We start from the raw sequence: 54,673 nt of genomic DNA, 5'->3' as shown, positions 1-54,673 counted from the left end.
ATCGATATGAATGTGGAAGCAATGATTAAAGGTATAGATAACGATATATCCAGTTCTGTTAAACAATCTTCAGGACTAGGTGCAGTTATTATATATATCGTAAATAATGGTTTTATAGTTCCACTACAAATGTTTTTGCTTTCACTAATACCTATTCAATTTTTATACTTCTTTAATTTGATATATAGTTCTATATTGCCAGGTATTGTGATTGGTATTTTATTAAAAATTGATTTTTATAAAGCTATAGCTAACATCATATCTGTATTTCCTCACACTACACTAGAAATTTTAGATTTCTGTATGTTTGCAAGTATATTGTTTCAGCTAAATAAATCAATTCGAAGTAAAATCAGAGAGCTATTTAATAAGAATAATAGTGAACGAACATCTGTTATAAAATCACTTTTCAGTACAATCAAAATCTATATATTTGCAGTGATACCAGTAATAATATTAGCAGCAATTTGTGAAGAATATTTAAGAGAGTTTTTATATTCGATTCTTACAGGTATATAATTAACAACCCATCAGCATAATTTCTGATGGGTTGTTTCGTATTATGTTTAAAAACTTTATAAATTACAAAAATAAAATTTTGAAAGAGTGATAATTATGATTGAAAAGTTGAAATCTGTAGATGAAGCACCGATTGAACTTCTGTTGTTGGCAGACCCATCAAAAAATTTAATTTTAAATTATTTAAAAAAAGGGGAATGCTTTGTATACAAAGAAAATAATGAGGCTTTAGGATGCTATGTATTACAAAAAATTAATCAAGATAAAATTGAATTAGTTAACATTGCAGTACTAGAATCTAATCAGAAGATGGGGATTGGTAAAAAGTTACTAGCAAATGCTTTTGAATATGCCAAGAAGAATGGTTACAAAAATATAGAGGTTGGAACAGGTAATTCTAGTATAGGGCAAATTGTATTTTATCAAAAAATGGGTTTTAGAATGTGTAATGTAGATGTAGGATTTTATGATAGAAATTATAATGAAAAAATTTATGAAAATGGCATATTGTGTAGGGATATGATTCGTTTTATAAAGGAATTGTAAGTGGACTTTTAGAAAGAGCGTACAACTTTAAAATTGAAATACAGACTATTTTATACACAATATAAATTTAATCGAGGGTGTGTTAGTATGAAATCATATTTAAAACAATATTTGTGAGGACTTTTATATGAAATCTTAGAAAGGTGTTTGCAACTATCGCATCATTTATTGTAGGTAGCTTTTTTAGCTATTTAGCAGACATCACTTTTTTGAATAAGATTTTTTACAAGAAAGATAATAAAACTAAAAAGAAGGACTGAATTCACGATGACAATTTGGCTTTCAATATTGGGAATGTGGTTTTGCATAGGAATTGCATTCTTAGCCATTTATTTAAATAAGAAAAACAATAAAAATTAATGAGTAATGGAACACATAAATTTGAAAAATGAAAGGCTGTGTTTATTTGGTTTTTGTATACATAATTTTATCAGCTATTTTACTTTATTATGCAATTAAATACGGTATTAGAGACGGTTTGATTGATCATGATTCTAATAAAGAAAAACTTATCTATTTAAATAAAAGTGCAAATTTATTTGAAGAAATTGGTAATTTATATAGTGCTGTGGCTAAAGAGGACAAATCTAAAGCTAAGAGCATATATGATAAGTCACTAGATGTATTATTGTCTGAAGTGGAGACTAATGAAAAGTACAATACTATGATCGAATTAAAAAAACAGATAATAAATTTGAAAGATGGATAAATTAATATTAGGAGATGAATAATATGGACGTACTAAAAATTATATTTTTAATTTTATCTGTGATTTCACTCGTGATTTTTATTGGTTATTCTATCTTTACTTTTTATTATATTTTAAGTAAAAAGAAAAATGAAATGTCTGATAATGAATATCAAGAAAAACTTAAAAAGATAGGCATAACAAATGCTATAATTCTTATTGTAGTGGTTCTAGTTACTGTTGTTTACACTTTGATTCCTTGATCAATAATAAAAGGTTATAGCTCATTTGATTTAATAAAGTTTGATACAAAGCATACGTAATATTAAGGAAAAAAGGAATGGTTTTGATAATGAAGGCAAATGCCTTTATAACAGCTTTTTGAACATTAATGATTATTAATAAAATAGTAGTATATATAAAGCACAATAATAGATATTGTATCTGAAAACCCCGTAGGCATATACCTACGGGTTATTTTTGTGTGTTATATATTTTGGGAAAGGACATTAAACTTTATTCAAGTGTAAGAAATTACTAATTTTAAATAAGTGTATTTTAAGTTTTTTAAGTGAACTTTCTATAATTTCATTATTGTTGAAGTTTACGTAGTGATGATTTAGATTAATCGTCATCATCTAATAAATTTATAACATTTACAATGATTTCTCTTGTATCAACATTAAACGAGACATCATTTCCATAACTTAGTGATTTAACTTTTATAGTATCATTTTCCAATTTTAAATATAGAGCAACGTGTTGATAGTTTTCTAAAATAACTAGTGTATCTTCGTCTCTGACTATATTATATGATCCTTTGCCATTAATTGTAACTATCCAATTATTGAATTCCATTATACCAATCTCCTTTTATATACTATGCTTCTTTTTCTAATCCTAAAATAACCATTAACACAGCTGAAATGAGCATGAATGGTACAAAAATAGAAGTTATTAAAAAACTAGCAATCATGATTAGATAAAACTCATCAATTTTATATTTGCCAAATTTCATCATATCACTCCTCATAAAGTTATATTACTTCTTGTTATAGTCGTCTATCGTAACGCCGTCTTTTTCAACTTTTTTCGTGCTTGCTCGTATTAATAAAATTGCATTACCCATAAAAATTATTGCTAATATTAATAAAATGGTAAATCCACCAATATTTGTATAATTAAAAATAATGAGTGCAATCATTAAAATGATATTAATTGTATGGTGTATAGCCATTCTCTTATTCATTTTCTCCACTCCTCAAATATTAATCCTTTGGTTTTAACATTTGGAATCAAAGATTTGTAATGAACTACCTAGCATTATTGTATTTTGACTCGAAATCCATGAGTGCAATAGTATAATTTTTCCACCATGAATCTTTTTCGTAATATTCTAAAAGTACTTTTAATTCCATAATGCTATATGTAACTGTACAATCTGCAAATATTAAAGGATAAGATAGTGTATGTCCTTCATACCAAAAGCCCATATCAACAATTAATCTATTCAAATTATGTCAACTCCTAGAATAATTTGGATGGATACAACATATATTTTATAAAAAGTATGTTAGCATTGAAATAATATTATAACAAAAAGGGGTATTTATATGTGGAATAATATTGAGATAGTTGTTTCATTTATTATATTTGTAGGTGCACTCATATTTGCTGTTTATTCATTTTACAATAATTCTATTACAGTAGGTATTGGTGCTTTAATTGTGACTACAGTAAGTATCTATTACATAGTTCAAGCATTGAGATACAAAAGAAAAGAAAGAGAAGATAATTACTAAGTGTAGGTATTGTATTAAATAATTATAGAGACATCGCATAATTCAGCACATTATTAATAAATCAAATCAGTATATAAGTTTATGTAATACGAGTGAGGTATTTTTCTAAAAATATTTGTTCAACAGGAGTGAGAAATTTGAAAAATAATATGGATATGAGTTTTATAATTACTAATTTTATGAATATAATTTTAGTACTATTATTTGCTTTTGGCGCGTTTAATCACCTTAATAGTTTTCTTACAGTGATTTTTACTATAATAACTGTTTTAAATGCAGGCTTTTTGCTTTATAAAAGTATCGAAATTTCAAAGAAAAATAACCATTAAAAGCCTTAACTAAGGTATTTTCAACACTATATAATCCACTGACAGAAATTTAAAAACATAAATACTAATCTTAAGTATTTTAAAATGATTGTTCATATAGCATTTTGGAGGTGTTTTATGAATCATGAAAATAATAAGAGAAAATATCAAACAATAGAAGTTATAGCAAATACATTAGGCATAGTAGCATTGATATTAGTATTTGCCTCATTGATCCTAGCTTTGATCTTTGAATGGAAATTTCTAGATTATGTTGTTAACGGGTCTGGCGTACTTATTATACTAAGCTTAATCATAAGTGCGATACCGCACGTTATGGAAAAAAATATCAAGATAATCGTTTTTGATATTATCTTTATCGTAATAATAGCGATTATATTTTATAGTTTATAAGGGGTTATGTATGAAATTTATCACTAAAATTTTAGATGTTTTAGTATGGATATGTGTTATTTTATTGTTTAGTAAGTATATTGTTAAATATGCAAATATGATGTTTGATTGGAATTTAAGATGGTATTTTCTTGAAGATATTCCTCATTTAGCATTGATATTATTTATTTTACTATTTATATTTGCAGTACCTTCTGAAATGATAAAAGAAAAACATAATAATGAATAAAGTTTTACATATATTTTTGTGTTGTTAGAATAGAGGGCTTTGAATGATTTTGATGATATTAATCATCTTTTTATTAATTAATCTCTTGCCAGCACTATATTTTGGCAAAAAGTATAGTGATTTGAAGAAGAAAACTGCATCAAATCAAGACTTTGAAAAGTTATCAGATTCAATGATGCATGTAGATAAATTTATAATACCATTGTCTATCATTATAGTTATAATGCTTTATTTTATTAAATGAAAAAATAAAATTATAAGATGAAATCAAGCAAGTGTTATAATATTCAAATTTAAGATTTACATTATCGTCATGTAGTTTTATAATTAGTTTTGCATGCCCACGGGTGTGCGAAAATGAGGAGATGGGTTTTCTGTGTGCCCTTGGGCATGCAGAAGATTCATAACTCCCGTTATAAGGCCCCTTTTATTAGGGGTCTTTTTGTGTTTAAAAACATTGATTACTATTTACGTAAATAAAGTAATTGTGGTATTGTATTTTCATGTTGGTTATCGTAATATTCATGTGTTTAAAAATATACAAATAAAAAGGAGTTTATGCATATGAGTTTTATAATAATGATCATTGTAGGTGGCCTAATTGGCTGGATTGCAGGCGCTATCGTAGGTAAAGATATTCCAGGAGGTATCATTGGTAATATTGTTGCTGGTCTAGTTGGTTCTGCGATTGGTAGTAGATTGCTAGGTACTTGGGGCCCAGTATGGGGCGGTGTACCAATTTTCCCAGCATTGATTGGGTCAATTGTATTAATATTTATCGCTTCACTTATTATTAGTGCGCTAAGAAAAAAATAATTAAGATAAATCGACTTACAAAAAGTTAGAAAAAATTTTTATTATAACGGGTAGAAATTATGATCTTTTTTGTAAAGATATTACGATAATCAACGACCATCTCACATTTATATTATAAAGGTGGTTTAGTATGATAAACATTATTTCAGCTATTGGTTCTATTGGAACTTTTATAATGGCACTATTTTACTTTGTATCAGTTTCAATACAACTGTACCAAATGAAAATAAGTTTTATTCCTGCGCTTGGATTTAATCAAATTTTACTTTCTTTAGATAAAGATAATCAATTACAAATGATTAATACAAGTTCTGATTCTGTTGAACATCAAGATTATTTAAAATTGTTTAATCTAGGTGGCGGGGCAGCAAAAGATATTGAGATTGAAATAATTCTTAATGAAGATAACGTAATTCAAAAGAAATATGTAAGTATATTACCAAGTAAAGAAGGCTATTTATTACCAATTAATAAAGACGTTTTTGATGAATTGCAAAGTACCATTCAAAATAATGGTTATGAATCTAATTTAAATATTAGAATTAATTATTACCATAACGTTAGTAGAAAAGTAAAAACAATTATGCTCAATGGTAAATTAGATAGATTTAATACGTATGATGAAAAAGAACTTTATGAATTACAATTTATTAATAAATAATACAATTTGTGCTTTGTGCATATATATATAAACATTTTATGAAAAACACTCATTAGATAACTTTAAGGTTATGGTGAGTGTTTTTGTTATGTTTTATGACATAGATTTGCTGAAGATTTGGTTTAAATATACAATGAAGCAGAGGTGAAACGATATGATACGACAAGCAGGACAATCAGACTTACAATCGATTTTAACTATATATAATCATGCAATATTAAATACGACCGCAGTTTATACATATGAGCCAGTAACCATTGAAGAAAGAGAAGCTTGGTTTCATACAAAATTAGAGCAAGACGAACCCATTTTTGTATATTTAAAAGATGACAAAGTTGTTGGATTTGCAACGTATGGATCGTTTAGAAATTGGCCAGCGTATCAACACACTGTAGAACATTCGATTTATGTTGATCCAGAAACGAGAAATGAAGGTATAGCTTCACAACTGTTAGTTAAATTAATTGAAGAGATCAAAAACAGAAATTATAAGACAATTGTTGCAGGTATTGACGCATCAAATAATGCTAGCATTAAATTACATGAAAAATATGGTTTTGAATTTTGCGGAAATATAAAAAGTGTCGGTTACAAATTTGGCAGATGGTTGGACTTAGCTTTTTATCAATTGATATTGAAATAATTATGTTTAAAGCCAAATGATGGTATTTTAAGCAAGTAATTAATTTATTATAAAAATCGAACTAAAACCAGGTATTTGATAGAAAACAAAAGTGGTAGTTAGTTTAATGTATGGAAAGGGTATGGATAAATAAATAATATGACCTTTTCATAAGAGATTTATGTTTTTATGTAATGATACGGTTTGAAGATCTTATTAATATGACTTGGGGTGATTGGGATGGCTGTGTTTGCGTTGTTATTTCATTTAGTCTGTTTAATTATTGTTTTAATCGCAGGTTTTAAAGCATTAAAAGAGTTCAGAAAACCTATGAATCAACGTAATCAAAGAAAAATTGATTCCATTTTAGTACTTGTATTAGTGGTGGCTTTGATTGCGATATTGTCTAGTGTTTTTACAGATATTTAATAAAATGTCGTTGCTCAAATGAGCGACGGCTTTTAATTTTGTTTTAGAAACCTCAAGTATCGTTAATATGAAGCATAAAACAATATTTCATTTTGTAATTAATTCAATGTTAATATAGAATGAATTAAAGAAGTTTTGTAAATGAAATTTTTTGTTACCTAATATTAACCGTATGAATAATTTATTTAAGGAGATGTCGTTATGAAGTTTAGATTTAGTGTTTCATTGTTATTAGTTTCGAGCTTGCTACTGTCACAAACTGCAATTGCAGCACAAGAAAATAAAAACACGCAAGATACGAAGAAGAATGATACACAAAACAAAGAAAATACGAGCAAGGCCATTGATTATGAAAAAGCTCAAAAAATGAGTCCACAGCAATTGAAAAATGCATTAACACCAGAAGATTTAAAGTTACATAATAAAGATGGTGAACGTCAAAATACTGAAATGAGAAGTTTTTCGGCTAATCGAGCGTATCAAGATGTAAATACATACATAGCAAATAATAATATAAAGCCAGCTAAAATCGTACAAGATTCCAGAATGAATAACTTACCAAAGTATAATTATAAATCTGGTAAATACATTGGTGTAGTAATACATGAAACTGCAAATCCGAATAGTACAATCGATGGTGAAGTAAATTACATGTACAACAATTATAATAGTGCGTTTGTGCATGCGTATGCGGGTAGTGATAAAATTGTTCAAACTGCGCCAAGTCAATATTTAGCTTGGGGCGCAGGTGCTAATGCCAATCCATATTTTTATCAAATTGAATTAACAAGATCTAACACATTTGATGGGTTCGCAAGATCTGTTAATAACCAAGCATATTTAACTGCAAAAATGTTGAAAGCCAATGGGCTACAGCCTTCGCTTGCTGACAATAATCAAGGAACAGGAACAATTATAAGTCACAATGCGGTAAGCCAATATTGGGGTGGTTCAGATCATTCAGATCCGGTTGGCTATTTCGGACAATGGGGATATAATATGAACCAGTTTTACAGTTTAGTACAGAAACATTATAAATCTCTATCAGGTGGAGGTAGTGACGGAGCAATTACTGGCAGAACATATAAAGTATCAAAAGGTGATACGCTGTATAGCATTTCGAGAAGAAGTGGTGTTGCAATAGATAATATTAAAAAATGGAATAAACTAACGAGCAACACGCTTTCTGTAGGGCAAGTACTGAAGTTGAAAAATCCTAGCACCCCAAGTGATTCCATTACTGGCGATTCACACAAAGTGGTTGAAGGAGACACACTATATAATATTTCAAAACGAAGTAAAGTAAGTGTGGCAAACATAAAAAAATGGAACCATTTAAAGTCGGATAATATTAGTAAGGGACAAATTTTATATCTAGTTAAGACATATACGGTTAAAAAAGGTGATACATTATATAGCATTGCTAAAAATCAAAGTACCTCTGTAGATAAAATTAAAAAGGATAACAAGTTGAGTTCCAATAGTTTAAAAGTAGGCCAAATTCTAAAAATAAAATAGAAGCATTGCATAGAACGAGCATCGTCTAATAAGACAATGCTCGTTTTTTATTAAATTAAAAAATGTTTTTATGAATATAATTGTGAGCGTCATAATTTCGTGTTACTTTAATAATATAAAGTTATGGGTGGGTATAGACAATGAAGCAATTTAATTTAATCATGTCATTATTATTTTTATCAGTGATCCTGACAGCATGTGGTAACAATGACGTTGGGCAAAACAGTGACACAAACAAACAGGATAAAGATAGTAATCAACGTAAGGAACGTCAATCTACAGAACAAAGTGAAGCAAAAACGGATCAGTCATTACATCAAGATTCATCGACTGAAAATGACAAGGATAAAGGCCAAACGTCAAAAAAAGATAATGCTTCAAAAATGAAAAATAATGATAATAGCAAAAGTTATTTAAATGGTTTAAGTGCTTCAAAAATCGAATACGCCCGTATTTGGCATCAACTAGGAATGATTAAAGATGTCAAAAATATTTATGTCAAAAAATATCCAAAAGGAACGCCCGTAAATAAAAATGCGGAAAAGAGCGCATTGTATCCTGAGGATGTCGTTAAATTAGAAGCGCCAATGAAAGTGGGTGGTTCAATAACTTATAGTAGTAATGGTGATGGAACTATTAATATTTATAAAAAAATACCATATAGATGGGAATCAAATGCATCCTCGAACACTGAGGATATTTATCAAGACACTAAAAATGCAGTTGAACAAGATATAGAAACGGTTGAAATTAATGCTACAGACAATAAACAAATTAAAAGGTTAGCTCAAAGTATACAATTGATTAATGATTGATTAGTTGGTGTTTTAAAATAATAACAATTTTGAAGTTTTTAATCATGATTTATATGGTATTAACAATTCTAAGTATTTTATGATTATATATAGTATGATACATTAAATATAATCGAAATCAGTGAATTGTGAGCGTATTATATCGAGCGTTCTTAATGTTAAATTAAGTTGAGGTGATACAGATGTTAACTAAAGGTATTAAATATCCATATGTTAAATTTTTATTTGATGTGATTGGCATTTTATGTGCAATAAGTGTATTAGTGCTTGTGTTTGTTAACGGTTTTATCAATAATCAATCTGGGAACTTTAGCTTAGGATTTGATGTATCTGGTACACATATGGTGATTATGACTACTTTGGTATTAATGACTATGATTTGTGCGACAACGTCTACAATTTTAAGAAAAGTGAAATAATGTTATTAAGATTTGATTAGACGATACTGAAACGAATAGAGATGTGAAATAGCAATAGACCAGAAATTAAAAGCTAATTTCTGGTCTATTTTCATTTCTTTATAGATGTACATTTTCTTTAGCATAATGAAATTTTTGATTTTTTTCAGTAATAAATAATTGGAGGAATGTAAGTATACCAATTTTACCAATTAACATTGTGAGTACAATAACTATTTTCGTAGGGCTATCATAAAACGTCGTGAAGTTCATCGATAGCCCAACAGTGCCGAAAGCAGAAATGACTTCGAATAATACTTTAGTATAAGATATTGCTGAATTTAAATAACTTACTATAAATGAGACGATTATAACAAATGCACCGGCAGAAAATGTAATGGCCACGGCAGTTTTTAATGTGTGCTCATTTATAGATTTTTTGAAAATAGAGGTGTGCTGTTCGTTTCTTAATGTACTTTTTATAAATAATAACGTTAAGACTAAAGTTGTTACTTTTATACCGCCTGCAGCGCTGATAGGAGAGCCACCAATAAACATTAAAAGCATTAATAATATTGAAGTAGGTGGTGTGATTTGTTCGATATCGACACTATTAAAACCAGCAGTTCGGGTAGTAACAGATTGAAAGAATGAAGCGCCAAGTTTTTCTAAAAATGACAAATGTGTCATAGAATGGTTATATTCTAAAAAGTAAAACACAGCCCAACCAATAAATATCAGTATGACAGATGTCGTTAATACTATTTTTGAGTGTAGGGTTAATTTACTTAACTTTCTAGTTGTCGCGACGTCTAAAAAGACAAGCGGTCCAATACCACCCATGATTATAAGGATTGGAACGATAATAGTTATTATAGGGTCATTAACAGTGCGCATCATATTGTCATTAAATAATGAAAAACCAGCATTGTTAAATGCAGAAATTGAAGTAAACACACTTAAAAACAACCCTTTACCAAAACCATATTTTGGAATAAATGATAATGCGATACATATAGCCCCAATGAATTCTGTACAGATACTATAAACGACAAATTGAAGAATCAATTTGATGACGCCACCAGGTGTTTCAATGTTCCAAGTTGTCATAATCAAATAGCGGTTTCTTAAACTGATTTTTCGATGCATCAGAATAAGTGTTAAAAGTGTTACAGTGACGATTCCTAATCCGCCAATTTGAATAAGTAATAAAATAATCGTATCGCCTAACCAATTAAATTGGCTAGATATATCTATAGTCGCTAGGCCAGTAACTGTGAAGGCACTTGCAGAAATAAAAAATGCGTCTACAAAGTTTAAAGGTTTTACGCCTGTGACCGGTAAATATAACAATAATGTTCCAACGATTGTGGTTAATGAAAACAACATTAAATACATATATAATGGTTTGTTTAATAGTCTCATCTTTAAAGTTCCTCGTATTTTAATAATCAGTATTTTATACTCATTATTAAAAAAAGCAATTCAATTGATACAATTAAATTGGAAAAAATAAAATTTTACGTTTGTGAACGAATACCTTTGGTGACAGCTTCTGCGAAATCATAAATTGAATCTCGGTATTTATTCGTATTTTCTCTCGTTTTTCTGTTTAAGCGGTCCTTTTTGAAAAATGATTTTCTTATAGATGTAGATATTTCCAGTTGAACACCTGAACCTGAGTCATTTTCATTGATGAAATTTTTAGAAGAACGACCATTAATATTATTTGGACTTTTTTCTACATTAAAACCTTCTTTTTCTAATTCTTTTTTTATGGATTGCGCCATTTTTTTATCTTGGCCCCCAATATAAACGGTATCTTTATCGCCTTGAAAACCGTGTATAGAAATAGATTCTTGTGAACGATTAGTCATTTCGTTCAATTTAGGATCGTCAAAATTGGTAGATGTGATATGCAATTGTTTGTTGTTTGATTTTAATAACCCTTCAAAACTATATAAATTAAAGTCGCCTTTTTTAGAAATGATTTTAGCTAATTCTGAGGTTCCAGGTTCTATACCGCCACCATGAATGGCAGTGATGAGTATATCTTTATTGTTTGTTTTTTTAATATTTCTTTGCCAGTCACGCTGTTTCACTGTGTCTGATTTTAATTGTGCGAAATTTTGATATTTATCTTGATTTGATGCCTGGTTATTGTTCCATATATATGTAAAATATAGACTAATTAGTATGATGCCAACAATAACAAGCATAATTAAATAGTATACGTAAGTGCTTAGAATATTTTTCATAATTAACTCCTGAGTAAAAGTATTTACTAACTCGTAAAGTATAACAAATTTATTAATACTATATAGATTATATGTTATTTACAATTATGTTAATGGCATTGTAATGAAATTTACATTTTGGGGTATAAAATGTATAGAGTAAGTAGATAGATTGAAAATAAGACATCTTTGACATTTCAAAAACAACAATAACGACTGATTGGAAAATGCAATATATACTGGTGGGATTTTTATAACACACAAGTTTATGATTTTCTTTATCATGTAAGGCTAAGTCTTTTCTTGTTCGGTCAATCATGCTGAGTGTCTAAAGACAATATAATTATGTGTTTTCATTGATGATTATAAAACGTTTAACTTTAAAAGGAAGGTTGTGGATCTTTTGGATATAGTAACTAAAATGCAAGTAAATGTATCTAGTGATCAAGTATTTGAAGCTTTTGTCAATCCAGAATATATCGGAGGATTTTGGTTTACTTCTAGTTCTGAACGTTGGGAAGAAGGTAAAACGATTACTTTACGATACGAAGCGTATAATGCTGAAATCGATATTTTAATAGAAAAACTTGTTAAAAATGAATCAATTCATTTCAAGTGGGGCAATAATCATGTGACTATTGAATTGGATGGTGATGATAATCACACAATTGTGACTACTACCGAAAAAGATATTGAAGAAAACGATGTAGAACGTTTATTAGGTCAAAAAGAAGGCTGGGTATATATGCTTAGTTGTCTGAAATCATATTTAGAATATGGCAATAAAATAAGCGGTGCATTATTGTAACTGTCCAATAAGAATTGAAGGTGTGGCCAATGTTTAACATTGATCGCTTTTTCAATTTTTTTTTATACTTCTTTCAAATATCAAAACAAAACTTTTGCACAATATGGTTTAATATGTTTAAATGTAACTATAAAAGTTTCAATTAAACGTAAAAGGTGATTTCTATGAATTTAGAATTCAATATAGCAGTTCATTTACTGACTTTTTTGTTAAAGCACTATGATGAGCGTTTTAGCAGCAATGAATTAGCAGAACGTATCTGTATTAATCCGGTTCAATTACGCAGGGTAACACGTAAGTTAAACCAACATCATTATTTAGAAACTTCAAGAGGTAAATTTGGAGGATACCAGGCTAATGATATGACAGCAAATGTCAACTTGTCTGAACTATTTGTGATGTTTAAAGAAGACCGTTCGGAAGGGCGCTTATTTACTGGTGATGCAGGCAGTGACTGTGAAGTTTCAAAAGAAATAGGCAACACGATGTTTAAGTTTTATAAAAAAGAAGAAGAGCTATTAATTCATTATTATCAAAATGTAACGATTAAAGATGTCTTAAACGAAACGATTAAGGAGGATAATTATGAAAAAGTATGATTTATTAATTATTGGATTTGGTAAAGGTGGTAAAACTTTAGCGAAATTTGCGTCTGGCCAAGGAAAAAGTGTAGCTGTAGTTGAAAAATCTCAAAAAATGTATGGTGGTACATGCATTAATATAGGTTGTATTCCTTCAAAAACACTTGTACATGAAGGTTTAGCGCACGGCTCATTTGAACAAGCTTTTTCTCGAAAACATGATGTAGTAAATGCGCTAAACAATAAGAATTATCATAACTTGGCAGATGAAGATAATATCAGCGTATTAGATTATACTGCAGCATTTAAATCTAACAATGAAGTAGAATTATTAGATGGAAGTGGTGAGGTACAAGAAACAATTACTGCCGAAGATATAGTGATTAATACAGGTGCACAACCAATTATTCCATCTATCGAAGGTGTAGAAACATCACAATATTTATATGATTCTACTGGCATTATGGAATTGGCTACACAACCTAAGCGTTTAGTTATTGTGGGTGGAGGTTATATTGCACTAGAATTTGCTTCTATGTTTGCGAACTTTGATACACAAGTAACAGTTTTAGAGAGACATGATGATATTATGCCTAAAGAAGATAAAGATGTTGTGGCAGAAGTCAAAAAAGATCTTGAAAATAAAGGTGTTAATCTGGTATTCAATGCTGATACAGAGCGTTTTGAAGATAATGCATCTGGTACGACAGTACACACAACGCAAGGTAGCTATGAAGCAGACGCGGTATTGTTAGCCACTGGTCGTCAACCTAATACAGACTTAGGTTTAGAAAATACGGATGTTGAAATTGGTGAACATGGAGAAATCAAAGTAAACCAAAACTTACAAACGAATGTGCCAAATATTTATGCATTAGGTGATGTTAAAGGCGGCATGCAATTCACGTATATTTCATTGGATGACTTCAGAATTGTAAAAGATCAATTATTTGGTAATGGCGAACGTACTACTGAAAATCGCGGTGCTGTGCCATACACTGTATTTATTGATCCACCATTATCACGTGTAGGTTTAACAGCAGAAGAAGCCAAAGCGCAAGGCTATCAAATTTTAGAAAATGCAGTACCTGTAAACACAATTCCGCGTCATAAAATAAACAATGATACAAGAGGTTTGTTTAAAGCAGTAGTTAATAAAGAAACGAGTGAAATATTGGGAGCTACATTATATGGCTTACAATCTGAGGAAATTATTAATTTAGTAAAATTAGCAATTGATCAACACTTATCTTATGAAGTATTAAAAGAAAATATTTATACACATCCTACAATGGTTGAATCATTTAATGACTTATTTAATATGTAAGGCAAATATTTTTAACACTTATTAAAAAATGTCGAATCAAAAAGAGCAGGGTTACGAAATCTGGTTTAATTGGATTTCTACCCCGCTCTTATTTTTATATTAAATTTTATATAATTGATCTAATAATCTGACCTATGAATCCGAAAATACCAATGATTAAACAGACAACGCCAAAGCTTACTAAACTTTGTTTTTTGCCGACACCTTCATTTTTAGGTGTGCGTTTATTTATGATGAGCAACACAATACCAACGATAATGAGTAATATTGAAACAATCCACATTTTGCGTCCCCCCTTACTTTTATCGATAAAATAATAACGTCTTTACTATCTCTTTACCCTGTTAACTGCTTGTATTAACGCCTTCTTTGCACATCATATGTGATGTGACATTAACCGATGAGTTAAATATATTATAAATGATTATGTAATGTAAGGGTATAGTAAGTTATAAAATAGATTGATACACACAAATGATGAGGGTGTGATAGAGATGAAAATAGTTTATACTTATGTATTTGATTCAAATAAACTAGAAGATTTTTAAAAATATTTCACTCAAATGGTTGGATTAGGCATAATAAGATTAAAGCAGTTATGAATGCTAGTACACATATAGTGATAGCAAAATACAATGGTAGTGTCGAAGGATTGGTTCGAAATTTATCAGGCAGTGTTTTTAATGCGTCAATTTATGATGTTATCGTGGATAAGTCCTTTCAAAATTACGGTATAGGTTATGACCTTGTATGTAGAATGAATAAACAATTGGGGCGGGTGTCTTGCGTGCATGTAATTTCAACGCATGGTGTTGAAGGGTTATATCAAAAATTAAAAGGCGAGTATACTGATTAATGTCTATCAGTTATACTCACCTTTTTGGTCGAGAATCTAGATTATAAAATATTGTGGCTCACATCCTCATGTGAATAGTTTTTCAATAAAGAACAACCTAGTGGATGATGACCATTGTCAACGTAATGGTTGATTTCTTCAAGTACATCTAAAATTTCATATTCTGGAGTATTTACATCAAACGTATATTTGAATACTTGTTTCTTGTCAGATAATACAGTAGCAACGAGTTCATTTTTTTGCATTTTGTAATTTAACAATTTCATAATAATCCCTCACTTTTATCAATATTTTGGTCTAGCTAACGGAAGTGCTCAATTGAGAATAAGTTTCATTAACAACACCATTACATTATAATTATTATAATGTAATCCTTATTATACATTAAAATACATAAAAAGTAGAGCATTTTGGCCTAAAAATTAATTTAAAACGCTTTCTTTATAAGAATTAATATAATTTATTGTAAAATGAAGCATCTGAACTTGCAGTTTGAAGTGTAATTTGATACGATTTCATTAATTGAATAAACCTTTCTAGGGTTCCACAACGATGGCGTTGGTTTGGTCCGAGAGAAAGGCACATATTTATATGTGACACGGAAGGATAAAAGCCTGGGAGATAGTATAGATAACTATCTCCCAGGCTTTTTTAATTTTAAAGGAGGATTTTGATATGAATTGGTTGAAAATTGTTATTGCAGCCATCTTTGAAGTAGGCTGGGTGATTGGTTTAACTCATGCTTTATCAATATTTGAATGGATTTTGACAGTGATTGCTATGTTTTTAAGTTTTTATCTTCTTATTGAAGCATCAAAAGTATTGCCAGTGGGTACCTCTTATGCAGTTTTTGTAGGACTTGGTACAACAGGCGTTACGTTATTTGATTTTATATTCTTTGGTCAACCATTTAATCCAGGGAAAATAGTATTAATCATAACATTGTTGCTAGGTGTAATTAGTCTGAAATTAGTAACAACAAATGAAGGAGGACGTTCATAATGGCTTGGATTTTATTGATTTGTGCAGGTGTATTTGAAATGCTTGGTATTACATTTTTGAATGCTTATGTACATAGTCGCAAATATAAATCGCTCGGTTTGATGTTAACATTCTTTGCAATTAGTTTTTTAGCATTATCTATTGCTATGCAACAGTTGCCGATGAGTACTGCATATGCTGTATGGACCGGTATTGGTGCTGTTGGAGGAGCAGTTTTAGGTATGGTTTTTTATAAAGAATCAACAGATATTAAACGGATTATTTGTATCCTTGTTATATTGGGTAGCACGATTGGTTTGAAATTATTAAGCTAAAAACGAATTAATTTGAATCACAACAATTCGTTTTTCTGTTCCAAGTTTTTCAAATATTAATCAATGATCTCAATTTGAATTTAGTTCATCTATTATTTTCACTTTATAATAAACGGATAGTAAAAGATTTATTTCGCGTGTTGCGATACCGTGTGCATCTTGATAACATAATTAAGGTGGAGGTGCAGAAAATGGAAGGATTAGCCGCATTTATAACAATTACATTAATGATTATTATCGTTCCAGGACCTGATTTTTTCGTCGTGATGAAAAATTCGATTACTTCTGGTAAAGGTAATGGCGCAATGGCAGCATTGGGCATAACGACAGGCCATGTTGTTTACTCTCTACTAGCGGTATTTGGTATTATTTTTATTTTGGCTAATATGTATTATGTGTTTTTAGTGATTAAAATACTGGGTGCTTGTTATCTTATATATTTAGGTATCAAAAGTATTATTAGCGCACGACAAAGTATGAATTTTTCAACCACACAAATGAAAGCACAACAAATAAGTTATTTAAGCTCATATAGACAAGGTTTCTTTAGTACCATTTTAAATCCCAAAGCATTACTCTATTACATAAGTATCTTGCCGCAATTTTTAAGTGCGGGCGATGGTGTTACAACACAAATAGCGGTGTTATCTGCGATTGTAACAACGGTTATTTTATTATGGTTTATTTTCTGTGTATATATTTTTCAATACATTAAATTACTTTTTGCAAACAGAAAGATTAAAGCTATTTTTGACTATACGGTAGGAGCAGTATTGATTGGTCTGTCGCTTAATTTATTATTTAGCAAAAGTAGTTAATCTAGATTTAACTAAAAACAGCTTGAGGAAGTCAAAACTTCCCAAGCTGTTTTTTAGTATATTTTCATGGCTAGCTAATATTCAAAAACAAACGATTTATCTTAGGGGTTAAAATAAGCATTTTCAGAAATCAATACTTTGATGCCACGATAAACATTTTTAATCGTATACCAAATCGTGAGTATAATTAAAATAACTGCAAAAATAATCGTTATCACCATAATTGTATGATGTTGTTGATTGACTAGCATACCACCTAAGCTTGCAATGATAATAATAAATATTGGCCCTAAATATGTGATGATATGATAGAATAACGATTTAGCAGCATGCGTTGATGCTGGTTTGTCAGCAAAAATCCAAATGATGATGGGTAATATGATTGGTGCGAAAAATATACTAAAATAACTTACAGAAGCTAAAACACGTCCTGCTTGTGTATCTGATTTTAAAGGTTGTTCATTCATTTTTATCACCTCACATTTAAAGTAACAAAAATAAATCTTGTTTTATAGAAGTTATACCTCATCTAACAAAAATGTTACCTTATTTAAAAATGCAAAGGAGTACAAACATATGAAGTTATACTTAATTCGCCATGGTGAATCAAAATCAAATTATGATAAAAAAGAAGGAAATCATTATTTTTGTGGTCAATTAGACGTTCCATTAACTGAAAAAGGCGCTCGAGACGCACAATTATTACAACATCATTTTAATAAATTGAAAATTGATCATATCTATATGTCTGATTTAACAAGAACGAGACAGACTTATAATGCAATTTTTGATAAAGATATTCCGGCAAGTGTGACGACATTATTGAGAGAACGTTCTTTAGGTAAGTTTGAGGGCGAAAAAGTGAGTGAAATTGAACAAAATAGTCAATTTGAAACATATTTTAATGGTGGTCCAAACAGTTCGTTTAGACACAGCTTTACTCAAAAAGCACCAGCAGGGGAAAGTTATGAAGATGTGTTACAACGTGTAGAAACATTTTTTAAACAAGAACTAGATACATCTTTAGATACTGTTGTAATCATTGCCCACCAAGTTGCAATTAGGTGTTGCTTCGTTTATTTAGGTTATGAAAATAAAACATCTGTGATAGATAAGAAAATTGAAAATTGTGTACCTTATGAAATTGAGCTATAGTATCGATAAAATCATGTATTAAAAAAACCTGAACTGTTTATCTTCTCAGTTCAGGTTAATATTTTTTTGCTGCTGTTAAGCTATCGTGAAATCCTTGGAATATAGTGTTGATATTGTCTAAGAAGCTACCAACAATAACTGCGAGTATGACGTAAGTAATGCTTAAAGCAATGGATTTATATGAAATTACGCCATAAGTTTCTTTTTTCTCAAAGAGATTAAAAGCTATGAAGACAGCAGCCATGGCACCTAGTAAAATCGTAATTACCATAGTGCGACCTCCTTAAAAAGTTTTTGGCTGTGCTCCTACGTTTACTATGTTCAATCTTATAACATAGGATAACAAATACTTCTCTGAGAAAAAAAGGCATTTTATATTAAAAAACCTTACAATCGTGTAAGGTTTTTTACAAACATAAGTCAATATGAATCATATAAGCTTAAGTAAGCGCTTAAAAGGCTTTATGGTGCTGGAAATAAGTAATGTCATCATTTTGTAATGGACCATGTTTAATTCGATAGCAATTTAAAGTGAATTTGATAATTATTCAAAAATTGTTCACAAAATTAAGTAGTTCCATAACGGTGAATCGTACTTTACTTATCTATTGCATCACTTTTAATACCCTTATCTTTAAGGAACTTTTTGATTTTTTCTTGTTTTTTACCATTTACGTTACCTGCATTTTCTGCGGGTACGTCTACTACGTTTAGCTTATTTTGAGGTTGATAGTTTACTTCTTCAATTTGCTTATCAGCATCTTTAATAGTGGTATTTAACGCTGTGAAGTAGTTTATGATTCGATCAACATCGTCTTTATAACCTTTAGGTAGATGATTGTCTTTGACAAATTTTTTGAAACGCACGTCATTTTTAACTGCATTGTGTGATAAATCAGATAATCTTTTTGCTTGTGCATCTGTAATTTTAGTATCTGTACCGGTTTGTTTATCTAATTTGTATTGTAGTAAATATTTATTGTCGAGGATATCTGAATTAACATCCAGATATTTTTTAATCGCTTTGTTCATTTCCGCCTCGCTAATATTTTCGCCTTTTTTGTTATTATCAAAGATATTATTTTCTGTAACTTTTTTTACATTTGAAGGGGCGTGTCTCTCACTGTGTTGCTTATCACCATTTGAATCACCATTAGCACATGCTGTGAGTATCACAGTTAGCATGAGTACTAATGTTATAAGTATACTTTTTTTCATAAAACGTATTGCTCCTTTAATAATAGTCCGATTTATATATTAATTTATGTGCTTTTGAAATTATAACCTAAGACTATCATTTCAAGCTATTGATTGATATAGATGTCGTAAAGTTAAACGCACAATCTTTTGAACAAAGTTTGAAAATTCGAGACTATACATTTCATACCAGTGAAAAAATGTCGCTGCTATCACATAGAAGCTAAAACAACAAAAATAAAAAAGGAGAACCAATTTGGTCCTCCTTTATAATCTATTTGAATAGGGAAGTAATTAGTGTCGAATAATATAGTCAAATGCATTTAGTGCAGCATTTGCACCTGCGCCCATTGAAATAATAATTTGTTTATTACGATCGTCTGTGACATCACCTGCAGCAAATACTCCAGGGATGCTTGTAGCATTTTTACGATCAATGATTATTTCATTTGCTTGGTTTAATTCAACGTAATTTTCTAACCATTCTGTATTTGGAAGTAGTCCGATTTGTACGAATATACCTTCCAATTCTATCGTGTGATCTTCACCAGATGCTTTGTCTTGATATTTAAGACCAGTAACTGCATTTTCACCTAATACTTCAGTTGTTTGTGCATTTTTAATAATTGTAACGTTTGGTAAAGAGCTTAGACGTTCTTGTAATACGTTGTCTGCTCTGAGTGTAGCGTTACGCTCAAGTAGGGTAACATGTTCTACGATACCTGCTAAGTCTATTGCAGCTTCAACACCTGAGTTACCGCCACCTACAACAGCAACGTTTTTATTTTCAAATAGAGGTCCGTCACAGTGCGGGCAGAATGCCACCCCTTTATTAATAAGGGCTTCTTCACCAGGTACTTCTAACTTACGCCAGCGTGCACCTGTAGCAATAATAACAGTTTTACTTTGTAATTTAGCATCATTATCTAAAGTGATAACAATACCATTGTCTGTTTTTTCAATATCACTTGCTCTGACACCTGTCATGATATCCACATTATATTGTTTTACATGGTCTTCAAGTGCAGATGAGAATTTAGGACCATCTGTTTCTTTGACAGTAATAAAGTTTTCAATTGTTGCAGTATCATTGACTTGACCACCAATGCGATCAGCAACAATACCAGTGCGCAATCCTTTACGGGCAGTATAGATAGCGGCACTACCACTCGCAGGGCCACCGCCAACGATTAACACGTCATAAGGATCTTTATCGTTGAATTCTGAAGGGTCTGCTTTACTACCTAGTTCAGATAATATATCTTGTACTGTCATGCGTCCATTGCCAAATTCTTCACCATCTAAATAGATAGCTGGTACTGCCATGATATCCTCAGATTCTTCTCTGAAAATAGCACCATCAATCATTGTATGAGTGATATTTGGGTTTAATAAACTCATTAAGTTCAATGCTTGAACGACATCAGGGCATTTTTGACAAGTTAAACTAATATAAGTTTCAAAATTGAGTGGGCGATCTAAAGCTTTAATTTGATCTATTACAGATTGTTCTTCTTTAGGTGCGCGACCACTTACTTGTAATAAAGCTAATACAAGTGAATTAAATTCATGCCCCATAGGTAACCCAGCGAATGTAATACCTGTATCTTCGTCAGGTTTATCCACTGTAAAGCTTGGTGTGCGTTTTAAGTCTTTCTCTTCAATTGTGATATGAGATGATGCTGCAGCAACTTCATCTAGCAACTCTTTTAGTTCTTTTGATTTATCATCTGTACCAAGACTTGCGCTTAGTACAACATCACCTTCCATTAATTGAAGTAATTGTTGTAATTGTGATTTTAGCTGATCATTAAGCATTCAAATCAATGCCTCCTTAGATTTTACCTACTAAGTCAAGACCAGGTTGTAATGTTTCTGAACCTTCTTCCCATTTTGCTGGGCAAACTTCACCTGGGTGTTGACGTACATATTGCGCTGCTTTAATTTTGTGTACTAATGTACTTGCATCACGGCCAATACCGTCTGCATTAACTTCAGCTGCTTGAACTACACCATCAGGGTCAACGATAAATGTACCACGTTGAGCTAGACCAAGTTCTTCATCTAATACGTCAAAATTACGAGTGATTGTTTGTGAAGGGTCACCAATCATTGTATATTGAATTTTGTTGATTGCTTCAGAGTGATCGTGCCAAGCTTTGTGTACGAAGTGTGTATCAGTTGAAACTGAATATACGTTCACACCTAATTCTTGTAATTTATCATATTGATTTTGTAAATCTTCTAATTCAGTAGGGCATACGAATGAGAAGTCTGCTGGGTAGAAGCAAACAACACTCCAAGAACCTTTTAAGTTTTCATCAGAAACTTCGAAAAACTCATCTTTCTTTGGATCGTAAGCATTAGCTGTAAATGGTAAAATTTCCTTGTTGATTAAAGACATGTGAAACATCCTCCTATTTAATAACTTAGTGTTAGTTTAAGTATTATTGAATTAGATTATCATAATTTCTTAATTATAATAATTCTAATCTTTCGTTTACTATTATTGCATGTAGCTACCGTTTCGTCAACATTAGAACCTTCAAAGCACGGTGGTTTTAAATCGTACTCGTCATTTGCATTGGAAGACAATAAAGTTGATTCAACTACATTCAAAAATGAAAGCATATACATTATTTGTATTTTCTTTCACACTCAATAAATAGCCTTCCTATTCTCAACTAAACATAAGAATTGAGAAGGAAGGCTATGAAAGTTTGATATGATGGGCTTATCAAAATTGTCACAAATTTGTGAATGCAATTACCGCTTGCGGAATTTGTAATGATAAGCGAATATTACATCGTGCTTAATGATAATTAATAAATTTATTGTTCAACACTATCATTGTATTTTTACATTTATTCAACGGTTTCATGCTAAAAATAGATAACTGTATTTATTGGATGATTAAATTGCATAGAGTAATTATTGTAAATTTGGAAGCATCGCTTTTTATAATCAAACAAACGACTGTACCATCCACCAAATAATAAACGCTACGGGGAAGAATAACCACCAATAGTTAGATAAAAACTCCCAACCATTCATAGGTCGATCTTTCTGATTAGAAACAGGTTGTTGATAAGTTTCAATAATCGTCTTTTTTAATGCTTTATCTCCTTTAATGAGTTCATCTAAAGACACGTCGAATAAATCGCTCATTTTAATGAGCATATCAATACTAGGATAGACTTTGTTTAGTTCCCATTTTGAAATACTTTGACGTGAAATATTTAATATTTCTGCAAGTTCATCTTGTGACCAATTTTTGAGTTCACGTTGTTCTTTGATTCGTGTTCCGATTTCCATAGTTATCACTCCTTTTATTTGAAATTAACTGTATAACCATGTAAAGTCACGCACTTAATCGTTTCCTAGTGTGCAACTAGTGGTTGCAATTGCGTGTTTGAAGGTATTTTGGAATAAATAGAGCTTAAAATTAAATCTTTAAATTAAATCTTTAAATGTTTAGTATGTATTTATCCATATATACATAAAAAAGACGCGAAAGAAATTAAATTACAATGAAAAATTTCTTTCGCGTCCTTTTGTATCATTAAATATATCGTTTAATGGTCAAATGATTTTAATTGTATAAGCTTATCTATCCCAATATCTTGCGCGTTCAAATGCTTGAACAATTGTTTGAGCATCATCTGAAATAAATACACCGGGTGCGTCCAAGTTTAGTTTTGCACTTGATAGTTTTTCTGATGCGGCTTGATTAACTATTAACGGTTTGTTGTGTTTGTAAGTGAGTTCAGCAAATGTCTCTGCATCAGGTGATAATTGAGTACCATCTGAAATTACAAACACACTATCAAATAATGTAGGGTGTGCAGTATCATAAGTCTCAGTTATGCCGAAATCTTTAGTGATATCTTTGGGTTGCTTACCTACAAAAGCATAGTTGAGTTTGTTGTCGACAAATGTTTTTGCGTATGATTTTAATGTCTTCTCATCTATTTCGCCATTCACTAGTACTGCTACAGAATGCCCAGGTAATGGTATATCGAATTTTTCCATTGTTAATTTACTATCTGTTACATCAGTTTGTACTTCTTCATTTTCTGCTGGCACTTCGACACCTACGTTTGCTGCGACACGTTCTGCCAATGTACGATCAACTTTGTTCAATTGATTCACTGCATTTTGTTTAACCACAGCTGATTTACATTTACCAATTTCAAATGAAAATCCGTCTACGGTATGGTCAAATTCAGGCTCTGTTAAACTGTTTAAATAAAGTTTAGCTTGACTGTAGTAGTCTTTAAAGCTTTCACTACGTTTTTGTATTTTACGGCCTTCAACTTTTTCTTGGTAATGTTCATAGCCACCTTCTTCTTTAGGTGTTGTGTGAGGATCGTTGCTGTTTAAAGCATTGTTGTGGTACGCTGTTTGTCCTTTATGGACATTCATTTGATGCATAGCGTCTCTTTGATTGTTGTGTACTTCGTTAACTGGTCGATTAATTGGAATTTGATTAAAGTTTGGTCCACCCAATCTTGATATCTGCGTATCTGTATATGAGAATAAACGTCCTTGTAATAGAGGATCGTTAGAAAAATCAATGCCAGGTACGATGTGACCAGGATGGAATGCGGCTTGTTCTGTTTCATCAAAAACATTAGATACATTTTGATTTAACGTCATTTTGCCAACAATTTCAACTGGAACCTCATCTTCGGGCCAAAGTTTTGTTGGGTCTAAAATATCAAAATCAAAATCAAATTCTTGCTCTGGTCGAATGACTTGTAGACCTAATTCCCACTCAGGGTAGTCTCCTTTTTCAATTGCTTCATATAAATCTTTACGGTGGAAATCAATATCTTTACCAGATAAGATTTGTGCTTCATCCCATACCAATGATTCTAAACCTTGAACTGGTTTCCAATGGAATTTAACAAAATAGGATTGACCTTTACTATTAACTAAGCGGAAAGTATGAACGCCAAAGCCTTCAATTTGTCTGAAATTTTTAGGGATACCTCTGTCGCTCATAGCCCAAACAGCCGTGTGCATTGTTTCTGGATTTTGTGCGAAAAAGTCCCAAAATGTGTCGTGTGCAGTGCCACCTTGAGGCATTTCATTGTGCGGTTCAGGTTTAACAGCGTGAATTAAATCTGGAAATTTAATAGCGTCCTGTATAAAGAAAACAGGTATATCATTACCTACTAAATCAAAAATACCTTCATCTGTATAGAATTTTGTAGCAAAACCACGCACGTCTCTTACTGTGTCTGGAGAACCTTTTGACCCTTGGACAGTAGAAAATCTGACAAACACTGGGGTAGTCTTTTCAGGATGTGTTAAAAAGTCTGCAGAAGTGTATTCAGATAAGTCTTTATAAACTTGGAATTCACCGTGAGCGCCAAAACCACGTGCATGTACGATTCTTTCAGGAATACGTTCATGGTCAAAGTGCATTATTTTTTCTCTGAAATGAAAATCTTCTAGTAAGCTAGGACCACGTTCACCAACAGTTAAGGTGTTTTCATCCTCGCTAACTTTAACACCATTATTCGTCGTCATTGCTTTATCGTCATTGTTTTTTTCTACATTTTTTAATTGTTCTTGTTTTTTATTACTCAAATGAATTACCCCCTTATTACTATCGTTCCACATTAATGATTTTGAAAACATTTCAAATTTTGAATTAATTTTGAACATTATTATTTTTTTAACAAGGTATTTTATAAAATGCAAAAAAGTTTGTGTTAATGCGAAGTCTAAGGGAAGGATTTTTAGAAATATGCTTTATGTGTTCATTTATGACATTTATATTATATGTTAAGGTAATTTATTTATTTGAGTCACATAAGCGTTACATTCATGCTTTATTTTGTTCATATATTTTATGAATACCTAATATTTAATAGGTGATTAACATTTAATTAGAGTGAAAAAGGGTAAACAAATAACAAGCAATTCACTACGAGCTTTGTTAACATTTAAATACTATAAACACTTACATAAAAGAGGAGCGGATAATACATGTCTGATTATGTATACAACTTATTGAAAAAACACCATTCAGTCAGAAGTTTTAAGGATGAACCTATTTCGGAAGAACATATTAAAAAATTAATTGAAGCGGGACAAAGCGCTTCAACGTCTAGTTATTTACAAGCTTATTCAATTATAGGCATAGATGATCCTGAAATTAAAGAAGACTTGAAAGAAGTGTCAGGTCAACCCTATGTGGTAGAAAACGGTTATTTATTTGTTTTTGTCATGGATTATTACAGACATGCAATTGTAAATGAAAATACTAAAAAAGATATGGCTACATCATTTGAATCAGCAGAAGGTTTATTGGTCGGGACGATTGATGCGACATTAGCTGCTCAAAATATTGCTGCTGCAGCTGAAGATATGGGGTATGGCATGGTTTATTTAGGATCACTTAGAAATGATGTTGAACGTGTGCGTGAAATTTTAGACTTACCTAAGCATACTTTCCCATTGTTTGGTATGGCATTAGGTCTGCCAGCAGATGACGAAAATGGAAATCCGAAACCACGCTTACCACTTGAAAATATCTTCCATCACAATAAATACGACAGCGATAAAGAAACGCAACGTAAAACATTGGCAGATTACGATGAAACCGTAAGTAAATATTATGCATCTCGTACAAATGGTGAACGTAATGAAACATGGTCAGAACAAATTTCTAATTTTATGAGTGCTAAGCAGAGACTAGATATGTTAGAACAATTGAATAAATCTGGTTTTATTAAAAAATAATTCACTGACAACTTCTGTTGCGTGTCATTTATGATGGATAGGCCATATCTAAGAAAGGGGTTGGTTATGTTGAGCATGTTTGATAAATTTTTTGGTAAGAAAGCGCATGGAAATCATAAAGCGAATGAGCAATATATTTATTCTTCTAGCAGTAAACTAACCCCTCAAGAAGCTCAAGCCTATTGGGTGAAAATGGCCCAAAAGTTAGTTGTCGGAGCAATTAATTCCGTTGATCACACAGCAGAACGTATATTTATTCTTATTTCATTTAACGAAGATGATTCTACAATAGATATATTCTTCCAAATGGATGGCCAGTTAAGGATGTGGAATGATTTAGATAATCAAACGCATAAAAAAACCATATCGAATAGTTTAATCTCACAAGCCCCGAATCTCGTGAAGCATGTAAACTGTTTATATGATAGTGTTGATTTAACTCAGCTCGCATATTCACAGATTCAATATGAATTTGAAAGCAAGGCATGGTATTTACATGATATTAGCGAAGACAGTGCCGAAGCGCATTTAGATAAAAACCCTGCATTTTTAAAATGGTTTGATGATGTGTCAAATACGATTGATACTATTCCGTTAGATGGCAAACAGAAAATTACTTGGGGCCCTTTCAAACCAAGATAGTAAATATTAGAAAGTAATGTTAAACCATCTTTTAATGAAATTATAGAAGAGATATCGTTAAGAAAAATAATTAAGCATGAAACATTTTTATATTAAATAGAGTTATTAAGTTGATAACCTCAATATTATCAATGCTTTAAGCGTTTGTAATATCAGCAGTTTGTCTTAAACAGTAATCGCCAATTTCTATTGTAACAAAATAGAAATTGGCGGTTTTTTCATGTGATTTTTGAGTTTATTGCGCAATGACAGTACTTAATATTTTATGATAATAAGAAAAATTCAGATGTTTGTTCATGTTCGTATAATTTTCACACGCATATCCAGGTTTAATGTTTATTTGTTTTCATAAACCCATTAACTTAATATAACAATCAATTTTTTAAATTGTTTATTATATTATATAAAATTCTCTATTTTGTGAATTTATTCACAAATATTTCATAAAAGTCTGTTTTTGCCATTGTAAGTGCTTTCACAAAGTTTTATGATGTGGTTGGAAATAAAAAAGTGATAGATATCAATGAAAATAGAAAGAGGTTTGAGGAAATGGATATTATTTTAGGTGTAGGAACGCTACTCATTGTTTTGTTAGCTATGACGCTATTTTTAAACTTTGCACCTTATGGTAAGAAAGGACTACAAGCATTATCGGGCGCTGCCTGTGCAACCTTCTTACCGCAAGCATTTTTAAGTTATGCCATTGGTGGCGTCTTTGACATTAAATTTTTGCAAGAGATTGGTGACTTAGCTGGTAGTTTAAGTGGTGTGGCAGTCGGCTTTCTTACTTGTTTAAAATTAGGTGTCTCGCCAGTTTTTGCTGTAATCGTTGGTTTAGTACTTCATGATTTTAAATTACTACCTGCTTTTTTAGCTGCTTATTTAGTTTCTTTTGCTATTAAATTTTTAGAAAAGAAAGTCCCTGAAGGCTTAGATTTAATAACTGTAATTTTATTTGCCCCTGCTGTTTCATTCCTTCTTGCAAGTATTATGAGCCCGGGCGTTATCGCATTATTAAAACAAATTGGTAGTGCTGTGACGGCTGTTGGTGATAACAATCCTTATGTCTTAGCAATTATTCTAGGTCTCATTATTCCTGTTACAGGTATGACACCACTTAGTTCTATGGTATTAACAAGTTTATTAGGACTAACTGGTTTGCCAATGGCAATTGGTGCACTGACATGTACAGGTAGCTCATTTGTCAATTTCATTATGTTTAAACAATTAAAAATAGGTAACGCTTCTAAAGCTTTTGCTGTTGCAGTTGAACCATTAACCCAAATAGATATCATTGCGAAGTATCCTTTACAACTCTATGGTACAAATGCGCTTATTGGTGTTGTAAACGCATGTATCGTCACATTTAGTGGATTAGTAATCAATGTGACAGGTATGGCGACCCCAATTGCCGGTGCTATTGTATTGTTTGGATTTAATGATCCAATTAAGTCTGTAATAACGATTGTTACAGTGTCAATTACTAGTATTTTACTAAGTCTAGTTATAGGAAAAATGATTAATAAATTTAATATGACAAGCTTAAATTTCAATCTACCTAGAATGAAAAAACAGACAAATTAAGGAGAGAGAAGAATGGCAAGAAAACAAGATTATCAAAGTGCTTTTGATGTGATTGGTCCAATTATGATGGGGCCTTCTAGTTCTCACACGGCAGGTGCAGTAAAAATAGGTAATGCTGCACGCACAGTACTACAAAGTGAACCTCAAAAAATTGTGATTCATTATTATGAATCATTTGCCTCCACGCACAAGGGGCATGGAACGGATTTAGCAATTATAGGTGGATCAATGGGTTTCAGTACATTTGATGAGCGTATTAAAGACGCTATTTCATTTGCTGAAGATCAAAATATTGATATAGAAATTATAGAAGAAACAAGTGCTAGCTTAGGTGAACATCCTAACTGCGCATTAATTAAATTAGATGGCAACGAACGGCATGTGGAAATTAATGGTATTTCAATCGGTGGAGGTACAATCAAGATTAAAAGTATCCACGTGGACGGCCTTTGCATCCTTATGCATCACGCATTACCTATTTTGGTTGTAGATGGAGCAGCAAATATTTCATTAATTAACCATTTGATTAATGATTTAATTGAGTATGAAGTAGACATTAATGAAGAGATCAAAACAATTAATAATGACAAATGTTTATTGGCATTACACTTAAATAAAGCTTTAGATATAGATAGTTTAAGTAAGTTACGCGAGAAATATAAAGAATTAAATTTTTCATATATCTGTTAGAGGAGTGGCAATATGTATCATTCAATGCGAGAAATTATAGATTATGCAATGACGCACAACACAACATTTGCTGAAATGATGATTCGTGAGGAGATGGATTTAAAAGGGATATCGAGGGATGAAGTTCGTGCATTAATGAAACAAAACCTTGATGTTATGAGAGAAGCTTTAGAAAAGGGACTTTCTGGAGAAGGTGTAAAAAGTGTTACGGGTTATACTGGACAAGATACCGTGAAACTACAGCGATATAATGAGCAATACCATGCATTATCTGGGCATGATATGGTAGAAGCTTTAAAAGGGGCAATATCAACAAATGAAGTAAATGCTGCGATGGGAATCATTTGTGCAACGCCAACTGCTGGTTCATCAGGTACAATACCAGGTATACTATTCAAGTTAGAAAAGACACACGGATTAACACAAGCGCAGATGATTGACTTTTTATTTGCAGCCGCACTATGTGGCAAAATCATTGCAAACAATGCCAGTGTTGCGGGTGCCATTGGTGGCTGTCAGGCAGAGGTGGGATCAGCCTCCGCAATTGCAGCAGCGGCAGCAGTTGAAATATTTGGTGGAACGCCTGAAGAAAGTGGTCATGCGATGGCTTTAGCTATCAGTAATTTATTAGGATTAGTTTGTGATCCTGTGGCAGGATTGGTTGAAATACCATGTGTTATGCGTAATGCTATAGGTTCAGGCAACGGACTAATTTCAGCTGATTTAGCATTAGCGGGAATAAAAAGCAGAATACCAGTTGATGAAGTGATAGAGGCGATGGATAGAGTAGGACGTAACTTGCCAGCATCGTTAAGAGAAACTGGATTGGGAGGTCTAGCTGGAACACCTACTGGAGAAGCGATAAAGAAAAAGATATTTGGAGCAGCAAGTGTTGAATCTTAAGTAACTAAGGACATATAATTTACTAGCATAAAAAATTGAATTGAAAAAATACACGTTTCCCACTAAACTGAATTAAAAGAGGTGGGAGACATGTTACTGAAACTAGGGCTTATTTTTATTGTGTTTGTTATAAATAGTATCGTAACGTATTACTTAACTACAGACGGTACATGGGTCAACCTATTGTTGAAATCATTGTCGTTAAGTTTGATTATTGTCTTTATTTATAATTACGTTAAACTAATGATAACGATAAAACGACAAAAATAGTAATATGATTAAATTAAAAATGAAAATATAGTAAAAGTATAGAAATGAAAAAAGGTTGGAACGACAAGCGTTCCAACCTTTAATTATATTTATGAAAGATATTTTAAGTTCATAGTATGTGATGTCTTATTATTATGAACTTGTGATTTCACCGTATTCTTTTGAATGATAAGTGTCAGTATCTAAGTTGTTTGTCAATTTAGCAGTACCTGTACCAGCAAGCATAGAGTCGTTAACATTTAATGCAGTACGGCCCATATCGATAAGTGGTTCTACTGAAATCAGCACACCAGCTAATGCAACAGGTAAATTTAAAGTAGATAATACAATGATAGAGGCGAATGTTGCGCCACCACCAACACCAGCAACACCAAATGAACTAATCACAACAATGCCGATGACAGATAAAATAAATTGTAAATTAACTTCGACACCAGCTGCTGGCGCTACCATGATTGCTAACATTGCTGGATAAATACCGGCACAGCCGTTTTGACCAATAGAAAGACCAAATGAAGCTGAGAAGTTTGCAATACCATCTGGTACACCTAAACGATTTTTTTGAGTTTGAACATTAAGTGGTAATGCACCAGCACTTGAACGAGAAGTAAATGCAAATAACAATACTTCAGATGTTTTCTTAACAAATGTAACAGGGTTTAGTCCCATACCCGTTACAATGAGTAAGTGAATGATATACATTACAATTAATGCCGCATAAGATGCGATAACAAATTTGCCTAACGTCCATATTGCACCAAAGTCGCTTGTCGCGATTGTATTCGCCATTATAGCTAAAATACCATATGGTGTTAGACGTAGTACAAATGTAACAATCGCCATAACGATATTATAAATTGCATCGATACCGCGTTTAAGTAAATGCCCGCTTTCAGGTTGTTTACGCATAACACGTAAGAATGCAAAGCCAACAAATGCAGCGAAGATTACTACAGCAATTGTGGATGTTGTACGTTGACCAGTGAAATCTAAGAATGGGTTACTTGGTAATAATTCTAAGATTTGTTGTGGTAGCGTGTTCGCTGTCATATCCTTAGCTTGACTTGCGAGTTCACTACCTCGTGAGCTTTCGGCACTACCTAAATCGATTGTAGATGCGTCTAATCCAAAGACAAGCGCTGAGATAATACCGACAATTGCTGCAATTGCTACAGTCCCAATTAAGAAAATGAAGATATAGATGCCAATTTTAGCAAATTTTTCTCCAATATTAATTTTAGTAAATGCTGAAACGATTGAAATAAAAATTAAAGGTATAACAATCATTTGTAAGAATGAAATATAGCCATCTCCAACTATACTAAACCAATCTGTGGTTTGTTTAGTGACCTTTGAGTCCACACCGTATATTAAATGGATGGCAATTCCAAAGACAATCCCGATGCCTAAAGCTGTAAAGACACGTTTAGGAAACGAAACATGTCTTCTTGCCATTACATATAATCCGATAAGGAAGGCCGCAAAAATAATGATGTTTAAAATTGTTAGTAACATAAAAACAAGACCTACACTTTCTATTATTTAATTTATTTTGTTAAATCCGATACGCATACTAAGGATAGTAGCAAAACGAATAATATTCAAGTCAATTACTCAAAAAAATTATGAAATTTACATGACTTTATTTTTGAAACAGAATTAGAGAAGTTATAAATCTAGGTAGGGTGTGGTGTCAAAGCATTTTTGGCTAAATTAATTAGAAATACAACAAAGATAAAATTAAGTAAAAATTTTGATTTAGAAACGAAATAATCGATTAAAAGAAGAAATTGAAATAAGCGTAGTTTTGGGTTTGGAAAAACTGGTGGACATTTTAGACGGGCTTCGATTTGAGCAATATGATAAGTTAAACGACGACTTAGTAAGTAATAGTAGCTCTGAAAATTAGAAAAATAATTACACAACTAGCTACGAGGTTTCAAGCAAAACAAAGAAACGTCAATTTCTATACTATTTCAATAGAAATTGACGTTTCTTTTTAACCAAAGGCTGTGATACCTTGGAATCATCTGTAACTTATAAATTAAATAGGCGTGCGAAAAATCCTTTACGTTCTTCTTTGCGCTCTTCTTTAGCAAGTGGCGAACCGTATGAAGTAGTTGAAGTAGCCTCTTGAGATGTATTCGATTGCTGTGTATTTGACTCATTTGTAGTAGATGACGCTGATGCGACCTCTTTATTATCATCTGTTTTTTGCTCTACTTCAGAAGCTTTTTTGTGAGTATCCGGTTCAATAGGGTCATCTGATTTATTAGCTGAATTTGCTTTGGAATTTTGTTTTTCAGCTTCTGAATTTGCTGATTGTGCTGTAGGTTGTTCACTAATTTGTGTGATTTCTTCATCAACAGTTTCCGCTGATACATTTTCAGAAACCTCATTTGTATGTGGATCTGTTGTGTCAGCCATTTTATCAGGTGTTACTTTAGTATTAGCTTGTTCAGTTGTATTTTCAGTGAACGCATTTGTGTCGTTATCCGTCGTTGAACTTTGGTTGGTATGCACACTTTCAGATTCGACATTAGATTTCACAAGTTCGGTTTGTTCTTTTTGAGAATCTTGAATGACACTTTGTGTAGATTTAATTTCGTCTGTAGATGATTGGATTGCTTTAAGTGATTCTGTATTTTCTTCTAATTTAGAAGTAATCTGATTTTGCATTTTGTGTAATTCTTGCTGTTGTTGGTGCACTTGATTAATCATTTGTCCAAGCATTTGGCGCTCATCACGCATATTTTGAATTTCAGTACGTAAGTCCTCTACGAGTAGAGATACATTTTGATCTGAAGGTAGATTGTTGTCATCTTCTTTGACTAACACCTGTAGAAAATCTTTTTCTTTTTCGAGTTCTTCAAAAGCTAAATCATAGCTGTTTGTCTGCTTAACTTTTTCAGCAATATCTTGGAAGAGTTCAATATCCTCTTCTTGGAAATCTGTAGCTTCGCGGCCACGATATTCAGTTTTACTAAGTTGATAACCGCGTTCTTCTAAATGTTGAACGATTTTACGGACTTGCTTTTCACTTAGCTCAACACGTTGTGCAAATTCTTTAGTTAACATAGAAATGAGTCCTTTCATAAATGATTTTATGTATACGGACGTTTGTCTTCGGTTAGTGAAACGTCAGTCTTACCTCTATGTTAGTCTAAACTGTTTTAACAGTGATTTCAAGTGGTGTACACTATGATTTACGTAAATCCATTTCTTCTAATAATGGGTAAATAATACTTCTAGAAATTCTATTTGCAAATACATACTTTAATATATAGTTTGATTTAATACATGGTCCATATATGTCTTTTGTCAGTTCTATATTAGATTTGATAAATAAATCTTTCGGTGATCCCTCTGAATATCCATTTAAATTTGGGGCTAAATAATCTAAATCATATTGCTTTTCAAAGCCATGACTAAATAAAAATTCACGTCTATTACTGAGCACTTGTTGCTCATCTTCTGAAACAAGTTCTGGTTCTTTAGGTACTTCTAGCATAATAAAGTTTACATCGTGTTCGTGTAATTGATTGGATAAATAATTAATTTCCTTTTCAATACGTGCTAAAGTATTTGTAATTAATTCATCGTGATCTGGTTGATCATTTGCAATCAGATAGATTAAAAATGCAGAATTTGTCGTTGCTTCATAGTGTGCAGTTGCTAAACTAACAACTTTATCTGACTGTAAGCCTACTAAAAAGATATAGTCATCTTTGGTATGTTCATTTTTTAAAGATTGTTTAAATATTTGTTCATCTTCGGATAAATCAATGTCAAATTGCCCATCGTAAAGTTTTAATGCTGCTTTAAATAATGGATCATCAATTGATTTGATAGTTTTAAAATCCATGAATAGATGCACCCCCAATAATAATGCGTTTATTATAACATAGGAAATTAATGGAAATCAGTGAAAATATTGTATGCATCATTTGTAATAGAAATAAAATAGGAGCGACACAGAAACCACAAAATACATAGTGATTTTCTATGTTCGCTCCTGATAAAGGTAGTCTATATGTTAAGCAGTAATTTGAAAGTATGTTGTGATTATTTTTAAATAGTTGTATTAAATCACAATTTGATTAAGCGCAGATTAGGATTTTGGTCCGTGTGTTTCTTCTGCGTAATGTTTATCTTCAACAGTACTACGTGCATATGCAGCGTTTGCTTCTTGAACTTCTTCATGAGAAGAGTTATCTCTAGTTGCAACAACTAGAAAATTATTATCAAGAAGTTCTTTTTTATAACGTTCTTTGTCATAATCATTAATATCATAATAAGCTAAAACAGTTTCTTCACCGTCTTCTCCAGTTAGAATTTTAGCCATTTTGTCACTGAATGAACCACTCGTTGCTGTGAGGTTTACTTCAGAATCATGTAACTCGTCAAAATGAAGTTTCGTCTTACTTAATACCGAAATTTCAGATTCAACATATCCTTCTGACAATTTTTGTTGAATAGTTGGTAGTATTTCATCTTTGCTTTGTACAATTGTAAAATCTGCCATTGTCTTGTCCCTCCGTCCACTTTTCTATTGTTTATCTAATACTTTCCCTATTAACTACTAGGTAAAACGAATATATTTTTATTATATAATGAAGTGACGTATCTGACAATCTTGATTTCAAAGTAAAGAAAACGGTTACTATAATCGTTGATTATTAATAAATCTCTTTGTTTAAAGCGCTTACTTATAATATTCGTATTGAAAATCATGCTGAAATTTGCTATCATCAGTTAATAATTTATCTAACTCATATAATCTAGAGAATATGGCTCTAGAAGTTTCTACCATGTTGCCATTAACGACATGACTATGGGTAACCAATACAATACAAAGCATTCAACTCCAATCGTTTTAAAGCTTTATTAGGGAAATGAAGTTATACATATAATCTTCTAAAACAATTGTGGTGTTTTCAAATTTTACATAATTAGGGAAATGAATGTTGAAGACTTAATTTGCAACGCACATGTTGTAAGTTAAACATCAGTTCTTTATAGTATTGCACGTTCACTCATAGATCCTGAAACTAAGTTAGTTTAGGATTTTTTTTGTATAAAAAATGAGGAGGTTTTTTGAGTGGATTTGTTAAAACGGAAAGTTGAGGCAGACGGTGTCGTCATTGATGAGAAAATTTTGAAGGTAGATGGGTTTTTAAATCATCAAATAGACGCAAAGCTGATGCACGACGTGGGACTAACGTTTTATAATCAATTTAAAGATGAAGGGATCACTAAAGTATTAACGATTGAGGCATCTGGTATTGCACCAGCAATCATGGCAGCAATGCACTTTGATGTGCCGTGTTTATTTGCTAAAAAAGCAAAGCCTAGCACGTTAACGAAAAATACTTATCAAGCTGATATCCATTCATTCACTAAAAATACGACAAGTACTGTAGTGGTTTCAGATGAATTTTTAGACGAAAATGATCGCGTATTAATCGTCGATGATTTCTTAGCTAATGGTGATGCATCATTAGGCTTAAATGAAATTGTTCAACAAGCCAATGCTGAAACTGTTGGCATTGGTATTGTAGTTGAAAAGAGTTTTCAACCAGGCAGAGAACGTTTAGAAACAGCAGGATTGAAAGTATCGTCTTTATGTAAAGTTGCTTCTCTAAGTGGTAACAAAGTGACATTTGTAGAGGAACAATCATGAAGACATTCATCTTAAGTTTACAACATCTGTTGGCGATGTATGCAGGCGCTATACTCGTACCAATTATAGTAGGGACAAGCTTAGATTTTACTCCAGAACAAATTGCCTTCTTAGTCACTGTTGATATTTTCATGTGTGGTGTAGCCACATTTTTACAAGTTTGGAAAGGTACAGGAACTGGGTTGCCCATTGTCTTAGGCTGCACATTTACAGCCGTTGCACCGATGATTTTAATCGGGCAAACTAAAGGTATTGGTGATTTATACGGTTCCCTTTTCTTATCAGGTATATTGGTTGTCATCATTGCTCCATTTTTTTCATATTTAGTTAAATTCTTTCCACCAGTTGTGACAGGCAGTGTTGTTACAATTATAGGGATCAATTTGATGCCAGTAGCGATGAATTATTTAGCAGGTGGAGAAGGTGCTAAAAATTTTGGTGATGCCAAAAACATCTTACTTGGTGTAATTACATTAATAGTTATATTAATTGTGCAACGTTTTACAACAGGTTTCTTAAAATCTATTGCCATTTTGATTGGCTTAATCGTTGGCACTGTATTAGCGTCAATATTTGGCATTGTTGATGTGAAACAAGTTGGTGAAGCACATTGGTTTTCATTACCACAACCATTTAGGTTTTCAACATTCAGCTTTGATTTTGGTGCAACTTTAGTATTCTTTATTGTTGCATTAGTCAGTCTGATAGAATCAACAGGTGTTTACCATGCATTAAGTGAAATTACAGGTAAGAAATTGGAAAGAAAAGATTTTCGTAAAGGTTATACTGCTGAAGGTATTGCGATTATCTTAGGATCTATTTTTAATGCATTTCCGTATACCGCTTATTCTCAAAATGTGGGATTAGTATCATTATCTGGTGCTAAAAAGAACAAAGTTATCTATGGCATGGTTATCTTGCTCATTATTTGTGGATGTATCCCTAAATTGGGCGCCTTAGCAAATATGATTCCTTTACCAGTATTAGGTGGTGCAATGATAGCAATGTTTGGCATGGTTATGGCATATGGTGTTAGTATATTAGGTAATATTAATTTCAAAAATCAAAATAATTTGTTGGTAATCGCGGTATCAGTTGGACTAGGAACGGGTATAAGTGCAGTACCTCAAGCGTTTCAAGCTTTAGGAGACCAATTCGCATGGCTAACTCAAAATGGTATTGTACTCGGTGCGATTTCAGCAATTGTTTTGAATTTCTTTTTTAACGGCATTAAGAATCAACAAAACATAGAAACTATGGAATAATGGAGCTATAAAACAAATATTAGGAGGCTGTATTCATATGTGGGAAAACAAGTTTGAAAAAGAATCTTTAACTTTTGATGATGTGTTATTGTTACCAGCAGAATCAGATGTATTGCCGAAAGAAGTAGACTTAAGTGTTCAATTATCAGAAGGTATTAAATTAAATATCCCTGTTATTTCAGCAGGTATGGATACTGTAACTGAATCCAAAATGGCGATCTCAATGGCTAGACAAGGTGGTCTAGGTGTTATTCATAAAAATATGAATATTGAAGATCAAGCAGATGAAGTTCAAAAAGTTAAACGCTCAGAAAACGGTGTTATTTCAAACCCATTCTTCTTGACACCAGAAGAAAGTGTGTATGAAGCAGAAGCATTGATGGGTAAATATCGTATTTCAGGTGTACCTATTGTAAATAATGAAGAAGAGAGAACATTAGTCGGTATTTTAACAAACCGTGATTTACGTTTTATTGAAGATTTCTCTATTAAAATTTCGGATGTTATGACTAAAGAAAACTTAATTACAGCACCTGTAGGCACTACTTTAGATGAAGCTGAAGAACTGTTACAGCAACATAAAATAGAAAAATTACCGTTAGTTAAAGATGGTAGATTAGAAGGTTTAATCACAATCAAAGATATCGAAAAGGTACTTGAATTCCCGAATTCTGCTAAAGACAAACTTGGTAGATTGTTAGTTGGTGCAGCGATTGGTATTGCAAAAGATACAGATATTCGCGCTGAAAAATTAGTTGAAGCGGGTGTAGATGCCTTAGTTATCGATACAGCTCATGGACATTCTAAAGGCGTTTTAGAACAAGTTAAACACATTAAAGAAAAATTCCCACAAGTAACATTAGTTGCCGGAAACGTTGCGACTGCTGCAGGTACTAAAGCTTTATATGAAGCAGGTGCAGATGTTGTCAAAGTAGGTATCGGACCTGGTTCAATTTGTACGACTCGTGTTGTTGCTGGTGTAGGTGTACCACAAATTACAGCCGTATATGACTGTGCAACAGAAGCACGTAAGCATGGAAAGTCTATTATTGCTGATGGTGGTATTAAATTCTCAGGAGACATTATCAAAGCATTAGCTGCAGGTGGACATGCTGTGATGTTAGGTAGCTTACTTGCAGGTACTGAAGAAAGCCCTGGTGCAACAGAAGTATTCCAAGGTAGACAATATAAAGTATACAGAGGTATGGGTTCATTAGGTGCAATGGAAAGTGGTTCTAACGACCGTTACTTCCAAGAAGACAAAGCGCCTAAAAAATTCGTCCCTGAAGGTATTGAAGGTCGTATTGCTTACAAAGGTCCATTACAAGATACGATTTACCAACTTATGGGCGGTGTGAGATCAGGCATGGGTTACACTGGTTCAAGAAACTTAGAAGCATTAAGAGAAGAAGCACAATTTACACGTATGGGACCTGCTGGTTTAGCAGAAAGTCACCCACATGATGTGCAAATTACAAAAGAATCACCAAATTATTCATTCTAAGTTAAAAGGAGATTTAAAGTTATGGAAATGGCGAAAGAGCAAGAGCTCATACTTGTTTTAGATTTTGGTAGCCAATATAACCAATTAATTACACGTCGTATACGTGAAATGGGTGTGTATAGTGAACTGCACGACCATGAAATCAGCATTGAAGAAATTAAACGCATGAATCCGAAAGGGATTATCCTTTCAGGAGGGCCGAATTCAGTATATGAAGAGAATTCTTTTACGATTGACCCAGAAATTTACAATTTAGGTATTCCTATTCTAGGTATTTGTTATGGCATGCAATTAACAACTAAATTGTTGGGTGGAAAAGTTGAACGTGCCAATGAAAGAGAATACGGTAAAGCCGTGATTAATGCGAAAACTGACGAATTATTCTTCGGACTACCTGAGGAACAAAATGTTTGGATGAGTCATTCAGATAAAGTTATTGAAATCCCAGAAGGTTTTGAAGTGATTGCAGACAGTCCAAGTACGAACTATGCAGCAATTGAAGATAAATCACGCCGTATCTACGGTGTTCAATTCCATCCTGAAGTACGTCACACTGAATTTGGTAATGACTTATTACGTAACTTTGTACGTCGCGTGTGTGAATGTACTGGTGAATGGTCAATGGAAAACTTTATAGATATTGAAGTTGAAAAAATTCGCGAACTCGTTGGTGATCGCAAGGTATTATGTGCAATGAGCGGTGGTGTAGACTCATCTGTTGTTGCAGTGTTATTACACAAAGCGATTGGCGACCAATTAACATGTATCTTCGTAGACCATGGCTTACTACGTAAAGGTGAAGGCAACATGGTCATGGAACAATTTGGTGAAGGCTTCAACATGAACATCATTCGTGTCGATGCTCAAGAACGTTTTATGAATAAACTTCAAGGTGTATCAGATCCGGAACAAAAACGTAAAATCATTGGTAATGAATTCGTTTATGTCTTTGATGATGAAGCATCTAAGCTAAAAGGTGTTGATTTCTTAGCGCAAGGCACATTATATACAGACGTTATTGAATCAGGTACAAAAACAGCGCAAACGATTAAATCACACCATAATGTAGGCGGCTTACCTGAAGATATGGAATTCCAATTAATTGAGCCTATTAATACATTATTCAAAGATGAAGTACGTGAATTAGGTATCGAATTAGGTATTCCAGAACACTTAGTATGGAGACAGCCTTTCCCAGGTCCAGGTTTAGGTATTCGTGTGCTGGGTGAAATTACAGAAGATAAACTTGAAATCGTACGCGAATCAGATGCGATCCTAAGACAAGTCATTCGTGAAGAAGGTCTTGAACGTGATATATGGCAGTACTTCACAGTGTTACCTGGTATTCAATCTGTAGGTGTCATGGGAGACTACCGAACTTATGACCACACTGTAGGTATTCGCGCAGTGACATCTATTGATGGTATGACAAGTGACTTTGCACGTATTGATTGGGAAGTCTTACAAAAAATTTCAAGCAGAATTGTTAATGAAGTAGACCACGTGAACCGTGTTGTCTATGATATTACATCTAAGCCCCCAAGTACCATAGAGTGGGAATAATAGAATAGAATGATGAAACCCCTTAAGCATAGGCTTGAGGGGTTTTTTTGTGGTTAAAGAATGTAAAAAGGGCATGATTTGCAATTTTATGAATTTCGGACATGAAAAAAGAGATGATCAATAAAAGTTACCTCTCTAGTATTAAGAATTATTTAAATAATAAAACATACGCAATTCCCATAAATATACCGACTATAGACATTATCCAAATTAAATGAGGATTAAATCTCCAATCACTTGTAGATGTCTTAGCGATTTTCTTTGAATACCATAAATGTAAAGTTTTAAATAAAGCGAAAATCAATCCGAATAACAAAGGATAAATAATAAAATTCATGTTATCACTCTTTCTATTGTGTTATAAATTATTGTATTTTTTCTAATTTTTTCATCATATTTTTATCCATTTGCTCAGTTACATGACTATATATCTGTAGGGTAGTCTTATGATCAGTGTGCCCCCACACGCTCCATTATTGCTTTGAGAGATACACCTAGTTGCGATAATAATGATATGAGATTACGATGGATGCATAGTGTGGCTTGTTATATGTTTTGTAAACCTACACTAGATGCTGATTGTTGCATATTTCTATTGATGGTACTAAGCGACATAGGATTGCCACGATGATTAGTGAATATAAATCCTCTATCTTGATACATAGCTTCCCATTGGATAGTTTTTTAATTTTCTAATATAGTTTTGCGTAAAATGTCACAACTAAGAGAGTTTAGCGAAATTGATCTATAAGAAGCCTCGGTTTTGGTCGTATCTTTAAAGACTACTGTATTATTTTCATTACGCCAATGAATTGTACCGTTTATTTCTAAGGTTTTATTACCAAAATCAATATTATCTGGTTGAATTGCTAATAATTCCCCTATACGCTCATTTAAGAGCCTTTGAGCTTCTTGCTGTGCCTACTTATCTTACTTATCATTCTTATTTAGAACAACGCTCACACGTTTTCATTTGTAGATATATGGGTTTTTATACTTCTCATAGAAACAATACTGTATTTGATTATATTTATTAGTGAATTGTTCATGACATATTTGTTATCCCTCTTTAAGATATAAAATAAATAGAGGAGGCGTATTACCCATGAAGAAATTTATTTGTATTTTAATAAATATTTGACTTGATTATAAATTATTCATCATCTTCTAATAAGTTAGTTACATTAACGGTAATTTCTTTAGTTACAGGGTTAATACTTACATCTTCGTTATAACCTAAAGATTTTACTTTTATGGTATCATTATCTATTTTTAATGCTATTTCAACGTGTTGGTATCCTTGTAAAATTAATAATGTATCTTCATTAACAACAACATCATGTGAACCTTTTCCATTTACAGTGACATTCCACTCATTAAATTTAAATTGCATGATAAATTCCACCCTTTGTTATGTATTATTTCTCTTTCTTAAAGCTAAATACTAAAAATGATATGCTAATAACCAAAAATAAAGGCATTACTGTAATAGATAATACTAGAAATGTCATTGCGAAAACAAAGTACGTTTCATCTACTTTATATTTACCGAAATTCATAATATTCCTCCTATTTACGTTCCTCAAATCCGTATATTAAGCAAATTACAAATACTACAAAAACTGCTGGTACAAATATAGATACTACTAAAAGTGGTATGGACATAATTAAATAGTTGAAATCGTATTTATATTTACCCAATTTCATGTAATCACTCCTCCCTCATTCAACACTACTTAATTAAAATATTACTATGTATTTCACAACCTTAAAACAGGGTGTACGTGTGTAAAAACACATAGTGGGTGCTGCTATTCCTTATTTTTCTTCCTCACTTTAATAAACTCCTTAATATACAAGTAACTATCGAGCATTGTACTTAATATGAAATTTATAACTTTAATTACTGTACATACAATATACTCCACAGTAAAGCTCCTTTGTGTAGTGGTTAGTGTTATCTTTTATGTAATTTACTAATAAGTACTGAGTTTTTAAATAGTCGAAAGTAGTATATAAGACTTTTAAGATGTCTAAAAAATTATCATAATATGAATCAATCTATAGATATATTGAATTTTTGTTTAAGAATTCAATAAAAATACACATGGGATGATCTTTTGATATTTAATATTATCCAATTCAAAATGATAGTGAGCTTGTTATTATGTTAATAAGTTTAATAAAAGATCTGTTAAATAAGTTTCCATAAATGCTGCTATTATAATTAAAGGTAGGGCAATTAACAAATAAATTTTCAATAAATTTATTATTGCTAATTTGATAGAAAGATTTTGTTTCTTACTCTTTCTGAAAATGTTATTAATTTTTCTAATAATAGATTGATTAACTTTAAATAAGGCACTAGCTATGAAGCAAAAACCCAATATTTCTACGATAGAATGAGGTGTAGAAGCTATAATCATCATAATCCCTTTATATAAATCCAAATGAAGTACGAAGCCAAACGCTATACCTAGTGGTACTGTTGTTTTTATTATATTTAAGTAATATAGAAAAGGAATTGGAATTATAGTCAGTATTAGCATTTGAAAAGGCACTTTAAAGCCATTGTTTAGTATATATTCCCAAACCTTTTGCAAACCTCGTGCCTTATCTACGGAATTATGAGTACTCTCTGTAGCACTTTTTAAAGTTTCTATAGATGGACTGAATATAATAGCCAAAATAAGGGTGATTAAAAAAATCAATAATGTTGTAAATAAGAATTTTAAAGCTCTTTTGAGATAAGCATCGTCTTGAATTTTAAGCATATATACCTCCGTATAATAAAGGGTGTGTAGGTAACTAATATCACACTATCAAATATTTATTAATATTAATAGGTTATTTAAATAAATGCAGTTCTCTAAAATGTACATATTATTATAAGTTCTGTTAGGTGGTTTTGTTATAGTTACATTTATTTGTATAGAATAGACATTTAAGAACTGAATTTATACATTTAGGCAATATAAGTTTTTAAAAAATATGTTATTATATTTTTGAGTTATCTTCAATATTATTAAAAAGAAAATAAAATTTAAGGAGAAAATTATGTTAAGTGGATTGTACGATGTTCTAGGTTTTTTTATTGATCTATTTATGGGAAAGTATTCCCAATTTTACTTAATAGTATTTATATTAATAATTGTGTTAGCTGCTATCATAGATGTGTTTATATCGATTGGTTCTTAGAAACCAGAAAATAAATTATTATTATTCATTAAGAGTTTAGGTATTCATTTCGTTGGTATTATAGTCTTTTGCGGTATTCTTTTATTCATTAATCGAATATTAACTTTTATACCATTCTTTAATTTTAACTCTAAATCAGAGGAGTTAATGGGTTTAACTGGTATTACATTATATTTATCATTACTTTTTGTATTGTTTGTAGGACTATTTTTCATGAAAATGAGAGGGCATAAATTATTTCATGTTGTAATACAGTTTTTTATTGCTATAGCTATTTTTTACATAGGGACTTTATTATTAAATTTCTCAATACCTTTTAGTATACCAATTATACTAGCAGATATTGTTATAGTTGTTTTAATTGGGAATGTACTATTGGAATATATAGAAAAGGTGGATTAGTTATGTGGATAGCAATATTTAGTATGTGGTTTTGTATAGGTATGGCATTCTTAGCTATTTATTTAAATAAGGAGAAATAAATATATCTATACCATATATCGTGATGCTACTACTTACTATAATTGCAGTTACAATGATGATTATTATATGTATGGTTTTGGATAAATCGATGATATATATGTTTATAATACTATTCATTCACTCAACACTTTTATTTATCATTCGCTATTTTTTGGCAAGATAAAGCATTTGGAGATGTATTTATTCATTCATTTGATTTAGTAACCACAGTAATTATAATCATGCTATTTACAAAATCAATAAAGCTAAATCAAGTGAGTAGTATTAAGATATTGTAAATACCGTTGAACAATCTAAAAGGGTGTAATATAACTGCGTATAAAGTTCCTCCAGAACCACACCTTTTGAAGGCACCTTTATGGGTGGCTATTTTATTAGATGATTACATGTTAAATGATATGTTGCAATATAGTTGTAGTCGTTTAGACTATGCTTTTGTCACTACTTATATTCTATCTAGTCTTCACTAGAGAATACTGCTCAGACGGGTACTTATGTGCTCGCCCTATTTTTGTTATATTTATATTAGAAATTAATTGTGCTGAAATAAAGTTTGCTAAAAAGGAGTAGTTTTTATGTCTTTTTTAATTATAATACTTTGTTGTTTTATTATCCCTATTTTTTTAATGTTTTGCAGTGATGAAAATAGAGATAAATGACGCATTTATGCCTAGAAATTTTATTGTTTGTTAAGGGTTCAGAGGCGCAACGTCAATAAAGCAATAATGTTTTATAGTTTAAAAAGTGAAAGGGGGCTTTTTATTATGAATGAAAAAAATCGTGGTATTTTTTCTATGACTTCTTTGATTATTTCTTCTGTATTCTTCTTCATTAGTCTTGTTGTTTTTGCCTTTCAAATAAATTCAGATGTGGCTTCTTTATGTACAACTTTAGGAATTTTATTTGTTGGTATTTATGGAGTGTTAGCTAAATTTAAACTAGGTTATATAGCTATTATTTTAGCTTTAATAGCTATAATTTTGAACTTAGCGTTTTAGGTTTGAGAAACGAGTTCTTCTTGTCTTGATACATAATATAACTACCTATTAGCAGAAGTGTTGGTGGGTTTTGTAATACATAGCGAACAATTGAAAGTATTTTAGCCAAATGGGACATTTACTTATGTACTTGTCCTATTTTTTTTATGAGTAGACATAAATGATAATTTAACACTTATGATTTTAAATATCTAAAAACTAATGATAAAATACAATTAGATTAAGCTTAATTTGATATGTAAAAAGATTAATTAATCATTATTTTTGAATTTTAAAAAATATTGGAGTGATTTTCATGGCAAAACCATTATTTGAAACAACTGTCATAAGTAATGGCGGAAGAGATGGAAAAGTTTTTAGTGAAGATAATACATTTTATCAAGACTTAGCTGTTCCTAAAGAAATGGGTGGCAACGGCGTTACTGAGTCAAACCCTGAACAGTTATTTGCAGCAGGTTACAGCTCTTGTTTTAACAATGCGCTAATGCATATTTTGAAAGGTGCAGACAAAGGTACGGTTGAGCCAGAAGTCCGTGCGACTGCTTACTTATTGCCAGATAAATCTGATGGCGGTGTGAAATTGGCAGCTGAATTAGATGTATCACTTAAAGATCTCAGCCAAGAAGAAGCGGAGATGTTCGTTGAAAAAGCGCATAATTATTGCCCGTATTCGAAAGCACTAAAAGACACGATTGATATTGAAATTACTGTAAGCGTTAATTAAGTAAAGTGATGCAAAAAGCTAGATAAAATTTTTAGAAATTTTATCTAGCTGTCATATATTTATATAACCGTATCTTAATTGGTGCGGTTATTTTTTATGAAATAATGGACCATTCTTAGTGGAGGTATAATTATGCCTAAATCACAACAAGTGTTGGTTGGTATATGTCTAATATTATTTAGTTTTAATTTTATAGCACCTATTATTGGAACAATGATGCATATTAAAATATTAGAATTTAGCTCACCTCTAATCAAAACTGTACAATTCGCTTTTGTCATAATTTTTGGCATTTTTACATATTGACAAATTAAACGTAAAGGTTTCTAGAAGAGTAAGATTAAAATACTATATGATTGGAGTTTTAATATGTCTGCGCCAACCATAGTCATGCTGATACTTACTATAATAATGCTGTTATTTGTATTTGTTTTTGGTCTATTACTTGATAAACCAGTGATATACATGTTTATTGCGCTGTTTGTTCATTCAACGCTTTTATTCATCATTCGTTACTTCTGGCAAGGAAAAGAATTTGGAGAAGCATTTACACATTCTTTTGATTTCATTACCATAACAATAGTTATTATATTTACAATTTTGAAAGTTCAAAAAGCAAATTCAAGTGAATAATATTTAATCATATAAAAAGAGTTGGAAATATTGCTAAGTTGCAGTTTCCAGCTCTTTTTATTTTGATTTGAACATTTTGACAGACTTGATATTACCAATATTTAAATTTAAAACTTACATATTATTACTATTTTCTATCTATATTTTTACTTAAATAAAAATATTACCCTAATAAATGACTCCTTGCAATATTATAGTAATAAGTAATGAAACTATAAATTCTGATTTTTATTTTATTACTTAATTTATAATACATCATAAATCATTTTGTAGGGAGTGAATAATGTTGAGGAGTATAATTAAAATAGTGATAAGCATGCTAGTTTTTATTTTATTATTTAGTCATAGTGTGAGTGCGAATATTTCAGAAAAAGACAATGAAACAGCAGTAACTGATGTAGATTCAGTAGAAGAGCCTTCTTCTGGAACTTTAGATTTAAATCAAGACAATTTGCTGCCAATTGAATATACATTAGAAAATAAAATTGAAAGAATAATTGGAACAGATCAACGTATAAAAGTTTCAAACTTTAAGAGTACACCTTATAAACAAGTGGTGTTATTGAATATGACGTTTCCTAACGGTAAAACTTATATAGGATCGGGAACAATGGTTGGAAGAGATTCAGTACTTACAGCAGGGCACAATATTTATTCAAAAAACGCAGGTGGTTGGGCAAGCAAGATTGTTGTATATGCAGGAGTAGAAGGCCAAAATTTTCATATTGGAAAGGCACAATCTAAGAAAATATACACCTTAAATCAATGGATAAATAAAAGGGATTTTCAATATGATTTAGCTATTATTAAATTAAATAATAATTTGGGGGATAAGACTGGAATTTTACCAATAACTTCTAAAGTGAGATTAAATGAGTCAATCGAGACTTCAGGCTTTCCAGCGGATAAGGGGAGTAGTACCCAGTTTAAGTCGAAAGGATTTTTAAATAAAATAGAGACCAATAATTTGTATTACGATATGGATACAAATCCAGGACAAAGCGGTAGTAGTGTTAGGAATGCTAATAATCAAATAATTGGTGTACATACATTCGGTGGGGAAGATTACAATGGGGCAACCCGACTAAATGAACTTTATATTGATTATATTTTGCATTGGATGGGAAAATCTAAGGCGCACAATTATTATAAAAAAGTAGAAGTCATTCGTTCGAACACTAGTTTGTGGAATGATTTGAATTTTAATAGTAAACGAAGTGAAAAAAGTATAAAAATTGGAAATATATATCACGCAAAATATATGTATAATCATCCAAATGGACAAAAGTACTTATCATTATATGATTCAAATAATAAATGGATAGGATATTTTAACATTAAAGATATCAAAATATTACAATAACTTGATTAGAAAGGAAGTTTTAAAATGAAAAAGGTACTATTAACTACAGCTTTATTAATGTCAGTTGTACAATTTAGCAGTCAAGGGGCAAATGGTGAAGAGATTCCTCATGGTATTTTGCATAAGGATGGAAGCTTTATAGAACCAAATGTGTTTCCGCATAAAGATATAGCAGAGGTTGAAAAACCGATAGAGTTAAAGGATGGTACGAAGAAAATACCTCATGGTATTTTGCATAAGGATGGAAGTTTTACAGAACCAAATGTGTTTCCGCATAAAGATATAGCAGAGGTTGAAGAGCCAAAAGAATTAGAAGATGCTACGAATGAATTTAATCATAAATCTAATAGTGAGACATCCTTGCACAATAATGCAGTAAATGAAAAATTAAAAGATGAAGGTGGTTTAAACCCTAAAAATCCAGGAGCAGAAAGTGAGCGATTTAATAAAAATCAGCAGTTAGACGCTTCAAAAAATAATGATTTCTCAAAAGTTAACTCTGAAGTAAAAAATTCAAAAAATAGCGTGAAGCACAATGCAATAAAAGAATTACCTGATACAGGCATGATTTCAGATAATAGAACACTAACCATTTTTTTAGCCAGTATCTCATTGATTGCGGGTAGTTTATTATTATGTAAACGTGTTAATTTTAAAGTTTTTCAAAAATAAGACATTTTAGGTATTACTATTGTGATAATCTTACAGTGATGTCATTTTGAATAGCATTAACCATAACAGAAATATTATGATGTGGATGTAGTCACAAGCATTTACTGTCCATAAGATAGTCATAGCTGAAACATTATTATGTTTCAGCTTTTGTTTTTATTACAAGTATAGTTTAATTGTGATATTTTCAATTACAATAAGTTGAATTATTTACAAACAATTCACGTTTTAAAATGTATGATATTATAAAAATATAAGTATAAGTATCTTTTTGAACTTAAACGAATAATAATAAGTTATACAAGACATTTTAGGAGAGGTAAAATGAAAACAATCGCAATTATTTTAGGGATTTTAGTTATTCTTTCTTGGCTATTTGTAATGAAAGAATACAAAAATGGAAATCAGGGCTCTCATAAAGCTCAAAATGTTATGTTATTAGCCTGTTTGTTAACTATAATTATGACCGCTTTACAATTATTTTATTAGTCAGTCGTGAATCAAGTTGGTAAATGAACAAATAAGTAATGTTATATAGAAGTCTCAACATATTTCCTTTGATTTTAAACTTAGGACTGAGACTTCACTTTATTGTAAAGAATACCTACGCCACAGTTGCTATATCCTAATTGGTAATCGAATTTAATAATTTCGATATAAGGATTTTCTTCTAAGAATTCATTAACTTTTTTGTTTAAGCCTTTTTCTGTCATAGCTGTTAAATTTACAAATTTCATATGATGACTCCTTTACTGTTTTTGTTTTTAATATTTTATACAGTATTTTAGAAACATACTTTTTACAGTTCGAGTTTTAATTCAACTATATCATTTCTCATTTATGGTAGAAAGTCACCTTATTTTAAAATGTTTTAGTTAAGATGAATTTTATGACATTTTTTAATGGTAATAAGGATAAAAGAAAGTAGGAAATTGAACGATGGAAATTATATTAAAAAAAGATTATGAAAAATGGGAAGTACAATTTGTTAAAGAAAAAGATCTACTGTTAGAAGTAGTTGGTAAAGAAATCATAGAAATGCATCACATTGGCAGTATAGCTATAAAAGATATTTATGCTAAGCCTGTTATTGATATCATGGTAGTCGTAAAAAATATAATGTTTATGGATCGTTACAATAATGCGATGCGACAAATAGGCTATGAACCTCAAGGAGAAAGTGGTATCAGTGGTAGAAGGTTTTATATAAAAGGCGTGGATACTAGAACTTATCATGTCCATATGTTTCAATTTGATAACTATGAAGATATTGATAGACATTTAGCGTTTAGAGATTATTTAAATGCTAATATAGCTATTGCGAAAGAATATGAAAATTTAAAAATTACACTCGCTAACAAGTATTCAAATAATAGAAGTGCGTATTCAAATGGCAAATCGCCGTTTATCAAACGCATAGAGCATCAAGCATTAAAATGGTATCAAAATAATCAGGATGGATAGGCTACCTACTGTCTTATTTACATAATAATTAACTCTTTCATCTTATTTTGATTATTACTCAATTCAAATTTATTAGAACAAATTTGAATTGAGTAATAATAGATAACAGCCTGTTGCCATAACTGCAAACAAACACCACATAAAGCGGCATTGTTTACCATTCATTGCTGCCGCACCCTCATTTTTAGCCCGTTTAATTAGTTTGATATGTAAAAGTATTGTTGAATTTGAAGCATATACAAAAACGAAAATAATACCTAAAAGTGTAAGTAAAAATAGTTGCACAATACCCCTCCAACTTTATGATAGCTAACCCATATAATTTTAAAAAATAACCATATACAATGTTAATTATAAAATAACACATATGTTTTTATGTTGAAATAAAAATTAAAATTTATTTCAATATTTATTCTTTAAAAAACTTGTGGTACGATGTGGAATAAATCAGATGATATCTTGGAGGGCGAACCATGGCTATTATATTGTTGAGCATTGTTTTGATCGTTAATTTTGTTGAAGCGTTGTATTTAGGAATCAAATTTATTCGGTTGAAAATGCGTAATGCACCAGATCAAGCGTATAAAGATTTAGTGAGTTCTCCATTTTGGTTAATGTCACTCATTATTTCGATTATATTATTTGTGATTGCATACATATTGAGTTGAAAAACTTTAAGTGTGGTTAAGAGGGACTTGACTGTGTTTTGTAAATGAAAAGTTATTGTATTTGTGACGCCAAATTTTTTAAAACTCTACAACAGACTGTCTTTATTTCTTTTTAAATGAATTTTAGTATAGGAATAATGTAAATTAATATAGCGAAAAGATATAGCGAAAAGGAAGTAATCCAATGAAACTTTCATCTATATTAATCAGTATTATAACTGGTTTGCTTATGTTTTTAGTGACGTTTTATACTAGCAATCATGCTGTTATACCATCATTAGTTATGGGAATTGTCGGTTTAATAACAAATATATGGATTGGTATTGACGCAAAAAAACGATTATAAGCGTTGAAATGATAGAAAAATATTAGAAGTATCAAAGACTGGGGCAAATGTTGTCTCAGTCTTTACTATATTATTGATTCATGAAACGCTAGTCAAAAGCGAGATAGATTATATCATATAGCGATTTTTATATTTATGGATGCTATTGTTGTGATATTGCTCTCAAAACTTATGAATCTGTTTCATGCATAGTCAATTTCATCTTATACCCAAAGAATATAATGCATTATAATAGTATAAAATAATGAAATGTTTTGAAAAATTTTAAAAAGGATAGATATAAAATAGGTTCATTATAAGGGGATGAGGTATATGATTTCGGTGTTTTTAGAGACGATATAGAAAATTTGTGCCATTTTGTCGATTTTTTATATCGTTTTATTAAATTATAAGTATAAATAAGAATTATCTAAATTAAAGTTTAAAATATAATTTCAGGGTATAGATGTAATATATAACTTTTGGAGTAATTTTAATTTATTGTGGGTGGTATGACTTGATTTATTGTTTTAAGTTTAGGGTCGAAAAGTTAACTTGATATCATGTAACCTTAATTTGAGATGTATTTGGTGAATGAAATGGGGGATTCGAATGGTTAATGATTACAATAAAGATATAAAAATAGATAGAACTGATGAAATGCGTTCAGATGAAATTTCTAAAATGATTGAAGAGGGCGGACTAGGTGCTGATCAGTATTATGTTATAGATAAGTATCAGCCCAACCATAAGAGATTAGTAGAAAATATTGATCAATTTCGACAAGAATTAGTTCAAATGAATAATGATGATTTAGTAGATATTTTGATTATTAACACTCAAGAAAATACAAGTTCTAAGTATAGCCAAGCATTAATGATTATTAAGCATGAAATAGTCAAAAGAATGAATAACTAAGGCGTAGTCACTAAATCATTACAAACAAAGCGCGCGAGTTAGAAAGTTATATTTTGCAAATAAATATTTCTAACTTGCGCGCTTTTTATATTATCAGCACATTAAAGTGACTTTTTTATTAAGTGAATTATTTAAGTTGATTTAATGCTTTTTTAGGTACTTTATCTTTAGATACTTCTTCATAACTTTGGACATGACCAAGTTCAGTATCTAATTTTAAGAAATGATCTGTTTTTAAGGGTTTTTCACCAAAACCATTGAAATCTAAGTGTCTTTTTTCACCTTTTTTATTATAGCCATCTTGCTTATAATTATATGTGACAAAAGATTCTCCATTATCGCTTTTATCGTGTTCAACTTTTGTTGGTTTTTGAGTTTTTACGTAATATGCTTCATTAGTAATGAGTGGGTTTAATTTGGCAAAACTAACGATGTCAGGATTGTCTGCGTTTTTTTCAGCGTAAACTTTCCAGCCAAAAAGACCGATAAGAACAATGATAATGATAATAAAAATGCTTAAAAGTACTTTTATAAATCTGTTCATACTTATTACCTCCTTAAAGTAACTATCTATAATGTAAAAGTTATTTGCATCGTTTGCTATATTTTTAAGTTACAAAAAGGCATTTTAATATAACGATTTTGTCATTCTTTCATATGTGATTAAATAATTTATATTCACTAATGGATTATATTACTAAAAATAAAGTGCAAAATATATTTTTTTGAAAATAGGGGTATACAAAGGTCGAATTATTCGTTATACTAGGTATTAAGTAATTTAGTTCGTGAAATTGATTTGTAGTTTTATTCTTTTGAATTTACTCCTTTTGATTTTTTAGACAGATTACAAATTTTTGTGCAAAAGCACTTGGAGGATTTTTATTATGAATAACGGTACAGTTAAATGGTTTAACTCAGAAAAAGGTTTTGGTTTTATCGAAGTAGAAGGCGGAAACGATGTATTCGTACACTTCTCAGCAATTAACCAAGACGGCTACAAATCATTAGAAGAAGGACAAGCTGTTGAATTCGAAATCGTTGAAGGCGACCGCGGACCTCAAGCAGCTAACGTTATTAAATTATAATAACGCATAAAAAAGACGAGCCACGCTCGTCTTTTTTTTATTTGTCTTAAAATCAATATTTGAAATTATATGTGTGTATTCACTTTTAAAGGTGTAAATTCAAAGTCAACTTGTTAGTTGTTGCTGCGGATTTGCATCTATTTTTTTATTTTTACTACCAATAAAATATTAATGACTCTTGCAAGATTGCTTAGTATTAATACATCATTTGAAGCTAAGCTTATAAAAGAATGGTAATAGCCACAAACAGCAACATAAAAATTAATTTTGGGTGTATGTAGAATGGTTTTTAACATCATTTTAGGTTGAAATAGAGCCTTGTTTTTAAAGTACTTCAATGTGAAATTACATATGAATATGTTGTATTTTGGCGAGACTCTTGAGGGAACAGGACAAGCTGAAGACTACAGGCTTAAGCTGTCCCTTAAGAAATTGAGCCAACAATACGAAATATTGAATAATAAAATAGCTATGAAGAAATCTATCGTCATAGATTTCTTCATAGCTAATCTTAGTATGTTTTTTTCACCGTTCGAGTGGTTGAAGCATTGCTACTTTCACTTAAATAGATTTAAAATTATACTTCACGCGTATTTTCCGCTTTGTTTTTTGTTTTTATCAGTAGTGTTAATATAAAACCAATAATTAATAAAAGCGTCGTGAATGCAAATGCTGCGTCAACACCTTGGACGGTCGCATGTTGTGCAATGTCTGTTTTGGACTGATTTTCACTTGGAACATAGTTTGTACGAACAATTGCCATAATTGTAATCATAATGGCAGTACCAATCGCACCTGCAATAATTCTTAAAGAATTGATAATCGCAGTACCATGTGAAATATTTTTGCTTTCTAATGCGTTAATACCAATTGTATTCAGTGGCATTATAATCAATGCTACAGCAAACATTCTTATTGCGTAAATGACGACAATATACCAATAAGGTGTCTCTGACGTTAAGAAACAATGGAGTATTGTCATAAAAATTAACAGTACAAATCCAGGAATCGCCAATATTTTCAAGCCATATTTGTCATATATTTTCCCTGTATAGACGGACATGAATGCGTTGACTACTGCACCTGGTAAGATAACAAGACCTGACAGAATTGCAGATAGACCTAAGCCTGATTGGACATAAATTGGAATCAATAATGCTGGGCCTACAATTCCGATAAATAATACCATAGATGCAAATGCAGATAGTGAAAATGTACG

At 31.2% G+C, this 54,673-nt stretch carries 73 protein-coding genes, 1 pseudogene and 2 riboswitches (2 of these 76 only partly in view); of the genes and pseudogenes, 46 read left to right on the top strand and 28 right to left on the bottom strand.

Going from position 1 to position 54,673, the window contains the following annotated elements:
* The 4 genes from KA867_RS07305 to KA867_RS07290 form a co-directional block, all read left to right on the top strand.
* A protein-coding gene (locus tag KA867_RS07305; protein WP_210137552.1) for a stage II sporulation protein M crosses the window boundary here: on the top strand, positions 1-519 show its 3' portion. Its footprint begins 96 nt before the window's first position; only the last 519 of its 615 coding nucleotides appear in the window; its start codon lies off the left edge, out of view; it ends in the stop codon at positions 517-519.
* 96 nt (positions 520-615) lie between these two features.
* On the top strand, positions 616-1,065 hold the full coding sequence (locus tag KA867_RS07300) for a GNAT family N-acetyltransferase (protein WP_210137551.1): 450 nt from the start codon (positions 616-618) through the stop codon (positions 1,063-1,065).
* A 406-nt stretch (positions 1,066-1,471) separates the two neighbouring features.
* Entirely contained in the window at positions 1,472-1,774 is a 303-nt protein-coding gene (locus KA867_RS07295; RefSeq protein WP_210137550.1) for a hypothetical protein, read from the top strand.
* Between the two features lie 23 nt (positions 1,775-1,797).
* The gene (locus KA867_RS07290) at positions 1,798-2,016 is read left to right on the top strand and encodes a hypothetical protein (RefSeq protein WP_019469862.1); all 219 of its coding nucleotides are present in this window, start codon (positions 1,798-1,800) and stop codon (positions 2,014-2,016) included.
* Positions 2,017-2,377: 361 nt separating this feature from the next.
* Here the strand turns inward: KA867_RS07290 and KA867_RS07285 are convergent, their stop codons facing one another.
* The 4 genes from KA867_RS07285 to KA867_RS07270 all read right to left on the bottom strand — a co-directional run bounded on the left by KA867_RS07285 (position 2,378) and on the right by KA867_RS07270 (position 3,267).
* Positions 2,378-2,611 (bottom strand): hypothetical protein, encoded by a 234-nt coding sequence (locus tag KA867_RS07285; RefSeq protein WP_210137549.1) that lies wholly within the window; start codon positions 2,609-2,611, stop codon positions 2,378-2,380.
* Positions 2,612-2,633: 22 nt separating this feature from the next.
* A complete protein-coding gene (locus KA867_RS07280; RefSeq protein ID WP_210137548.1) occupies positions 2,634-2,771 on the bottom strand; it encodes a hypothetical protein in 138 nt (45 codons plus the stop codon).
* Positions 2,772-2,795: 24 nt separating this feature from the next.
* On the bottom strand, positions 2,796-3,002 hold the full coding sequence (locus KA867_RS07275) for a hypothetical protein (RefSeq protein ID WP_019469864.1): 207 nt from the start codon (positions 3,000-3,002) through the stop codon (positions 2,796-2,798).
* 64 nt (positions 3,003-3,066) lie between these two features.
* A complete protein-coding gene (locus tag KA867_RS07270) occupies positions 3,067-3,267 on the bottom strand; it encodes a hypothetical protein (protein WP_210137547.1) in 201 nt (66 codons plus the stop codon).
* 99 nt (positions 3,268-3,366) lie between these two features.
* On the opposite strand from KA867_RS07270, the gene KA867_RS07265 reads away from it, so the two are divergent.
* The 12 genes from KA867_RS07265 to KA867_RS07210 all read left to right on the top strand — a co-directional run bounded on the left by KA867_RS07265 (position 3,367) and on the right by KA867_RS07210 (position 9,786).
* Positions 3,367-3,555 (top strand): hypothetical protein, encoded by a 189-nt coding sequence (locus KA867_RS07265; protein WP_210137546.1) that lies wholly within the window; start codon positions 3,367-3,369, stop codon positions 3,553-3,555.
* 137 nt (positions 3,556-3,692) lie between these two features.
* Entirely contained in the window at positions 3,693-3,884 is a 192-nt protein-coding gene (locus KA867_RS07260) for a hypothetical protein (RefSeq protein WP_210137545.1), read from the top strand.
* A gap of 117 nt (positions 3,885-4,001) precedes the next feature.
* On the top strand, positions 4,002-4,277 hold the full coding sequence (locus KA867_RS07255; RefSeq protein ID WP_210137544.1) for a hypothetical protein: 276 nt from the start codon (positions 4,002-4,004) through the stop codon (positions 4,275-4,277).
* A 10-nt stretch (positions 4,278-4,287) separates the two neighbouring features.
* Positions 4,288-4,506 (top strand): epilancin biosynthesis-related protein ElxI1, encoded by a 219-nt coding sequence (gene elxI1 / locus KA867_RS07250; protein WP_019469869.1) that lies wholly within the window; start codon positions 4,288-4,290, stop codon positions 4,504-4,506.
* A 43-nt stretch (positions 4,507-4,549) separates the two neighbouring features.
* A complete protein-coding gene (locus KA867_RS07245) occupies positions 4,550-4,750 on the top strand; it encodes a hypothetical protein (RefSeq protein ID WP_210137543.1) in 201 nt (66 codons plus the stop codon).
* Positions 4,751-5,070: 320 nt separating this feature from the next.
* Positions 5,071-5,322, top strand: a complete 252-nt coding sequence (locus KA867_RS07240) for a GlsB/YeaQ/YmgE family stress response membrane protein (RefSeq protein ID WP_210137542.1) — start codon at positions 5,071-5,073, stop codon at positions 5,320-5,322.
* A 130-nt stretch (positions 5,323-5,452) separates the two neighbouring features.
* Positions 5,453-5,983 (top strand): hypothetical protein, encoded by a 531-nt coding sequence (locus KA867_RS07235; RefSeq protein ID WP_107383841.1) that lies wholly within the window; start codon positions 5,453-5,455, stop codon positions 5,981-5,983.
* A gap of 154 nt (positions 5,984-6,137) precedes the next feature.
* The gene (locus KA867_RS07230) at positions 6,138-6,626 is read left to right on the top strand and encodes a GNAT family N-acetyltransferase (protein ID WP_210137541.1); all 489 of its coding nucleotides are present in this window, start codon (positions 6,138-6,140) and stop codon (positions 6,624-6,626) included.
* Between the two features lie 219 nt (positions 6,627-6,845).
* A complete protein-coding gene (locus KA867_RS07225) occupies positions 6,846-7,034 on the top strand; it encodes a hypothetical protein (RefSeq protein WP_046207074.1) in 189 nt (62 codons plus the stop codon).
* 201 nt (positions 7,035-7,235) lie between these two features.
* A complete protein-coding gene (locus tag KA867_RS07220) occupies positions 7,236-8,552 on the top strand; it encodes a peptidoglycan recognition protein family protein (RefSeq protein WP_210137540.1) in 1,317 nt (438 codons plus the stop codon).
* Positions 8,553-8,692: 140 nt separating this feature from the next.
* Positions 8,693-9,367: a hypothetical protein gene (locus KA867_RS07215; protein WP_210137539.1), complete on the top strand. Its 675-nt coding sequence runs from the start codon at positions 8,693-8,695 to the stop codon at positions 9,365-9,367.
* A gap of 182 nt (positions 9,368-9,549) precedes the next feature.
* Positions 9,550-9,786 carry a hypothetical protein gene (locus KA867_RS07210; RefSeq protein ID WP_210137538.1) on the top strand — a complete coding sequence of 79 codons (237 nt, stop codon included), beginning with the start codon at positions 9,550-9,552 and terminating at the stop codon, positions 9,784-9,786.
* A gap of 99 nt (positions 9,787-9,885) precedes the next feature.
* Here the strand turns inward: KA867_RS07210 and KA867_RS07205 are convergent, their stop codons facing one another.
* Both KA867_RS07205 and KA867_RS07200 read right to left on the bottom strand, forming a co-directional pair.
* The gene (locus KA867_RS07205) at positions 9,886-11,190 is read right to left on the bottom strand and encodes a TrkH family potassium uptake protein (protein WP_210137537.1); all 1,305 of its coding nucleotides are present in this window, start codon (positions 11,188-11,190) and stop codon (positions 9,886-9,888) included.
* 95 nt (positions 11,191-11,285) lie between these two features.
* Positions 11,286-12,023, bottom strand: a complete 738-nt coding sequence (locus KA867_RS07200; protein WP_210137536.1) for a poly-gamma-glutamate hydrolase family protein — start codon at positions 12,021-12,023, stop codon at positions 11,286-11,288.
* Between the two features lie 373 nt (positions 12,024-12,396).
* Here KA867_RS07200 and KA867_RS07195 point away from each other — a divergent pair, with 373 nt between their 5' ends.
* The 3 genes from KA867_RS07195 (at position 12,397) to merA (ending at position 14,718) form a co-directional block, all read left to right on the top strand.
* Complete coding sequence (locus tag KA867_RS07195; RefSeq protein ID WP_481906156.1) at positions 12,397-12,810, top strand: SRPBCC domain-containing protein; 414 nt, start codon at positions 12,397-12,399, stop codon at positions 12,808-12,810.
* Between the two features lie 164 nt (positions 12,811-12,974).
* The gene (hypR, locus tag KA867_RS07190; protein ID WP_019469880.1) at positions 12,975-13,409 is read left to right on the top strand and encodes a redox-sensitive transcriptional regulator HypR; all 435 of its coding nucleotides are present in this window, start codon (positions 12,975-12,977) and stop codon (positions 13,407-13,409) included.
* Complete coding sequence (merA, locus tag KA867_RS07185; RefSeq protein ID WP_210137534.1) at positions 13,396-14,718, top strand: hypothiocyanous acid reductase MerA; 1,323 nt, start codon at positions 13,396-13,398, stop codon at positions 14,716-14,718. The genes hypR and merA overlap by 14 nt, the downstream gene beginning before the upstream one ends.
* A gap of 106 nt (positions 14,719-14,824) precedes the next feature.
* On the opposite strand, the gene KA867_RS07180 is transcribed toward merA, so the two are convergent.
* Positions 14,825-15,001 (bottom strand): hypothetical protein, encoded by a 177-nt coding sequence (locus KA867_RS07180; RefSeq protein WP_019469881.1) that lies wholly within the window; start codon positions 14,999-15,001, stop codon positions 14,825-14,827.
* 315 nt (positions 15,002-15,316) lie between these two features.
* On the opposite strand from KA867_RS07180, the gene KA867_RS07175 reads away from it, so the two are divergent.
* On the top strand, positions 15,317-15,574 hold the full coding sequence (locus tag KA867_RS07175; protein ID WP_210137533.1) for a GNAT family N-acetyltransferase: 258 nt from the start codon (positions 15,317-15,319) through the stop codon (positions 15,572-15,574).
* Positions 15,575-15,615: 41 nt separating this feature from the next.
* Here the strand turns inward: KA867_RS07175 and KA867_RS07170 are convergent, their stop codons facing one another.
* Positions 15,616-15,840 (bottom strand): hypothetical protein, encoded by a 225-nt coding sequence (locus KA867_RS07170; RefSeq protein WP_107383850.1) that lies wholly within the window; start codon positions 15,838-15,840, stop codon positions 15,616-15,618.
* Positions 15,841-16,099: 259 nt separating this feature from the next.
* Positions 16,100-16,197: riboswitch (guanidine-I (ykkC/yxkD leader) on the top strand.
* A 52-nt stretch (positions 16,198-16,249) separates the two neighbouring features.
* Between KA867_RS07170 and KA867_RS07165 the strand changes: the two genes are divergently transcribed.
* The 3 genes from KA867_RS07165 to KA867_RS07155 all read left to right on the top strand — a co-directional run bounded on the left by KA867_RS07165 (position 16,250) and on the right by KA867_RS07155 (position 17,708).
* Positions 16,250-16,576, top strand: coding sequence for a DMT family transporter (locus KA867_RS07165; protein ID WP_210137532.1), 327 nt, complete (start codon positions 16,250-16,252; stop codon positions 16,574-16,576).
* Positions 16,576-16,890 carry a DMT family transporter gene (locus KA867_RS07160; protein ID WP_245355935.1) on the top strand — a complete coding sequence of 105 codons (315 nt, stop codon included), beginning with the start codon at positions 16,576-16,578 and terminating at the stop codon, positions 16,888-16,890. Before KA867_RS07165 ends, KA867_RS07160 begins: the two co-directional genes overlap by 1 nt.
* Positions 16,891-17,081: 191 nt before the next feature.
* The gene (locus KA867_RS07155) at positions 17,082-17,708 is read left to right on the top strand and encodes a LysE family translocator (protein WP_019469885.1); all 627 of its coding nucleotides are present in this window, start codon (positions 17,082-17,084) and stop codon (positions 17,706-17,708) included.
* Positions 17,709-17,809: 101 nt separating this feature from the next.
* On the opposite strand, the gene KA867_RS07150 is transcribed toward KA867_RS07155, so the two are convergent.
* A complete protein-coding gene (locus KA867_RS07150) occupies positions 17,810-18,175 on the bottom strand; it encodes a magnetosome magnetite crystal formation protein family (protein WP_107505023.1) in 366 nt (121 codons plus the stop codon).
* 109 nt (positions 18,176-18,284) lie between these two features.
* Here KA867_RS07150 and KA867_RS07145 point away from each other — a divergent pair, with 109 nt between their 5' ends.
* The gene (locus KA867_RS07145; RefSeq protein WP_210137531.1) at positions 18,285-18,863 is read left to right on the top strand and encodes a histidine phosphatase family protein; all 579 of its coding nucleotides are present in this window, start codon (positions 18,285-18,287) and stop codon (positions 18,861-18,863) included.
* Positions 18,864-18,918: 55 nt separating this feature from the next.
* On the opposite strand, the gene KA867_RS07140 is transcribed toward KA867_RS07145, so the two are convergent.
* From KA867_RS07140 to KA867_RS07115, 6 genes are all read right to left on the bottom strand, one after another.
* Positions 18,919-19,134, bottom strand: a complete 216-nt coding sequence (locus tag KA867_RS07140) for a hypothetical protein (RefSeq protein WP_019469888.1) — start codon at positions 19,132-19,134, stop codon at positions 18,919-18,921.
* Positions 19,135-19,460: 326 nt separating this feature from the next.
* Entirely contained in the window at positions 19,461-20,081 is a 621-nt protein-coding gene (locus KA867_RS07135) for an NDxxF motif lipoprotein (RefSeq protein ID WP_210137530.1), read from the bottom strand.
* A 273-nt stretch (positions 20,082-20,354) separates the two neighbouring features.
* On the bottom strand, positions 20,355-21,878 hold the full coding sequence (gene ahpF, locus KA867_RS07130; RefSeq protein ID WP_210137529.1) for an alkyl hydroperoxide reductase subunit F: 1,524 nt from the start codon (positions 21,876-21,878) through the stop codon (positions 20,355-20,357).
* 16 nt (positions 21,879-21,894) lie between these two features.
* On the bottom strand, positions 21,895-22,464 hold the full coding sequence (ahpC, locus tag KA867_RS07125) for an alkyl hydroperoxide reductase subunit C (protein WP_107383858.1): 570 nt from the start codon (positions 22,462-22,464) through the stop codon (positions 21,895-21,897).
* A 560-nt stretch (positions 22,465-23,024) separates the two neighbouring features.
* Positions 23,025-23,375: a helix-turn-helix domain-containing protein gene (locus KA867_RS07120; protein WP_019469892.1), complete on the bottom strand. Its 351-nt coding sequence runs from the start codon at positions 23,373-23,375 to the stop codon at positions 23,025-23,027.
* Between the two features lie 291 nt (positions 23,376-23,666).
* Positions 23,667-25,658: a catalase gene (locus KA867_RS07115; protein ID WP_210137528.1), complete on the bottom strand. Its 1,992-nt coding sequence runs from the start codon at positions 25,656-25,658 to the stop codon at positions 23,667-23,669.
* 402 nt (positions 25,659-26,060) lie between these two features.
* Here KA867_RS07115 and nfsA point away from each other — a divergent pair, with 402 nt between their 5' ends.
* From nfsA to KA867_RS13410, 6 genes are all read left to right on the top strand, one after another.
* Entirely contained in the window at positions 26,061-26,816 is a 756-nt protein-coding gene (gene nfsA, locus KA867_RS07110; RefSeq protein ID WP_210137527.1) for an oxygen-insensitive NADPH nitroreductase, read from the top strand.
* Between the two features lie 75 nt (positions 26,817-26,891).
* On the top strand, positions 26,892-27,458 hold the full coding sequence (locus KA867_RS07105; protein WP_210137526.1) for a hypothetical protein: 567 nt from the start codon (positions 26,892-26,894) through the stop codon (positions 27,456-27,458).
* Between the two features lie 549 nt (positions 27,459-28,007).
* Positions 28,008-29,042 carry a PTS sugar transporter subunit IIC gene (locus KA867_RS07100; RefSeq protein ID WP_071560187.1) on the top strand — a complete coding sequence of 345 codons (1,035 nt, stop codon included), beginning with the start codon at positions 28,008-28,010 and terminating at the stop codon, positions 29,040-29,042.
* A 12-nt stretch (positions 29,043-29,054) separates the two neighbouring features.
* On the top strand, positions 29,055-29,732 hold the full coding sequence (gene sdaAB, locus KA867_RS07095) for an L-serine ammonia-lyase, iron-sulfur-dependent subunit beta (RefSeq protein ID WP_210137525.1): 678 nt from the start codon (positions 29,055-29,057) through the stop codon (positions 29,730-29,732).
* A 12-nt stretch (positions 29,733-29,744) separates the two neighbouring features.
* Positions 29,745-30,635, top strand: coding sequence for an L-serine ammonia-lyase, iron-sulfur-dependent, subunit alpha (gene sdaAA / locus KA867_RS07090; RefSeq protein ID WP_210137524.1), 891 nt, complete (start codon positions 29,745-29,747; stop codon positions 30,633-30,635).
* 90 nt (positions 30,636-30,725) lie between these two features.
* Positions 30,726-30,905: a hypothetical protein gene (locus KA867_RS13410; protein ID WP_107383865.1), complete on the top strand. Its 180-nt coding sequence runs from the start codon at positions 30,726-30,728 to the stop codon at positions 30,903-30,905.
* A 132-nt stretch (positions 30,906-31,037) separates the two neighbouring features.
* On the opposite strand, the gene KA867_RS07085 is transcribed toward KA867_RS13410, so the two are convergent.
* From KA867_RS07085 to KA867_RS07070, 4 genes are all read right to left on the bottom strand, one after another.
* Positions 31,038-32,420 carry an L-cystine transporter gene (locus KA867_RS07085; protein WP_210137523.1) on the bottom strand — a complete coding sequence of 461 codons (1,383 nt, stop codon included), beginning with the start codon at positions 32,418-32,420 and terminating at the stop codon, positions 31,038-31,040.
* A gap of 522 nt (positions 32,421-32,942) precedes the next feature.
* A complete protein-coding gene (locus KA867_RS07080) occupies positions 32,943-33,983 on the bottom strand; it encodes a hypothetical protein (RefSeq protein ID WP_210137522.1) in 1,041 nt (346 codons plus the stop codon).
* Positions 33,984-34,104: 121 nt separating this feature from the next.
* Positions 34,105-34,770 carry a hypothetical protein gene (locus KA867_RS07075; protein WP_107385937.1) on the bottom strand — a complete coding sequence of 222 codons (666 nt, stop codon included), beginning with the start codon at positions 34,768-34,770 and terminating at the stop codon, positions 34,105-34,107.
* 246 nt (positions 34,771-35,016) lie between these two features.
* Complete coding sequence (locus tag KA867_RS07070; RefSeq protein ID WP_210137521.1) at positions 35,017-35,430, bottom strand: general stress protein; 414 nt, start codon at positions 35,428-35,430, stop codon at positions 35,017-35,019.
* A gap of 227 nt (positions 35,431-35,657) precedes the next feature.
* Positions 35,658-35,760, top strand: a riboswitch (purine riboswitch).
* 246 nt (positions 35,761-36,006) lie between these two features.
* Between KA867_RS07070 and xpt the strand changes: the two genes are divergently transcribed.
* From xpt to guaA, 4 genes are read left to right on the top strand one after another with little or no spacing between them, the layout of a single operon-like run.
* On the top strand, positions 36,007-36,588 hold the full coding sequence (gene xpt, locus KA867_RS07065; RefSeq protein WP_210137520.1) for a xanthine phosphoribosyltransferase: 582 nt from the start codon (positions 36,007-36,009) through the stop codon (positions 36,586-36,588).
* Positions 36,585-37,853, top strand: a complete 1,269-nt coding sequence (gene pbuX / locus KA867_RS07060; protein WP_046207045.1) for a xanthine permease PbuX — start codon at positions 36,585-36,587, stop codon at positions 37,851-37,853. The genes xpt and pbuX overlap by 4 nt, the downstream gene beginning before the upstream one ends.
* Before the next feature lie 37 nt (positions 37,854-37,890).
* Entirely contained in the window at positions 37,891-39,357 is a 1,467-nt protein-coding gene (gene guaB / locus KA867_RS07055; RefSeq protein WP_040029828.1) for an IMP dehydrogenase, read from the top strand.
* Between the two features lie 21 nt (positions 39,358-39,378).
* Complete coding sequence (gene guaA / locus KA867_RS07050; RefSeq protein ID WP_210137519.1) at positions 39,379-40,920, top strand: glutamine-hydrolyzing GMP synthase; 1,542 nt, start codon at positions 39,379-39,381, stop codon at positions 40,918-40,920.
* Between the two features lie 365 nt (positions 40,921-41,285).
* On the opposite strand, the pseudogene KA867_RS13605 reads toward guaA, so the two are convergent.
* From KA867_RS13605 to KA867_RS07030, 5 genes and pseudogenes are all read right to left on the bottom strand, one after another.
* Positions 41,286-41,820, bottom strand: a pseudogene (locus KA867_RS13605) (tyrosine-type recombinase/integrase); the annotation flags it as partial.
* 253 nt (positions 41,821-42,073) lie between these two features.
* On the bottom strand, positions 42,074-42,313 hold the full coding sequence (locus tag KA867_RS07045; RefSeq protein ID WP_210137518.1) for a hypothetical protein: 240 nt from the start codon (positions 42,311-42,313) through the stop codon (positions 42,074-42,076).
* A 25-nt stretch (positions 42,314-42,338) separates the two neighbouring features.
* Entirely contained in the window at positions 42,339-42,479 is a 141-nt protein-coding gene (locus KA867_RS07040; RefSeq protein ID WP_210137517.1) for a hypothetical protein, read from the bottom strand.
* 10 nt (positions 42,480-42,489) lie between these two features.
* A complete protein-coding gene (locus KA867_RS07035) occupies positions 42,490-42,627 on the bottom strand; it encodes a hypothetical protein (protein ID WP_210137516.1) in 138 nt (45 codons plus the stop codon).
* 458 nt (positions 42,628-43,085) lie between these two features.
* Positions 43,086-43,694: a stage II sporulation protein M gene (locus tag KA867_RS07030; RefSeq protein WP_210137515.1), complete on the bottom strand. Its 609-nt coding sequence runs from the start codon at positions 43,692-43,694 to the stop codon at positions 43,086-43,088.
* 1,671 nt (positions 43,695-45,365) lie between these two features.
* Here KA867_RS07030 and KA867_RS07025 point away from each other — a divergent pair.
* The 7 genes from KA867_RS07025 to KA867_RS06995 all read left to right on the top strand — a co-directional run bounded on the left by KA867_RS07025 (position 45,366) and on the right by KA867_RS06995 (position 49,480).
* Positions 45,366-45,599: a hypothetical protein gene (locus KA867_RS07025; protein ID WP_019469915.1), complete on the top strand. Its 234-nt coding sequence runs from the start codon at positions 45,366-45,368 to the stop codon at positions 45,597-45,599.
* 295 nt (positions 45,600-45,894) lie between these two features.
* A complete protein-coding gene (locus tag KA867_RS07020) occupies positions 45,895-46,323 on the top strand; it encodes an organic hydroperoxide resistance protein (RefSeq protein ID WP_210137514.1) in 429 nt (142 codons plus the stop codon).
* Positions 46,324-46,455: 132 nt separating this feature from the next.
* Positions 46,456-46,629: a hypothetical protein gene (locus KA867_RS07015; RefSeq protein WP_210137513.1), complete on the top strand. Its 174-nt coding sequence runs from the start codon at positions 46,456-46,458 to the stop codon at positions 46,627-46,629.
* 63 nt (positions 46,630-46,692) lie between these two features.
* Entirely contained in the window at positions 46,693-46,956 is a 264-nt protein-coding gene (locus KA867_RS07010) for a hypothetical protein (RefSeq protein ID WP_245355934.1), read from the top strand.
* 283 nt (positions 46,957-47,239) lie between these two features.
* Positions 47,240-48,319: a trypsin-like serine peptidase gene (locus KA867_RS07005; protein WP_210137512.1), complete on the top strand. Its 1,080-nt coding sequence runs from the start codon at positions 47,240-47,242 to the stop codon at positions 48,317-48,319.
* A 24-nt stretch (positions 48,320-48,343) separates the two neighbouring features.
* Positions 48,344-48,991, top strand: coding sequence for a hypothetical protein (locus KA867_RS07000; RefSeq protein ID WP_210137511.1), 648 nt, complete (start codon positions 48,344-48,346; stop codon positions 48,989-48,991).
* Between the two features lie 324 nt (positions 48,992-49,315).
* Positions 49,316-49,480: a hypothetical protein gene (locus tag KA867_RS06995; protein WP_210137510.1), complete on the top strand. Its 165-nt coding sequence runs from the start codon at positions 49,316-49,318 to the stop codon at positions 49,478-49,480.
* Positions 49,481-49,560: 80 nt separating this feature from the next.
* On the opposite strand, the gene KA867_RS06990 is transcribed toward KA867_RS06995, so the two are convergent.
* Positions 49,561-49,728, bottom strand: coding sequence for a hypothetical protein (locus KA867_RS06990; RefSeq protein WP_181187401.1), 168 nt, complete (start codon positions 49,726-49,728; stop codon positions 49,561-49,563).
* Between the two features lie 202 nt (positions 49,729-49,930).
* On the opposite strand from KA867_RS06990, the gene KA867_RS06985 reads away from it, so the two are divergent.
* On the top strand, positions 49,931-50,455 hold the full coding sequence (locus KA867_RS06985) for a GrpB family protein (protein ID WP_210137509.1): 525 nt from the start codon (positions 49,931-49,933) through the stop codon (positions 50,453-50,455).
* Between the two features lie 72 nt (positions 50,456-50,527).
* On the opposite strand, the gene KA867_RS06980 is transcribed toward KA867_RS06985, so the two are convergent.
* The gene (locus tag KA867_RS06980; RefSeq protein ID WP_210137508.1) at positions 50,528-50,740 is read right to left on the bottom strand and encodes a hypothetical protein; all 213 of its coding nucleotides are present in this window, start codon (positions 50,738-50,740) and stop codon (positions 50,528-50,530) included.
* Positions 50,741-50,928: 188 nt separating this feature from the next.
* On the opposite strand from KA867_RS06980, the gene KA867_RS06975 reads away from it, so the two are divergent.
* The 3 genes from KA867_RS06975 (at position 50,929) to KA867_RS06965 (ending at position 52,366) form a co-directional block, all read left to right on the top strand.
* On the top strand, positions 50,929-51,123 hold the full coding sequence (locus KA867_RS06975) for a hypothetical protein (RefSeq protein WP_019469922.1): 195 nt from the start codon (positions 50,929-50,931) through the stop codon (positions 51,121-51,123).
* A 184-nt stretch (positions 51,124-51,307) separates the two neighbouring features.
* A complete protein-coding gene (locus tag KA867_RS06970; RefSeq protein ID WP_019469923.1) occupies positions 51,308-51,469 on the top strand; it encodes a hypothetical protein in 162 nt (53 codons plus the stop codon).
* A gap of 591 nt (positions 51,470-52,060) precedes the next feature.
* Positions 52,061-52,366, top strand: coding sequence for a hypothetical protein (locus KA867_RS06965; protein WP_019469924.1), 306 nt, complete (start codon positions 52,061-52,063; stop codon positions 52,364-52,366).
* Positions 52,367-52,493: 127 nt separating this feature from the next.
* Here the strand turns inward: KA867_RS06965 and KA867_RS06960 are convergent, their stop codons facing one another.
* On the bottom strand, positions 52,494-52,910 hold the full coding sequence (locus KA867_RS06960) for a YxeA family protein (RefSeq protein WP_210137507.1): 417 nt from the start codon (positions 52,908-52,910) through the stop codon (positions 52,494-52,496).
* 343 nt (positions 52,911-53,253) lie between these two features.
* On the opposite strand from KA867_RS06960, the gene cspD reads away from it, so the two are divergent.
* Complete coding sequence (gene cspD / locus KA867_RS06955) at positions 53,254-53,454, top strand: cold-shock protein CspD (protein WP_019469926.1); 201 nt, start codon at positions 53,254-53,256, stop codon at positions 53,452-53,454.
* Between the two features lie 577 nt (positions 53,455-54,031).
* Here cspD and KA867_RS06950 read toward each other — a convergent pair.
* Positions 54,032-54,673, bottom strand: partial view of an MDR family MFS transporter gene (locus KA867_RS06950; protein ID WP_210137506.1) — the 3' portion only. The gene runs 792 nt beyond the window's last position; 642 of the gene's 1,434 nt are visible here — the last part of the coding sequence; its start codon lies off the right edge, out of view; it ends in the stop codon at positions 54,032-54,034.

Origin of the sequence: Staphylococcus sp. GDH8C109P (genome assembly GCF_017893405.1) — a bacterium.
GTDB classification, from domain to species: Bacteria; Bacillota; Bacilli; order Staphylococcales; family Staphylococcaceae; genus Staphylococcus; species Staphylococcus cohnii.
This window is presented reverse-complemented; position numbering and strand designations above follow the sequence as displayed.

Excerpts from the sequence above, each read along its gene's own strand:
- KA867_RS07280 (WP_210137548.1), bottom strand. The coding sequence starts at position 2,771 with ATGAAATTTGGCAAATATAAAATTGATGAGTTTTATCTAATCATGATT.
- KA867_RS07180 (WP_019469881.1), bottom strand. The coding sequence starts at position 15,001 with ATGTGGATTGTTTCAATATTACTCATTATCGTTGGTATTGTGTTGCTC.
- KA867_RS07085 (WP_210137523.1), bottom strand. The coding sequence starts at position 32,420 with ATGTTACTAACAATTTTAAACATCATTATTTTTGCGGCCTTCCTTATC.
- KA867_RS07240 (WP_210137542.1), top strand. The coding sequence starts at position 5,071 with ATGAGTTTTATAATAATGATCATTGTAGGTGGCCTAATTGGCTGGATT.
- KA867_RS07100 (WP_071560187.1), top strand. The coding sequence starts at position 28,008 with ATGGATATTATTTTAGGTGTAGGAACGCTACTCATTGTTTTGTTAGCT.
- KA867_RS07025 (WP_019469915.1), top strand. The coding sequence starts at position 45,366 with ATGAATGAAAAAAATCGTGGTATTTTTTCTATGACTTCTTTGATTATT.
- KA867_RS07010 (WP_245355934.1), top strand. The coding sequence starts at position 46,693 with ATGTCTGCGCCAACCATAGTCATGCTGATACTTACTATAATAATGCTG.
- KA867_RS06995 (WP_210137510.1), top strand. The coding sequence starts at position 49,316 with ATGAAAACAATCGCAATTATTTTAGGGATTTTAGTTATTCTTTCTTGG.
- KA867_RS07035 (WP_210137516.1), bottom strand. The coding sequence starts at position 42,627 with ATGAAATTGGGTAAATATAAATACGATTTCAACTATTTAATTATGTCC.
- KA867_RS07155 (WP_019469885.1), top strand. The coding sequence starts at position 17,082 with ATGGAAGGATTAGCCGCATTTATAACAATTACATTAATGATTATTATC.
- KA867_RS07165 (WP_210137532.1), top strand. The coding sequence starts at position 16,250 with ATGAATTGGTTGAAAATTGTTATTGCAGCCATCTTTGAAGTAGGCTGG.
- KA867_RS07275 (WP_019469864.1), bottom strand. The coding sequence starts at position 3,002 with ATGAATAAGAGAATGGCTATACACCATACAATTAATATCATTTTAATG.
- KA867_RS07075 (WP_107385937.1), bottom strand. The coding sequence starts at position 34,770 with ATGGATTTTAAAACTATCAAATCAATTGATGATCCATTATTTAAAGCA.
- KA867_RS07175 (WP_210137533.1), top strand. The coding sequence starts at position 15,317 with ATGAATGCTAGTACACATATAGTGATAGCAAAATACAATGGTAGTGTC.
- KA867_RS06960 (WP_210137507.1), bottom strand. The coding sequence starts at position 52,910 with ATGAACAGATTTATAAAAGTACTTTTAAGCATTTTTATTATCATTATC.
- KA867_RS06970 (WP_019469923.1), top strand. The coding sequence starts at position 51,308 with ATGAAACTTTCATCTATATTAATCAGTATTATAACTGGTTTGCTTATG.
- KA867_RS07045 (WP_210137518.1), bottom strand. The coding sequence starts at position 42,313 with ATGCAATTTAAATTTAATGAGTGGAATGTCACTGTAAATGGAAAAGGT.
- KA867_RS07235 (WP_107383841.1), top strand. The coding sequence starts at position 5,453 with ATGATAAACATTATTTCAGCTATTGGTTCTATTGGAACTTTTATAATG.
- KA867_RS07290 (WP_019469862.1), top strand. The coding sequence starts at position 1,798 with ATGGACGTACTAAAAATTATATTTTTAATTTTATCTGTGATTTCACTC.
- KA867_RS07140 (WP_019469888.1), bottom strand. The coding sequence starts at position 19,134 with ATGGTAATTACGATTTTACTAGGTGCCATGGCTGCTGTCTTCATAGCT.
- KA867_RS07245 (WP_210137543.1), top strand. The coding sequence starts at position 4,550 with ATGATTTTGATGATATTAATCATCTTTTTATTAATTAATCTCTTGCCA.
- KA867_RS07105 (WP_210137526.1), top strand. The coding sequence starts at position 26,892 with ATGTTTGATAAATTTTTTGGTAAGAAAGCGCATGGAAATCATAAAGCG.
- KA867_RS07000 (WP_210137511.1), top strand. The coding sequence starts at position 48,344 with ATGAAAAAGGTACTATTAACTACAGCTTTATTAATGTCAGTTGTACAA.
- KA867_RS07150 (WP_107505023.1), bottom strand. The coding sequence starts at position 18,175 with ATGAATGAACAACCTTTAAAATCAGATACACAAGCAGGACGTGTTTTA.
- KA867_RS07230 (WP_210137541.1), top strand. The coding sequence starts at position 6,138 with ATGATACGACAAGCAGGACAATCAGACTTACAATCGATTTTAACTATA.
- KA867_RS07020 (WP_210137514.1), top strand. The coding sequence starts at position 45,895 with ATGGCAAAACCATTATTTGAAACAACTGTCATAAGTAATGGCGGAAGA.
- KA867_RS07300 (WP_210137551.1), top strand. The coding sequence starts at position 616 with ATGATTGAAAAGTTGAAATCTGTAGATGAAGCACCGATTGAACTTCTG.
- KA867_RS07145 (WP_210137531.1), top strand. The coding sequence starts at position 18,285 with ATGAAGTTATACTTAATTCGCCATGGTGAATCAAAATCAAATTATGAT.
- KA867_RS07160 (WP_245355935.1), top strand. The coding sequence starts at position 16,576 with ATGGCTTGGATTTTATTGATTTGTGCAGGTGTATTTGAAATGCTTGGT.
- KA867_RS07040 (WP_210137517.1), bottom strand. The coding sequence starts at position 42,479 with ATGAATTTCGGTAAATATAAAGTAGATGAAACGTACTTTGTTTTCGCA.
- KA867_RS07015 (WP_210137513.1), top strand. The coding sequence starts at position 46,456 with ATGCCTAAATCACAACAAGTGTTGGTTGGTATATGTCTAATATTATTT.
- KA867_RS07170 (WP_107383850.1), bottom strand. The coding sequence starts at position 15,840 with ATGAAATTGTTAAATTACAAAATGCAAAAAAATGAACTCGTTGCTACT.
- guaA (WP_210137519.1), top strand. The coding sequence starts at position 39,379 with ATGGAAATGGCGAAAGAGCAAGAGCTCATACTTGTTTTAGATTTTGGT.
- KA867_RS06975 (WP_019469922.1), top strand. The coding sequence starts at position 50,929 with ATGGCTATTATATTGTTGAGCATTGTTTTGATCGTTAATTTTGTTGAA.
- KA867_RS07200 (WP_210137536.1), bottom strand. The coding sequence starts at position 12,023 with ATGAAAAATATTCTAAGCACTTACGTATACTATTTAATTATGCTTGTT.
- KA867_RS07225 (WP_046207074.1), top strand. The coding sequence starts at position 6,846 with ATGGCTGTGTTTGCGTTGTTATTTCATTTAGTCTGTTTAATTATTGTT.
- KA867_RS06965 (WP_019469924.1), top strand. The coding sequence starts at position 52,061 with ATGGTTAATGATTACAATAAAGATATAAAAATAGATAGAACTGATGAA.
- elxI1 (WP_019469869.1), top strand. The coding sequence starts at position 4,288 with ATGAAATTTATCACTAAAATTTTAGATGTTTTAGTATGGATATGTGTT.
- KA867_RS07265 (WP_210137546.1), top strand. The coding sequence starts at position 3,367 with ATGTGGAATAATATTGAGATAGTTGTTTCATTTATTATATTTGTAGGT.
- ahpC (WP_107383858.1), bottom strand. The coding sequence starts at position 22,464 with ATGTCTTTAATCAACAAGGAAATTTTACCATTTACAGCTAATGCTTAC.
- KA867_RS07285 (WP_210137549.1), bottom strand. The coding sequence starts at position 2,611 with ATGGAATTCAATAATTGGATAGTTACAATTAATGGCAAAGGATCATAT.
- guaB (WP_040029828.1), top strand. The coding sequence starts at position 37,891 with ATGTGGGAAAACAAGTTTGAAAAAGAATCTTTAACTTTTGATGATGTG.
- ahpF (WP_210137529.1), bottom strand. The coding sequence starts at position 21,878 with ATGCTTAATGATCAGCTAAAATCACAATTACAACAATTACTTCAATTA.
- nfsA (WP_210137527.1), top strand. The coding sequence starts at position 26,061 with ATGTCTGATTATGTATACAACTTATTGAAAAAACACCATTCAGTCAGA.
- pbuX (WP_046207045.1), top strand. The coding sequence starts at position 36,585 with ATGAAGACATTCATCTTAAGTTTACAACATCTGTTGGCGATGTATGCA.
- KA867_RS07215 (WP_210137539.1), top strand. The coding sequence starts at position 8,693 with ATGAAGCAATTTAATTTAATCATGTCATTATTATTTTTATCAGTGATC.
- sdaAA (WP_210137524.1), top strand. The coding sequence starts at position 29,745 with ATGTATCATTCAATGCGAGAAATTATAGATTATGCAATGACGCACAAC.
- hypR (WP_019469880.1), top strand. The coding sequence starts at position 12,975 with ATGAATTTAGAATTCAATATAGCAGTTCATTTACTGACTTTTTTGTTA.
- KA867_RS07030 (WP_210137515.1), bottom strand. The coding sequence starts at position 43,694 with ATGCTTAAAATTCAAGACGATGCTTATCTCAAAAGAGCTTTAAAATTC.
- KA867_RS07205 (WP_210137537.1), bottom strand. The coding sequence starts at position 11,190 with ATGAGACTATTAAACAAACCATTATATATGTATTTAATGTTGTTTTCA.
- KA867_RS07005 (WP_210137512.1), top strand. The coding sequence starts at position 47,240 with ATGTTGAGGAGTATAATTAAAATAGTGATAAGCATGCTAGTTTTTATT.
- merA (WP_210137534.1), top strand. The coding sequence starts at position 13,396 with ATGAAAAAGTATGATTTATTAATTATTGGATTTGGTAAAGGTGGTAAA.
- KA867_RS07070 (WP_210137521.1), bottom strand. The coding sequence starts at position 35,430 with ATGGCAGATTTTACAATTGTACAAAGCAAAGATGAAATACTACCAACT.
- KA867_RS07255 (WP_210137544.1), top strand. The coding sequence starts at position 4,002 with ATGAATCATGAAAATAATAAGAGAAAATATCAAACAATAGAAGTTATA.
- KA867_RS07080 (WP_210137522.1), bottom strand. The coding sequence starts at position 33,983 with ATGTTAACTAAAGAATTTGCACAACGTGTTGAGCTAAGTGAAAAGCAA.
- cspD (WP_019469926.1), top strand. The coding sequence starts at position 53,254 with ATGAATAACGGTACAGTTAAATGGTTTAACTCAGAAAAAGGTTTTGGT.
- KA867_RS07135 (WP_210137530.1), bottom strand. The coding sequence starts at position 20,081 with ATGAAAAAAAGTATACTTATAACATTAGTACTCATGCTAACTGTGATA.
- KA867_RS06990 (WP_181187401.1), bottom strand. The coding sequence starts at position 49,728 with ATGAAATTTGTAAATTTAACAGCTATGACAGAAAAAGGCTTAAACAAA.
- KA867_RS07220 (WP_210137540.1), top strand. The coding sequence starts at position 7,236 with ATGAAGTTTAGATTTAGTGTTTCATTGTTATTAGTTTCGAGCTTGCTA.
- KA867_RS13410 (WP_107383865.1), top strand. The coding sequence starts at position 30,726 with ATGTTACTGAAACTAGGGCTTATTTTTATTGTGTTTGTTATAAATAGT.
- sdaAB (WP_210137525.1), top strand. The coding sequence starts at position 29,055 with ATGGCAAGAAAACAAGATTATCAAAGTGCTTTTGATGTGATTGGTCCA.
- KA867_RS07210 (WP_210137538.1), top strand. The coding sequence starts at position 9,550 with ATGTTAACTAAAGGTATTAAATATCCATATGTTAAATTTTTATTTGAT.
- KA867_RS07120 (WP_019469892.1), bottom strand. The coding sequence starts at position 23,375 with ATGGAAATCGGAACACGAATCAAAGAACAACGTGAACTCAAAAATTGG.
- KA867_RS06985 (WP_210137509.1), top strand. The coding sequence starts at position 49,931 with ATGGAAATTATATTAAAAAAAGATTATGAAAAATGGGAAGTACAATTT.